Annotated in this window: 44 protein-coding genes and 1 pseudogene; 17 read left to right on the top strand and 28 right to left on the bottom strand. The window is 69.4% G+C overall.

Annotation, left to right across the window (positions count from 1 at the left end):
* The 3 genes and pseudogenes from Q7S93_RS05570 to Q7S93_RS05560 all read right to left on the bottom strand — a co-directional run.
* Positions 1–392: pseudogene (locus Q7S93_RS05570) on the bottom strand (ferritin-like domain-containing protein); the annotation flags it as partial.
* Between the two features lie 154 nt (positions 393–546).
* Positions 547–954 carry a metallopeptidase family protein gene (locus tag Q7S93_RS05565; RefSeq protein WP_304712747.1) on the bottom strand — a complete coding sequence of 136 codons (408 nt, stop codon included), beginning with the start codon at positions 952–954 and terminating at the stop codon, positions 547–549.
* Positions 951–1,559: a hypothetical protein gene (locus tag Q7S93_RS05560; protein ID WP_304712746.1), complete on the bottom strand. Its 609-nt coding sequence runs from the start codon at positions 1,557–1,559 to the stop codon at positions 951–953. The genes Q7S93_RS05565 and Q7S93_RS05560 overlap by 4 nt, the downstream gene beginning before the upstream one ends.
* Positions 1,560–1,663: 104 nt before the next feature.
* Here Q7S93_RS05560 and Q7S93_RS05555 point away from each other — a divergent pair, with 104 nt between their 5' ends.
* A complete protein-coding gene (locus tag Q7S93_RS05555; protein WP_304712745.1) occupies positions 1,664–3,985 on the top strand; it encodes a sensor histidine kinase in 2,322 nt (773 codons plus the stop codon).
* A 16-nt stretch (positions 3,986–4,001) separates the two neighbouring features.
* On the opposite strand, the gene Q7S93_RS05550 is transcribed toward Q7S93_RS05555, so the two are convergent.
* The gene (locus tag Q7S93_RS05550) at positions 4,002–5,018 is read right to left on the bottom strand and encodes an aldo/keto reductase (protein WP_304712744.1); all 1,017 of its coding nucleotides are present in this window, start codon (positions 5,016–5,018) and stop codon (positions 4,002–4,004) included.
* A gap of 174 nt (positions 5,019–5,192) precedes the next feature.
* On the opposite strand from Q7S93_RS05550, the gene Q7S93_RS05545 reads away from it, so the two are divergent.
* Entirely contained in the window at positions 5,193–6,104 is a 912-nt protein-coding gene (locus Q7S93_RS05545) for an AraC family transcriptional regulator (RefSeq protein ID WP_304712743.1), read from the top strand.
* A 130-nt stretch (positions 6,105–6,234) separates the two neighbouring features.
* Here the strand turns inward: Q7S93_RS05545 and Q7S93_RS05540 are convergent, their stop codons facing one another.
* The 6 genes from Q7S93_RS05540 to sdhC form a co-directional block, all read right to left on the bottom strand.
* Positions 6,235–6,555 carry a 2Fe-2S iron-sulfur cluster-binding protein gene (locus Q7S93_RS05540; protein WP_304712742.1) on the bottom strand — a complete coding sequence of 107 codons (321 nt, stop codon included), beginning with the start codon at positions 6,553–6,555 and terminating at the stop codon, positions 6,235–6,237.
* 20 nt (positions 6,556–6,575) lie between these two features.
* Positions 6,576–7,805 carry an NAD(P)/FAD-dependent oxidoreductase gene (locus Q7S93_RS05535; RefSeq protein WP_304712741.1) on the bottom strand — a complete coding sequence of 410 codons (1,230 nt, stop codon included), beginning with the start codon at positions 7,803–7,805 and terminating at the stop codon, positions 6,576–6,578.
* 62 nt (positions 7,806–7,867) lie between these two features.
* Complete coding sequence (locus tag Q7S93_RS05530) at positions 7,868–8,650, bottom strand: succinate dehydrogenase iron-sulfur subunit (protein WP_304712740.1); 783 nt, start codon at positions 8,648–8,650, stop codon at positions 7,868–7,870.
* A 97-nt stretch (positions 8,651–8,747) separates the two neighbouring features.
* Positions 8,748–10,535 (bottom strand): succinate dehydrogenase flavoprotein subunit, encoded by a 1,788-nt coding sequence (gene sdhA / locus Q7S93_RS05525; protein ID WP_304712739.1) that lies wholly within the window; start codon positions 10,533–10,535, stop codon positions 8,748–8,750.
* A 2-nt stretch (positions 10,536–10,537) separates the two neighbouring features.
* A complete protein-coding gene (sdhD, locus tag Q7S93_RS05520) occupies positions 10,538–10,930 on the bottom strand; it encodes a succinate dehydrogenase, hydrophobic membrane anchor protein (RefSeq protein WP_304712738.1) in 393 nt (130 codons plus the stop codon).
* Positions 10,930–11,337, bottom strand: a complete 408-nt coding sequence (gene sdhC, locus Q7S93_RS05515) for a succinate dehydrogenase, cytochrome b556 subunit (RefSeq protein WP_304712737.1) — start codon at positions 11,335–11,337, stop codon at positions 10,930–10,932. Before sdhC ends, sdhD begins: the two co-directional genes overlap by 1 nt.
* Before the next feature lie 177 nt (positions 11,338–11,514).
* Between sdhC and Q7S93_RS05510 the strand changes: the two genes are divergently transcribed.
* Positions 11,515–12,399 (top strand): LysR substrate-binding domain-containing protein, encoded by an 885-nt coding sequence (locus Q7S93_RS05510; protein WP_304712736.1) that lies wholly within the window; start codon positions 11,515–11,517, stop codon positions 12,397–12,399.
* Positions 12,400–12,536: 137 nt separating this feature from the next.
* Here Q7S93_RS05510 and zapE read toward each other — a convergent pair whose 3' ends face one another.
* From zapE to Q7S93_RS05495, 3 genes are all read right to left on the bottom strand, one after another.
* Positions 12,537–13,652, bottom strand: a complete 1,116-nt coding sequence (gene zapE / locus Q7S93_RS05505; protein WP_304712735.1) for a cell division protein ZapE — start codon at positions 13,650–13,652, stop codon at positions 12,537–12,539.
* Between the two features lie 70 nt (positions 13,653–13,722).
* Positions 13,723–14,436, bottom strand: a complete 714-nt coding sequence (locus Q7S93_RS05500) for a hypothetical protein (protein ID WP_304712734.1) — start codon at positions 14,434–14,436, stop codon at positions 13,723–13,725.
* 58 nt (positions 14,437–14,494) lie between these two features.
* Positions 14,495–16,006, bottom strand: coding sequence for a CoA-acylating methylmalonate-semialdehyde dehydrogenase (locus Q7S93_RS05495; RefSeq protein WP_304712733.1), 1,512 nt, complete (start codon positions 16,004–16,006; stop codon positions 14,495–14,497).
* 79 nt (positions 16,007–16,085) lie between these two features.
* Between Q7S93_RS05495 and Q7S93_RS05490 the strand changes: the two genes are divergently transcribed.
* The 7 genes from Q7S93_RS05490 to trxA all read left to right on the top strand — a co-directional run bounded on the left by Q7S93_RS05490 (position 16,086) and on the right by trxA (position 26,173).
* Positions 16,086–16,961: a GNAT family N-acetyltransferase gene (locus Q7S93_RS05490; protein ID WP_304712732.1), complete on the top strand. Its 876-nt coding sequence runs from the start codon at positions 16,086–16,088 to the stop codon at positions 16,959–16,961.
* Positions 16,958–17,419: a tRNA (adenosine(37)-N6)-threonylcarbamoyltransferase complex ATPase subunit type 1 TsaE gene (gene tsaE, locus Q7S93_RS05485; RefSeq protein ID WP_304712731.1), complete on the top strand. Its 462-nt coding sequence runs from the start codon at positions 16,958–16,960 to the stop codon at positions 17,417–17,419. The genes Q7S93_RS05490 and tsaE overlap by 4 nt, the downstream gene beginning before the upstream one ends.
* Positions 17,385–18,497, top strand: coding sequence for an N-acetylmuramate/N-acetylglucosamine kinase AmgK (gene amgK, locus Q7S93_RS05480; protein ID WP_304712730.1), 1,113 nt, complete (start codon positions 17,385–17,387; stop codon positions 18,495–18,497). The genes tsaE and amgK overlap by 35 nt, the downstream gene beginning before the upstream one ends.
* Positions 18,494–19,228, top strand: a complete 735-nt coding sequence (locus Q7S93_RS05475) for a nucleotidyltransferase family protein (RefSeq protein WP_370652078.1) — start codon at positions 18,494–18,496, stop codon at positions 19,226–19,228. Before amgK ends, Q7S93_RS05475 begins: the two co-directional genes overlap by 4 nt.
* Entirely contained in the window at positions 19,225–22,254 is a 3,030-nt protein-coding gene (addB, locus tag Q7S93_RS05470) for a double-strand break repair protein AddB (protein ID WP_304712729.1), read from the top strand. Before Q7S93_RS05475 ends, addB begins: the two co-directional genes overlap by 4 nt.
* Positions 22,251–25,754, top strand: coding sequence for a double-strand break repair helicase AddA (gene addA / locus Q7S93_RS05465; RefSeq protein ID WP_304712728.1), 3,504 nt, complete (start codon positions 22,251–22,253; stop codon positions 25,752–25,754). The genes addB and addA overlap by 4 nt, the downstream gene beginning before the upstream one ends.
* Positions 25,755–25,834: 80 nt before the next feature.
* Positions 25,835–26,173: a thioredoxin gene (gene trxA / locus Q7S93_RS05460; RefSeq protein ID WP_304712727.1), complete on the top strand. Its 339-nt coding sequence runs from the start codon at positions 25,835–25,837 to the stop codon at positions 26,171–26,173.
* 190 nt (positions 26,174–26,363) lie between these two features.
* Here trxA and Q7S93_RS05455 read toward each other — a convergent pair whose 3' ends face one another.
* Complete coding sequence (locus Q7S93_RS05455) at positions 26,364–28,160, bottom strand: ATP-dependent nuclease (protein ID WP_304712726.1); 1,797 nt, start codon at positions 28,158–28,160, stop codon at positions 26,364–26,366.
* Positions 28,161–28,499: 339 nt separating this feature from the next.
* On the opposite strand from Q7S93_RS05455, the gene Q7S93_RS05450 reads away from it, so the two are divergent.
* On the top strand, positions 28,500–29,477 hold the full coding sequence (locus tag Q7S93_RS05450; protein ID WP_304712725.1) for an NAD(P)H-dependent flavin oxidoreductase: 978 nt from the start codon (positions 28,500–28,502) through the stop codon (positions 29,475–29,477).
* Here the strand turns inward: Q7S93_RS05450 and Q7S93_RS05445 are convergent.
* Positions 29,474–29,848 carry a winged helix-turn-helix transcriptional regulator gene (locus tag Q7S93_RS05445; protein ID WP_304712724.1) on the bottom strand — a complete coding sequence of 125 codons (375 nt, stop codon included), beginning with the start codon at positions 29,846–29,848 and terminating at the stop codon, positions 29,474–29,476. The genes Q7S93_RS05450 and Q7S93_RS05445 overlap by 4 nt on opposite strands.
* Positions 29,849–29,902: 54 nt before the next feature.
* Here Q7S93_RS05445 and Q7S93_RS05440 point away from each other — a divergent pair, with 54 nt between their 5' ends.
* The gene (locus Q7S93_RS05440; RefSeq protein WP_304712723.1) at positions 29,903–31,009 is read left to right on the top strand and encodes an oxidoreductase; all 1,107 of its coding nucleotides are present in this window, start codon (positions 29,903–29,905) and stop codon (positions 31,007–31,009) included.
* 15 nt (positions 31,010–31,024) lie between these two features.
* On the opposite strand, the gene Q7S93_RS05435 is transcribed toward Q7S93_RS05440, so the two are convergent.
* Positions 31,025–31,327, bottom strand: coding sequence for a CcdB family protein (locus Q7S93_RS05435; RefSeq protein ID WP_304712722.1), 303 nt, complete (start codon positions 31,325–31,327; stop codon positions 31,025–31,027).
* Positions 31,327–31,533 (bottom strand): type II toxin-antitoxin system CcdA family antitoxin, encoded by a 207-nt coding sequence (locus Q7S93_RS05430; protein ID WP_304712721.1) that lies wholly within the window; start codon positions 31,531–31,533, stop codon positions 31,327–31,329. The genes Q7S93_RS05435 and Q7S93_RS05430 overlap by 1 nt, the downstream gene beginning before the upstream one ends.
* Positions 31,534–31,910: 377 nt before the next feature.
* On the opposite strand from Q7S93_RS05430, the gene Q7S93_RS05425 reads away from it, so the two are divergent.
* Both Q7S93_RS05425 and Q7S93_RS05420 read left to right on the top strand, forming a co-directional pair.
* Positions 31,911–32,273: a DUF2200 domain-containing protein gene (locus Q7S93_RS05425; protein WP_304712720.1), complete on the top strand. Its 363-nt coding sequence runs from the start codon at positions 31,911–31,913 to the stop codon at positions 32,271–32,273.
* Positions 32,267–32,668 carry a GFA family protein gene (locus Q7S93_RS05420; protein WP_304712719.1) on the top strand — a complete coding sequence of 134 codons (402 nt, stop codon included), beginning with the start codon at positions 32,267–32,269 and terminating at the stop codon, positions 32,666–32,668. The genes Q7S93_RS05425 and Q7S93_RS05420 overlap by 7 nt, the downstream gene beginning before the upstream one ends.
* Positions 32,669–32,715: 47 nt before the next feature.
* Here the strand turns inward: Q7S93_RS05420 and Q7S93_RS05415 are convergent, their stop codons facing one another.
* Positions 32,716–33,450 (bottom strand): SDR family NAD(P)-dependent oxidoreductase, encoded by a 735-nt coding sequence (locus Q7S93_RS05415; protein WP_304712718.1) that lies wholly within the window; start codon positions 33,448–33,450, stop codon positions 32,716–32,718.
* 84 nt (positions 33,451–33,534) lie between these two features.
* Here Q7S93_RS05415 and Q7S93_RS05410 point away from each other — a divergent pair, with 84 nt between their 5' ends.
* The 3 genes from Q7S93_RS05410 (at position 33,535) to Q7S93_RS05400 (ending at position 36,030) form a co-directional block, all read left to right on the top strand.
* On the top strand, positions 33,535–33,924 hold the full coding sequence (locus Q7S93_RS05410) for a winged helix-turn-helix transcriptional regulator (protein ID WP_304712717.1): 390 nt from the start codon (positions 33,535–33,537) through the stop codon (positions 33,922–33,924).
* Positions 33,925–34,042: 118 nt separating this feature from the next.
* Positions 34,043–35,383, top strand: a complete 1,341-nt coding sequence (locus Q7S93_RS05405; RefSeq protein ID WP_304712716.1) for a hypothetical protein — start codon at positions 34,043–34,045, stop codon at positions 35,381–35,383.
* A complete protein-coding gene (locus tag Q7S93_RS05400) occupies positions 35,380–36,030 on the top strand; it encodes a hypothetical protein (RefSeq protein ID WP_304712715.1) in 651 nt (216 codons plus the stop codon). The genes Q7S93_RS05405 and Q7S93_RS05400 overlap by 4 nt, the downstream gene beginning before the upstream one ends.
* A 5-nt stretch (positions 36,031–36,035) precedes the next feature.
* Here Q7S93_RS05400 and Q7S93_RS05395 read toward each other — a convergent pair whose 3' ends face one another.
* The 10 genes from Q7S93_RS05395 to Q7S93_RS05350 form a co-directional block, all read right to left on the bottom strand.
* Complete coding sequence (locus Q7S93_RS05395; protein WP_300579107.1) at positions 36,036–36,365, bottom strand: hypothetical protein; 330 nt, start codon at positions 36,363–36,365, stop codon at positions 36,036–36,038.
* A gap of 87 nt (positions 36,366–36,452) precedes the next feature.
* A complete protein-coding gene (locus tag Q7S93_RS05390) occupies positions 36,453–37,019 on the bottom strand; it encodes a hypothetical protein (protein ID WP_304712713.1) in 567 nt (188 codons plus the stop codon).
* A gap of 81 nt (positions 37,020–37,100) precedes the next feature.
* Positions 37,101–38,420, bottom strand: coding sequence for a bifunctional folylpolyglutamate synthase/dihydrofolate synthase (locus Q7S93_RS05385; RefSeq protein ID WP_304712712.1), 1,320 nt, complete (start codon positions 38,418–38,420; stop codon positions 37,101–37,103).
* A gap of 51 nt (positions 38,421–38,471) precedes the next feature.
* Positions 38,472–39,383 (bottom strand): acetyl-CoA carboxylase, carboxyltransferase subunit beta, encoded by a 912-nt coding sequence (gene accD / locus Q7S93_RS05380; RefSeq protein WP_304712711.1) that lies wholly within the window; start codon positions 39,381–39,383, stop codon positions 38,472–38,474.
* Between the two features lie 9 nt (positions 39,384–39,392).
* Positions 39,393–40,223 carry a tryptophan synthase subunit alpha gene (trpA, locus tag Q7S93_RS05375; RefSeq protein ID WP_304712710.1) on the bottom strand — a complete coding sequence of 277 codons (831 nt, stop codon included), beginning with the start codon at positions 40,221–40,223 and terminating at the stop codon, positions 39,393–39,395.
* The gene (gene trpB / locus Q7S93_RS05370; RefSeq protein WP_370652079.1) at positions 40,220–41,437 is read right to left on the bottom strand and encodes a tryptophan synthase subunit beta; all 1,218 of its coding nucleotides are present in this window, start codon (positions 41,435–41,437) and stop codon (positions 40,220–40,222) included. The genes trpA and trpB overlap by 4 nt, the downstream gene beginning before the upstream one ends.
* A gap of 40 nt (positions 41,438–41,477) precedes the next feature.
* Complete coding sequence (locus Q7S93_RS05365; RefSeq protein ID WP_304712708.1) at positions 41,478–42,128, bottom strand: phosphoribosylanthranilate isomerase; 651 nt, start codon at positions 42,126–42,128, stop codon at positions 41,478–41,480.
* Positions 42,129–42,179: 51 nt separating this feature from the next.
* Positions 42,180–42,626: a large-conductance mechanosensitive channel protein MscL gene (mscL, locus tag Q7S93_RS05360; RefSeq protein ID WP_304712707.1), complete on the bottom strand. Its 447-nt coding sequence runs from the start codon at positions 42,624–42,626 to the stop codon at positions 42,180–42,182.
* A gap of 50 nt (positions 42,627–42,676) precedes the next feature.
* Positions 42,677–42,958, bottom strand: coding sequence for an integration host factor subunit beta (locus Q7S93_RS05355; RefSeq protein ID WP_293411484.1), 282 nt, complete (start codon positions 42,956–42,958; stop codon positions 42,677–42,679).
* Between the two features lie 196 nt (positions 42,959–43,154).
* A partial coding sequence (locus Q7S93_RS05350; RefSeq protein ID WP_304712706.1) for a S1 RNA-binding domain-containing protein occupies positions 43,155–43,700 on the bottom strand: 546 nt, incomplete at its 5' end.

Raw genomic sequence — 43,700 nt, 5'->3', positions numbered from 1 at the left:
CCCTGGTCCTTCAGCACATGGCAGAGGCTGGCCGACAGGTTCAGTGCGCCCTGCTCGCCATGCAGGATCGAGGAGAAGGACCGCAGGGCCGACTGGTTCACGAAGCGGACCCGGGTCTTCCAGTCGCTGAGGTGGTTGGAGACATAGTCGGTGGACATGGAGATGATCATGTCCTCCGGCAGGATCATCTGGTTTTCCATGTCGAAGGGCTCGTCGAAGTCGATGTACTTCTTGTCGAGCGGATCCCAGAAATGGTCGTGGGTGGCCGAGATGATCTTGTCGAAGGCCGTGGAGCGGGCGTTGTAGCGGTCCAGCTCAAGCATCGACTCGAAGTCGTCCGGCGACACGGCGTCGTAGATGATGTCCTTGGTGATGTTGCCGTCAGCGGCCATGAACTCGTCCTCCAGGAAGATCGGGCAGGCTCTGCGGCCCCGGCTCCGCACCTTGCGGGCAGCCCATCTGTCTATGGCTCAGTCAGCCACATGAACGTCGTTCAGTCAAGAAGATGACGGGGGCGTCATTTTCGTGACCGGCGGCCTGCCAGCCTCAGTCCGCCGCCGCCTCTATGGCGTCGATCTGGTCGTCGGAGAGGCCGAAATGATGGCCGATCTCGTGGATCAGCACATGGCTGACCAGCTCCTCGAGCGTCACATCGCCCCGGGCCGCCCACTCGTCCAGGATCGGCCGACGATAGAGGAAGACCATCGACGGATGGGTTTCGGGATCGAGCACCGAGCGATGGGCCAGGTCGACCCCGTGATAGAGGCCGGTCAGGTCGAAGGGATCCTCGATCTCCAGGGCCGCGAGCGTCTCCTCATCCGGGAAGTCGTCGACCCGGAACAGGACGTGGCCCGTCATCTGCCGAAAGGCTTCGGGCAGGCGGGCGAAGGCGGCCTGCGCCAGGGCGGCCATGTCGTCCAGGCTGGGGGCGAGCCCCGATGAAGATGGGGTCATTCGTCGGCGATCACGATGTGCGGGGCTTCCGGCGTGCGGATTTCGAACAGGCCGATGTCCAGGGGCTGCTGCGGACGGAAGGGCCGCAGGGGCTGGCGGGTCAGGGCGTCCAGGGTTTCACGATCGGCCTCGGCGCCGCCGCGGCGCACCCGCCGGGCCTGGGGGCCATCGAGGGGAATCTCCGCCGCCGATCCGATCCGCCAGAACGAGATCTGCAGCCGCCAGACCGTGGCGACCGGCTGGTCCGGCGGGGCTGGCCAGCGGCGACCGTCGCGCAGGGTCGGCTGCACCTGGGCGAGCACCCGCCGTCGGCCGCCCACCTGGGCCGCCAGTTCGGCGAGCCGGCAATAGCGATCCTCGGGCGGCAGGCTGCGCAGGCGGCCAGGACGGTCGTCCTCGACGCGTCCGGCATAGACGTCCAGGGCCGCCTCGCGGCTGGCGAATTCGGGGCCGACCGGGCGGGTGATGAACTCGATCGCCTCGCCGCCGGCCAGAGCCTGGGCCTCCCGAGCGCGGGCCGCGCGGCCCAGGGGGGCGGCGAGCGCAGCCTCGGCGTCGCGGGCGACGGGATAGAGAATGGCGCTCATGGGGCCATTGTCGCTCAAACGGGCGCCTGAGGAAACGTGCCGCGGGTGCGGTGAACCGTTTTGGGTTCTATGTTGAAAAAAGGGTGATTCGCATCGGCGCGGACGGCGCTGATGGAGTGGTGATGAACGCGCATGAACTGATCCTGGCGGCGGCCGCCGGTGCGGTCTGCCTGGCCATCTGCGCGACGCTCTGGGCGCTCGCCCAACAGCGTCAGGGGCAGACGCGCCTGCTGGCCCTCCGGAGCCGGGTCGCCGAGCTGGAAATGCGCGCCGAGGTCGCCCAGTCCTCGGCTGAGGCCTTCGACTCCGCCCTGCTGGCGGTGGAGGACGGCCGCGCCCTGCTGGCCTCGGGCGAGGAAAGCCTCTGCGTCTGCGCCGCGGCCCTGTCCCTGGAGAACGCCGACGCCCAGGGTCTGGTCAACGCCCTGATGCGGGCCGATCCCGACCATGCCCGCCGCCTGCGCGCCCTGTTCGAGCGCGGCGAGACCTGCGCCTTCGAGGTCCGCGGTCCCGCCGGCGTGGTCTCGGTCGAGGGCCGGGCGGCCGGCGCCCTGGCCTGGCTGCGGCTCTCGGCGGTGATCGGCGAGGACGCCGGCCTGCCCACCGCGCCCCGGTTCGCCGCCCTGCTGGACGCCCGGCCCGGCCCGGCCTGGATCGCCTCGGCCGACGGGGCGCCGGTCTGGGTCAACGCCGCCTGGCTGGCCGCCGTGGACGCCACAAGCCTGGACGAGGCCGCCGCCAAGGGCCTGACCCTGGACAAGGCCGCCGACGAGATCGCCAGCGAGGCCGCCAACCTGGCCCAGGTTCGTGAGACCACCCGCTGGCTGACCCTGGGGGGGCGCCGCCGCGCCTTCCACATCACCGCCCGGCCGCTGGAAGGGGGCGGGGTCGGGGTCTGGGCCGAGGACGCCACCGAGGCCGAGGAGATGCGCGAGGCGCTGAAGCGCCACGTGGCCGCCCATGACGAGACGCTGAACCACATCGCCGACGCCGTCGCCATCTTCGGCGCCAACAAGAAGATGATCTTCCACAACACGGCCTTCGCCGAGCTGTGGGGCCTGGAGCCGGCCTGGCTGAGCGAGCGTCCCGGCCATGGCGAGCTGCTCGACCGCCTGCGCCAGCGCCGCCGGCTGCCGGAGACCGCCGACTACGTGAAGTGGCGGGCCGCTGAGCTGGACCGCTACGAGGCCCTGGGCTCCAGCCCCGATGATCTGTGGAGCCTGCCCGATGGCCGCACCCTGCGGGTCGTGCGCCAGCCCCACCCCATGGGCGGGGTGCTGCTATTGTTCTCCGACATCACCGACGAGCTGAAGCTCAAGGCCCAGTACAACGCCCTGATCCAGGTGCAGCAGGCGACCCTGGACAAGCTGAACGACGCCGTGGCCGTGTTCGGCTCAGACGGGCGGCTGCGGCTGCACAACGAGGCCTTCGAGCGGTTCTGGAACGTCACCCCGACCCAGCTGGACCTGGCCGGCGACTTCGAGGGCGTGGTGGAGCTCTGCGTGCCGCGCCTGCACGACCTGAACTTCTGGCGCGAGCTCAAGGGCCGCGTCGCCGACCCCGATCCCAGCGCCCGGGCGCCGATCTCCGGCGAGGTGAAGACCTCGGACTCCCGCATCGTGGCCTATCAGTCCCGGCCCCTGCCCGACGGCGCCACCCTGATCGCCTTCACCGACGTCACCGACGCCCGCAAGCTGGAGAGCGCCCTGGCCGACCGATCCGCCGCCCTGGCCGACGCCGAGCGTCTGAAGCGGGACTTCGTGGGCAATGTCTCCTACGAACTGCGCACCCCGCTCACCACCATCATCGGCTATTCGGAGCTGCTGGAGCGGTCGGGTGAGAACCTGTCGGAGCGGGGCCGAGGCCACGCCGCGGCCGTGCGCATGGCCGCCACCCAGCTCGCCCGCTCCATCGACGACGTGCTGGACATGGCCCAGATCGACGCCGACGAAATGGCCCTGGACCTGGAGGACGTCCATGTGGACGAGATGCTGGCCCAGGCCGCCGCCCGCTGGTCCCGCAGCCTGGAGGAGGGCCGCGTCGTCCTGCAGGTGGAGCATGCCGAAGGGATCGGGGTGATCCGCGCCGACTCCCACAGGCTTGACCAGATCCTCGACCACCTGATCGAGAACGCCATCCGCCAGACCCCGCCGGAGGGCAAGATCACCATCTCGGCCCGCCGCGCCCTGGGCGAGGTCAAGCTGCAGGTCAGCGACACCGGCCGCGGCATCCCCTTCCACGTCCAGGCCCACATCTTCGACCGGTTCGTGGGGCGCGAGCGCGGGGGGCCGGGCCTGGGCCTCGCCCTGGTCAAGGCGCTCACCGAGCTGCATGGGGGCTGGGTGGCCCTGGAGAGCGAGCCCGGCGCCGGCGCGACCTTTACCTGCCACCTGCCCGAGCTGGCCCAGGCGGAGTCGGCGTCGCACCGCGAGCTGGAATTCTAGCGACGCCCCGCCCGCCTCAGGTGCGGTAACCGGCCTGTCGTTCCAGCATCCAGCCGGGATATTCGCTGGCCGGTCGGGTCGCCAGGTCCAGGGCGGCAAGGTCGCCGGGTTCCAGCTTGACCTCGGTGGCGGCGAGATTTTCGGCGAGTTGGTCGACCCGCTTGGCGCCGACGATGACGCTGGTGACCACCGGCTGGTGGAGCAGCCAGGCCACGGCGACCTGAGCAACGGTGCACCCCTTGGCTTCGGCGATCCGGCGCATCTCGCCGAGAGCGGCGTTTCCCCGCGCGCGATCCACCGGCGGGAAGTCGAAGGCGGCGCGACGACCGTCGGCGGCCTTGCCGTCTTCATCGTACTTGCCCGAGAGATAGCCGCCGGCCAGGGGACTCCACACCATCAGCCCGATCTTCTCGGACAGGAGCATCGGCACGATCTCCCGTTCGAGGTCCCGCGCCGCCAGGGTGTAATAGGCCTGCAGAGACAGGATCGGCGCGAGCCGGCGCGCCTCGCTCAGACCGACCGCCTTGACCACCTGCCACGCGGCCCAGTTGGACAGGCCGATGTAGCGGACGTGGCCATGGCGCACGAGAATGTCGAGGGCTTCCAGGGTCTCGGCGATCGGGGTGGCGGGGTCGAAACCATGGATCTGGTAGAGGTCGATATGATCGAGACCGAGCCGCTTCAGGCTCGCCTGGCACTGGCTGAGGATATGACCCCGTGAGGCGCCGCGGGCGTTTGGCCCCTCGCCCATGGGCCCCATCACCTTGGTGGCGACCACCACCTGATCGCGGGGCACGCCCAAGTTCTTCAGGGACTGGCCGAGAATGCGCTCGCTCTCGCCGCCGGCATAGACATTGGCCGTGTCGATGAAGTTGACGCCTGCGTCCAGGGCCGTCTTCACCAGGGCGTCGGCCTGGCCCTGGTCGAGCCGGCCGATCAGGCCCCAGATGCCCTCGTCGCCGCCGAAGGTCATCGTGCCGAGGCAGAGTTCAGAAACAAACAGGCCGCTATGGCCAAGTTGACGGGTGCGCACGGGAGGCTCCTTTGGCTGGGATCAGGCCGACAAGGTGCGCCCTTCGCCGCCCGTCGGCGACGCCGATCCTCTCAGCCTCTTGCCTGATCCTATCAAGCCCTCGCGACGGATGGTGCATGGGCTGGCCGGGTAGCCTAGAGCTCTTCCGATAACCGGGCATTATCGGGGAAAGGCATGGCGGACATGGACGCGCCCTTCGAGGCCCTGGCGGCGCGGGTATCGCGACAGTTCAGCCGCTTTGGACGCGAGACGCCGTTGAGCGGCCTTTTGCTCAGCCGCGCCGATGCCCCGAGCGGCGTCATTCGCTCGGTCTATCGCCCCTCCTTCTGCGCCGTCCTGCAGGGGGCCAAGGTCAGCATGCTCGGCGACCAGCCCTTCTCCTATCGCGCCGGGCAGGGTCTGCTCGCCACGATCGACGTGCCCGTCGCCGCCCAGATCACCGAGGCTTCTCCCACGCGCCCCTATCTGGCGTTCAGCCTTGAGATCGAACCGGCCATGGTCGCTGATCTGCTGGTGGAACATGGCTGCCAGATTGCAGCGCCGCCGCCGCCCAGGGCCCTGGCCACCACCGACCTGGATGGGGCGCTGTGCGATCCCTTTGTCCGGCTGCTGGATCTGCTCGACAGCCCGGCCGACCTGCCGGTCCTTGCCCCGCTGATCCGGCGCGAGATCGTCTGGCGCCTCCTGGCTGGACGGCTCGGCGCCGCCCTACGTCAGATCGGTTTGGCCGACAGCCACGGTTCCCGCATCGGCCGTGCTACGGCCTGGATCCGCGACCACTATGCAGAGTCTTTACGCGTCGCCGACCTCGCGGCCCTCGCCCATATGAGCATTCCGAGCTTTCACCGCCACTTCAAGGCGGCGACCCTGGAGACCCCCGTCCAGTTCCAGAAACAGGTCCGCCTCCAGGCGGCGCGGCGGCTGTTGCTGGCCGAGGGGGCGGCCGCCTCCGTCGCCTCGGTGGGCTACGTCGTAGGCTATGAAAGTCCCTCGCAGTTCAGTCGCGACTATCGCCGCCTGTTTGGCGACTCGCCCGGGCGAGACGGCGCCGCCTTGCGGGCGCGGCTGACGCCGGAAATCGCCTGAACGCAAGGCGCCTCAAGGGAATCCTGTTGGTCTGCCGGATCGCTTGGCCCGTGAAGAAGGCCCGGTCCCCTGTCCCCTGGATGGGAACGAAGGGGCGGCGCGACACGCAGCCGCCCCTTGCCATGTCGACCTAGTGCTGGCTCTCGGGCATCCGCACGACCAGGCCTTCGAGCTCGTCGGTGACCTTGATCTGGCAGGACAGGCGGCTGTTGGGCTCGACGTTCTCGGCGAAGTCGAGCATGGACTCCTCCATGGCCGAGGACTCGCCGGTCTTGTCCTTCCAGGCCTCATCCACATAGACGTGGCAGGTGGCGCAGGCGCAGGCGCCGCCGCAGTCGGCGTCGATGCCCGGGATGTTGTTCTTCACCGCGCCTTCCATCACCGTGAGCCCGGTCTTCACGTCCACGACGTGCTCGGTCCCGTCGTGCTCGATATAGGTGATCTTGGCCATGGCTCCCTTTCGCGCCGCCTTCAGGCGACGACCTCTTTCATTGAAACGCTGAGATCGACGAGCTTCGCCTTGGACACCGGCTTGCGGTTTCCGATCAGCTGCTTGCCCATCATGAATTCCGGGGGCGAGTTGATCGCCTCCACGGATTGGATCTGGTCTCCCTTGAGATGGAAGACCGCGAACTTGCCGCTGGCCGGATCGCCGCGCAGCAGAACCTCGTCGGCGTCGAAGGCGTAGCCGGCGATCTGGAGCTTCAGGTCGTACTGGTCTGACCACTGCCACGGCACCTCGCCGGCCGGGGCCGGACGTCCGGTGATGGCGCTGGCGGCCTGCTTGGCCTGTTCCAGGGCGTTGGGCACGCTCTCCATACGGAACATGCGGTCATAGATCGGCATCGGCCGGTGGGCCACGTCGCCGATGGCGAAGATGGAGGGGTCGGAGGTCCGCGCCTCCAGATCGACCACCACGCCGCGGGCCGTGTCGAGGCCGCAGTCGGCGGCCAGCTCGTCATTGGGGGTGGCGCCGACCCCGATCACGGCGGCGTCGCAGGCGATCGTCCGGCCATCGGCCAGGGTGACGCCGGTCACCTGGCCGTCCTCGCCGACAAAGCCGGTGACGCTGGCGCCCATCTCGAAGGTGACCCCGTGGGCCTCGTGAACGCCGCGGAAGAAGTCCGACAGGGATTCGCAGGCGACGCGGGCCAGCAGGCGCTGTTCGCGCTCGATCACCACCACCTCGGCCCCCAGGGCGCGGCCAGAGGCGGCGACCTCCAGGCCGATATAACCGCCGCCCACGACGGCCAGGCGCTTGCCCGGCCCCACGGCGGCCTTCAGGGCCTCGGCGTCGGCGGCGGTGCGCAGCTCCAGCAGGCCGGCCAGCTCAGCGCCCGGCACCGGGAGCTTGATGGCCCGGGCGCCGGTGGCCAGGATCAGAAAGTCGTAGGTCAGGGTCTGGCCGTCGGCCAGGGTCACGATCTTGTCGGCCCGGGCGAGCTTCACCGCCCGGGTGTTGGGCCGGAAGTCGATCTGGTGCTCGGCGTAGAATTCCAGGGGCTTGAGCGCCAGGGAGTCGGCGTCGGCCTCGCCCTTCAGCCAGGCCTTGGAGAGCGGCGGCCGCTGATAGGGCGCCAGCGGCTCGTCGCCGATCAGGGTGACCGGTCCCAAATGCCCGTACTGACGCAGCAGCGCGGCGGCTGTGCCGCCGGCGTGCCCCGCCCCCAGGATCACCACGTGTGCGCCTAAATCACTCATGCCGCTCCCCGATGCAGAAAAATGACGCCTGCGTCAACTTGGGAAACGCACAGGCGCCCGCTTTAGACGACCCGGTCGACCAGCATCTTCTTGACCTCGGCGATGGCCTTGGCCGGGTTCAGACCCTTGGGACAGACCTGGGCGCAGTTCATGATCGTGTGGCAGCGATAGAGCTTGAACGGGTCTTCCAGATCGTCAAGCCGCTCGCCGGTGGCCTCGTCGCGGCTGTCGATCAGCCAGCGATAGGCGTGCAGCAGGGCGGCCGGGCCCAGATACTTGTCGCCGTTCCACCAGTAGCTGGGGCACGAGGTGGTGCAGCAGGCGCACAGGATGCACTCATAGAGGCCGTCGAGCTTCTCCCGGTCCTCCGGGGTCTGCAGCCACTCGCCCTGGGGCTCGGGCGTCTTGGTGTGCAGCCAGGGCTCGATGGAGGCGTACTGGGCGTAGAACATGGTCATGTCAGGCACCAGGTCCTTGACCACCGGCATGTGCGGCAGCGGGCTGATGGTGCAGGTCTGGCCGGGCACCTCTTCCCAGCCATGGGTGCAGGCGAGCGTGTTGCGGCCGCCGATGTTCATGGCGCAGGAGCCGCAGACCCCTTCCCGGCACGAGCGGCGGAAGGCCAGGGTCGGGTCCATGGTGTTCTTGATGTGGATGAGGGCGTCCAGGACCATGGGGCCGCACGCCTCGGTGTCCACGTCATAGGTGTCCCACCGGGGGTTTTCGGTCCCCTCGGGGTCATAGCGATAGACCTTGAAGGTCTTGACCTTCTTGGCGCCGGCCGGGGCCGGATGATGGCGGCCCTTCTGGACGCGGGAGTTCTTGGGCAGGGCGAGTTCGACCATCGGAGGCTTTCCTTAGGCGAAGACCCCGGACCCCGCGCGCGCGGCGCGTTCGGTCCGAAGCCGGGAATGAGCGACGAAGGGGGCCACAGACCCGCCCCTAGTAGACCCGCGCCTTCGGCGGGATGTAGGCGATGTCGTTACTAAGCGTGAAGGAGTGGACCGGACGGTCGTCCAGTTTCACCTTGCCGGTGGCGTCGTCGAACCAGGTCAGCGTGTGCTTCATCCAGTTTTCGTCATCACGATCGGGATAGTCCTCCCGGGCGTGCGCCCCGCGGCTCTCGGTGCGGTTCAGCGCCCCGTTCACGGTGACGGCGGCCTGGCCGATCAGATTGTCGAACTCCAGGGTCTCGACGAGGTCGGTGTTCCAGATCATGCCGCGGTCGGTGACCTGGATGTCGCCGCGCTGGCCGTGGATCTTGTCCAGGCGCGCCACGCCCGAGGCCAGGCTCTCGCCGGTGCGGAACACCGCGGCGTCCTCCTGCATGGCCTTCTGCATGTCCAGGCGAAGCTGGGCCGTGGGCGTGCCGCCCCTGGCGTTCCGCAGGCGATCGAAGCGGGCCAGGTGGGCGTCGGTGTGGCTCGGCTTCAGCTCGGGCTGCTTGGCGCCGGGCGTCAGGATGTCAGCGGCGCGCAGGGCGGCCGAGCGGCCGAACACCACCAGGTCGATCAGCGAGTTGGAGCCCAGGCGGTTGGCGCCGTGCACCGAGACGCAGGCCGCCTCGCCCACGGCCATCAGGCCGGGGATGACGCTGTCGGGGTTGTCGCCGTCGCGGGTGACCACCTCGGAATAGAAGTTCGTGGGAATGCCGCCCATATTGTAGTGCACGGTGGGCAGGACCGGGATCGGCGCCTTGGTGACGTCCACCCCGGAGAAGACCCGCGCGCTCTCGGAAATGCCCGGCAGGCGCTGGTGCAGAACCTTGGGGTCCAGGTGGTCCAGGTGCAGGAAGATGTGGTCCTTGTTCGGACCCACCCCGCGGCCTTCGCGGATCTCGATGGTCATGGCCCGGCTGACCATGTCCCGCGGCGCCAGGTCTTTCACGGACGGCGCATAGCGCTCCATGAAGCGCTCGCCCTCGGAATTGGTCAGATAGCCGCCCTCGCCCCGGGCGCCTTCGGTGATCAGGCAACCGGCGCCATAGATGCCGGTGGGGTGGAACTGCACGAACTCCATGTCCTGCAGGGGCAGGCCGGCCCGCAGGAGGATGGCGTTGCCGTCGGCGGTGCAGGTGTGGGCGCTGGTGCAGGAGATATAGGCCCGGCCATAGCCGCCGGTGGCCAGGATGACCATCTGGGCCTGGAACCGGTGCAGGGTGCCGTCGTCCAGCTTCCAGGCGGTGACGCCGCGGCAGACGCCGTCTTCCATGATCAGGTCGAGGGCGAAATACTCGATAAAGAACTCGGTATTGTTGGCCAGGGACTGGCCATACATGGTGTGCAGCATGGCGTGACCGGTGCGGTCCGCGGCCGCACAGGTGCGCTGGATCGGGGCCTCGCCATAGTTGCTGGTCATGCCGCCGAAGGCGCGCTGATAGATCTTGCCGTCCTCGGTGCGCGAGAAGGGCACGCCCCAGTGCTCGAGCTCATAGACGGCGGCCGGCGCGTTGCGGCAGAGATATTCGATGGCGTCCTGGTCGCCCAGCCAGTCCGACCCCTTGACGGTGTCGTACATGTGCCAGCGCCAGTCATCCTGGCTCATGTTTCCCAGGCTCGCCGAGATGCCGCCCTGGGCGGCCACAGTGTGCGAGCGGGTCGGGAAGACCTTGGAGACACAGGCGGTCTTGAGGCCGGCCTGGGCGCAGCCGAGCGCCGCGCGCAGGCCCGAGCCGCCGGCGCCCACGACGACGACGTCGAACTTGTGGTCGATGAATTCGTATGCGGCCATGCTCAGTAAGCTCCGCCCGACAGGGCGACCTTCAGGATGGAGAAGAGGGCGAGCGCGCCGAACAGCGCGCAGACGAAGAGGTTCAGCAGCAGCAGGCCCGCCTTGGTGATCTTGCGGTGGATATAGTCCTCGATCACCACCCGCATGCCCGAGTTCATGTGCATGAAGCTGATCACGGTCAGCAGGGACAGCAGGACCGCATTGATCGGCGAGGCCAGCCAGGCCACGGCCATGTCATAGTCGCTGCGGGCCAGGCGCAGGACGGCGAAGACCCCCCACAGCACCAGCGGAATAAGCGCGATCGAGGTGACCCGCTCGGTGATCCAGTGGCCGACCCCGTGGCCGGCGGCGCCCAGGCCCTGGGCCCGGGAGAAGGGGGTGCGGAAATCGGCCATCAGAGCGCTCCCGTCATGGCGGCGATGATCCAGACCACGATGGTGGCCACGATGGCGAAGGCGACGGTGGCCACGGCGCCGGCGTTGGCCGCCTGCAGCTTGAGGCCGACCCCGGTGTCCCAGATCAGGTGCTGGACGCCCTTGGCCAGGTGGAAGAAGACCGCCAGGCTCAGGCCGAACAGGACCAGCTTGCCCAGGACCGAGCCCATCAGGCCCATGAAGGTCCCATAGGCCTCAGGCCCCATGGCCAGGGAAATGGCCCAGCCGGCCAGGATCAGCGTGCCCACATAGAGGCCGACGCCGGTGATCCGGTGGGCGATGGAGGTCAGCGCGGTGAGATGCCAGCGCCACACCTGAACGTGCGGCGAGGTGGGTCTGACCCGGATAGTCTTCGAGGCGTCCGACATCGGTTCTACAGCCGCTCCCTCTTGCCCTGGATTGCTTGAGGCCGCTTTTACGCCGCCATATAGGGGTGTCAACGAAGCCGCCGAACACAAAGGCCTTCGCTAGCGCGGAAGTCTCTCGGCTTTCGGCCTCCCGGGCAATCCGTCTTTGCTGTAGCCTTCCTTCGCGGGAGACGAAGGATGCGGTTCGACCTGGTGGATCTGAGGCTGTTCTGCGACGTGGTGGAGGCCGGCTCCATCACCCGCGGCGCCGAGCGCTCGGCCCTAGCCCTGGCCGCGGCCTCCACCCGCATCCGGGCCATGGAGCAGTCCCTGGGCGCGGCCCTGCTGACCCGCTCACGCCTGGGGGTGACGCCCACCCCGGCCGGGCTTCTGCTGCTCAAGCACGCCCGCGGCCTGCTGGAGCAGAGCGCGCGGATGCAGGACGAACTGGGCCTGATCGCCGACAGCGCCGCCGGCGAGGTCCGCGTCCTGGCCAACACCAACGCCCTGACCGAATTCCTGCCCGAGGCCCTGTCCTCCTTCCTGGCCGCCAACCCCCAGGTCAGCGTCGACCTGGAGGAGCGGCTGTCCGACGAGATCGTCGGCCTGGTGGCCGAGGGCGCCGCCGATGTGGGCATCGTGGCCGGCACGGTGGATGTGGGCGCCCTGGAGACCTTCGCCTTTCGCACCGACCGCTTCGTGGTGGTGACGGCCCTGGACCACCCCTTGGCCCGGAATATCAACGCCGCCTTCGCCCAGGTGCTGGACTACGACCTGGTGGGGTTGGACCGGGCCAGCTCCCTGCAGCGCTTCCTCGCCGCCCGGGCCGGCCGCGAGGGGCGGCGCCTGCGCCTGCGGGTCCAGTTGCGCAGCTTCGACGCCGTCTGTCGGCTGGTGGAGTGCGGCGTCGGCGTCGGCGTGGTGCCCGAGACCACGGCGGCCCGGGCCGTCTGCACCATGAACCTGGCCATTGTCGCCCTCACCGACGACTGGGCGGCGCGAGAGCTGAAGATCTGCGTCCGCAGCCTGGACGAACTGCGCCCCGTCGCCCGCCAGCTGGTGGAGAGCCTGCGGGGCGCGTGAGACGGCGCGAAGCGCCCAGTTGAGTTCAACCACAAAGAACACGAAGAGCACCAAGGCGCCGCGCGCAGGGCTGCTTCGTGCTCTTCGTGTTCTTTGTGGTTCAAAACTGCGCCTTCGGCGCAGCGGCGGCCGACTTCCTAACCCCGCTCGGTGAGCCAGTCGGCGGAGCGCATCTCCTGCAGGCGCGAGGCGGTGCGTTCAAACTCGAAGGCGCCGTCGCCCTCCGGATAGAGGGCGGCCGGCTCCGCTTCGGCCAGGACGATCAGCTTGGCGCGGGCCTCATAGAGCGCATCGATCAGGGTGACGAAACGCCTGGCCTCTTCCCGCCGGGCCGGCGTCAGCCGCGGCACGCGCTCGAGAAAGACCGTGTGGAAGCGTTCGGCCAGGGCCAGATAGTCGTTCGGCCCCAGCGCCACGCCGCAGAGGCTCGCGAAGCTCGCCCGCAGCAGGCCGCCGGTGGCGTGGGGCAGGTGGATCTTGCGGCCCAGGACCTCCACCGTCTCCCCCAGCTCCTCGTCGCCGTCGAGCATCTCGCCCCAGAGGGCGTCGTAGGTCCGCACATTGTCCGGGTCGATCGGCGAAAACCAGACTCCGGCCGCCCGCAGCCGGTCCAGGCGATAGTCGTGCTCGCCCGCCACCGACACCACCTCGGCCTGGGCTTTCAGCAGGTCGATGAAGGGCAGGAAGAGCTGGCGGTTGATGCCGTTGCGATAGAGGGCGTCGGGCACGCGGTTGGAGGTGGCCACCAGGGTTACGCCCCGGTCGAACAGGGCGGTGAACAGCCGGCCCAGGATCATGGCGTCGGCGATGTCGGTGACCTGGAACTCGTCGAAGCAGAGCAGTCGCGCCTGGCCGGCCACCACATCGGCGACGGGCGGGATGGGATCATCACCACGATGCTGGCCGAACTGCGCCTTGCGGGCGGCCGCATCGCCCTTGCGCCAGGCGCCGATAAGTTGGTGCACCTCGCCCATGAAGACGTGGAAATGGGTGCGGCGCTTCCTGGCCACCGGCGCGGTCTCGTAGAACAGGTCCATCAGCATGGACTTGCCCCGGCCCACCGGCCCCCAGAGATAGACGCCCGTCTGGCTCTGGGGCTTGCGCAGCCGCCCGAACAGGCCGCCGGGTTCGCTGGCGGCCAGGTCGGCCTCCAGCCGCACAAGAGCCGGCAGGGCGGCGGCCTGGGCCGGATCGGCTCGGATTTCCCCGCGCTCCAGGCGGGTGCGATAGGCGGCTTCGAGGGCGGACGTCATGCCTCCGCCCCTAGCCCGGCAAGGCCGTGATCACAATCGGCCAATGATCGGCGGCTGCGTTTGCCGGTCTTCAGGTCGCCGCGGGGTCAGCCGGGACCAGGGCGCCGTCCTCCTCGCCCGCAGGCACCTGGGGGGTGTCGCTCCTGGCCGGCAGGCCGAGGTCTTCCCGCAGGAAGCGATAGGTCTCACGGCGTTCGCAGGCGCAGGCCTTCATCTGGCCGTCCTGGTCCCACCAGACCAGCAGGGGATAGGCGAAATTGACGCCGTTGTCCTTGAGCAGCGGCGTGAGCTGATCGACGAGATTGCGGCCGGTCTCCACCACCGCCATCCGCGCGGCGTCGCCGTCAGCCGGCGGGATGCCAGGCGCCGTCCAGGCCGAGGCCGGGACCTGCACCCAGCGTTCGAACAGGCCCCAGTCGCGGTTCAGCCACAGCTCGGCCACCGTGGCGCGCTCCACCGGCGTCGAGCGTTCGAGACCATTCACCTCCCCCCGGGCGATCTCGATCACCCGGGTGTCGATCCCGGCCGCATGCAGGTCGGGGAACTGCTCGGCCTTGAAGCGCAGGCAGTCCGGGCAGGTGCGGAATGACACCATATAGACCGCCGGGCCTTCGATCCCCGGCGAGACCCAGCCCGAGGACTCCAGCAGGCGGGCGATTTCAGCCTGGTTCTTCGTCACGGTATTGGGCCTCCAGCGGACTTCATGGTTCCAGTAGAAATAGGCGCCGAGACCGGCCACCACGACCACCAGGGCCAGGATCGCCCACAGGCGGAAATTCTTCATGCTCGATCGCTCCAAAGCTCGAGGTCAGCCTAGGCCATAGGGGTCGGACGCCGAAAGTCTATCTCATGGTGGGGATGACGAAGGCCTGGTCGCTCGCCTCGCCCTCGGGCCAGCGGGCGGTGACGGTCTTGACCTTGGTGTAGAAGCGCACCCCCTCCATGCCGTGCTGGTTGGCGTCGCCAAAGGCGCTGCGCTTCCAGCCGCCGAAGCTGTGATAGGCCACCGGCACGGGGATGGGCACATTGATCCCGACCATGCCGACATTCACTCGGGAGGCGAACTCCCGGGCGGCCCGGCCGTTCCGCGTGAAGATCGAGACGCCGTTGCCATAGGCGTGCTGCGAGGGCAGGGCCAGGGCCTCTTCGAAGCTGTCGGCCCGCACGATCTGCAGCACGGGTCCGAAGATCTCCTCCTGGTAGGACCGCATGGCCGGCTTCACATGGTCGAACAGGGTGGGGCCGATGAAGAAGCCCTTCTCATGGCCCTGCAGGGAAAAGCCGCGGCCGTCGGCCACCAGCTCTGCGCCCTCGTCCACCCCCATCTGGATGTAGTCAGCGACGCGCCTGTGGTGGGCCGCACTGACCACCGGGCCGTACTGGGCGGCGGGATCGGAGGAGACGCCGATCTTCAGGGTCTCGAGCCGGGCGCTCATCAACTCGCGGAAGGCCTCGGCGGTCGCCGTCCCGACGGGCACGACCACGGGCAGGGCCATGCAGCGCTCGCCGGCCGAGCCGAAGGCGGCGCCGAGGATGTCGCCCACGGCGGCCTCCAGGTCGGCGTCGGGCAGCAGGACGCCGTGGTTCTTCGCCCCGCCCATGGCCTGGACCCGCTTCCCGTGCGCCGCGCCGGTCGCATAGACATACTGGGCGATATCCGACGAGCCGACGAAGCTGACCGCGGCGATGTCGGGATGGGTCAGGATGGCGTCGACGCAGGTCTTGTCCCCGTGGACCACGTTCAGCACGCCGGCCACCTCGACGCCGGCTTCCGCGCCGGCCTCCATGAACAGTTCGGCCAGCCGAACCGGCACGCTCGGGTCCTTTTCCGAGGGCTTGAGGATGAAGGCGTTGCCCACCGCCACGGCCACCCCGAACATCCACATCGGGATCATGGCCGGGAAATTGAACGGCGTGATCCCGGCGGCCACGCCCAGGGGCTGGCGCATGGACCAGACGTCGATGCCCGGGCCAGCGCCCTCGGTATATTCACCCTTCAGGGCGTGGGGGATTCCACAGGCGAACTCGATCACCTCCAGCCCCCGCTGGATGTCGCCTCGCGAGTCGGCGATCACCTTGCCATGCTCGGCGGACAGCAGGGCGGCCAGCTCATCCATCCGCGCCTCCACCAGGCGCCTGTAGGCGAACATGACCCGCGCCCGGCGCTGGGGATTGACTGCGGCCCAGGCCGGCTGGGCGGCGAGGGCGGCCTGGACCGCCCCGTCGAGCTCGGCGGCCGAGGCCAGGGCGACGCGCGCCTGAACCTCGCCGAGATTGGGATCGAACACCTCGCCGAAGCGTCCCGAGGTTCCGGCCACGGCGCGGCCGGCGATGAAGTGGCTGATCTCACGCATGGGCGAGAGCTTAGGCCCCCGTCGCGCCCTCGCCTAGCGCTTGCCCAAATTGCAGGCTCAGGCGCATTCTTGCGGGGCAATGAGCGTCGCTTCGTCCACGGATATCCTGCGCACGGCCCGGACGCGCCACGATCATATCGTGGACGTGCTGATCGCCGAACGCGCGCCGGGCCTCAGCCGCCACCCCACCTGGCCGATCCTGCGGCCCCTGCTCTATGGCCTGCTGGACTATGGCAAGGCCCGCCGAATGGCCGACGCCATCGCCCCCCTCCCCGGCCGAGCCGCCCTGGAGCGGGTCTCGGGCCTGCTCGATGTGCGGCTTAACGTGACCCACCTGCAGCGGCTGCCCCAAAAGGGGCGGGTGGTGGTGATCGCCAACCATCCCACGGGCATCGCCGACGGGGTCGCCGTCTTTGACGCCTTCAAGGCGCGGCGGCCGGACCTCTGTTTCTACGCCAATTCCGACGCCCACCGGGTGGCGGCCGGCTTCTCCGACCTGCTGATCCCCGTCGAATGGGTGGAGGAAAAGCGCACCCGTGAGCGCACCCGCCTGACCCTGCAGCGCACCCGCGAGGCCATGGAGGCGGAGCGGGCCCTGGTGATCTTCCCCTCCGGTCGGCTGGCCCGGCGGCAGGCGGACGGCCAGTTGGCCGATCCGCCCTGGATGAGCAGCGCCATCTCCATCGCCCGCAAGTACGAGGCGCCGGTCGTGCCCCTGCACGTGACCGGCCCCTGGTCGACCCTGTTCCACCTGTTCAACCGGGTCTCGGCCGAGCTTCGCGACATCACCCTCTTCCACGAGCTGCTGAACAAGCGCGGCGGCCAGTACGGCCTGACCCTCGGCCCCCCGATCGCGCCCGACGCCCTGGCCGGCGATGTCCAGAGGGCGACCGAGGCCCTGAAGGCCTATGTGGAGCGCGTCCTGCCCTCCGACCCGGACCGGCCCTTCGCATGAGGCTTCCCCTCGACGGCGATCTCCGCCTGGAGGACGAGGCGGCCACCGCCCGCCTGGGCGCAGCCCTGGCCGCGGTGATCGGCGCAGGCGAAGCCATCTGCCTCACCGGCCCCCTGGGCGCCGGCAAGTCCACCCTGGCCCGGGCGCTGATCCGGGCCCGCACGACCCCGGACGAGGAGGTGCCCAGCCCCACCTTCACGCTCGTGCAGTTTTACGAGGGTGATGGCATGACGCTCGCCCACTTCGACCTCTATCGGCTGACCAGCCCTGACGAGGCCTATGAGATCGGCCTGGACGAGGCCCTGGAGGATGGGGCGGCGATCATCGAATGGCCGCAGCGCCTGGAGGGTCGCCTTCCCCCCCATCGCTTGGATATAGACATTGAACTGGACGGGGCGGCGCGCCGGGCGCGCCTGACGCCCCATGGCGCCTGGGAAGGACGTACGATTGAGTTCTGATCGTGAGGGCCTGAAGGCCGACTTCCTGGCCCGTCACGGCCTGGCCGAGGCCCAGCGCACGCCCCTGGCCGGGGACGCCTCGACGCGCCGCTATGAGCGGCTGACCCGTCCGGGCAAGGCCAGCCTGATCTTCATGGACCAGCCGCCGGTGGAGACCGCCCCCTGCCCGCCGGAGGCCAGTCCCGATGAACGGCGGCGGGCCGGCTACAACGCGATGGCAAGGCTGGCGGCTGGCCGGGTGGACGCCTTCGTGGCCACCGCCGGCTGGCTGCGCGACCAGGGCCTGTCGGCCCCGGAGATCGTCGCCCATGAGGCGGGCGACGGCCTGGCCGTGCTGGAGGACCTGGGCGATGACCTCTATGCCCGCCTGATCGAGACCGGGACGGACGAGGCCCCCCTCTATGACGCCGCCGTCGAGGTGCTGGCCAGGCTGCATGAGGCCACGCCGCCGCCGGTGCTGGAGGCGCAGGGGGCGGCCTGGCCCTTCCTGACCTATGACGACCTGGCCCTGCGCACGGGCGGCGACATGTTCCTGGAATGGTGGCCGAAGTTCTCCGGCCTCGCGCCCTTTTCCACCGAGGCCGAGGCCGAATGGGAGGCCCTGTGGGCGCCGATCCGCGCCCGGGCCGAGGCCGCCGCCAGCGTCTTTTGCCACCGGGACTATCACGCCGAGAATCTGATCTGGCTGCCCGACCGTACCGGCGTGGCCCGGGTCGGCCTGCTGGACTTCCAGGACGCGGTGCTGGCTCATCCGGCCTGGGACTTCTCCATGCTGCTGCACGACGGGCGTCGGGACGTCTCGCCGGAACGCGAGGCTGTGGCGCTGGCCCGCTATCTGGAGATTCGCAGCGACATCGACGCGGTGGCCTTCCGCGCCGACTACCATGCGCTCGGCGCCCTGAACTCGGCCCGCATCCTGTTCATCTTCGCCCGGCAGGTGGCGGGCTTCGGCAAGCCGCGCTACGAGGCCTTCATGCCCCGCACCTGGCGCTATCTCGAACGCTGCCTGGCCGATCCCGACCTCGCCCCGATCAAGGCCTGGTTCGACGCTCACGTGCCGTCCGAGGCCCGCCGGTGAGTCCGCGAGACGGCCCGCAGAGCTTCCCCAAGACCGCCATGGTGATGGCGGCGGGTCTGGGCACCCGCATGCGCCCGCTCACCGACCATCGGCCCAAGCCCCTGGTGGAGGTGGCCGGCCGCGCCCTGGTCGACCATGTACTGGACCGCATGGTGGAGGCCGGGGTGGAGACCGCCGTGGTCAACATCCATCACTTCGCCGACCAGATGGTGGCCCACCTGGCCCGCCGGGACGACATCCGCATCAAGATCAGCGACGAGCGCGCCGCCCTGCTGGATTCCGGCGGCGGCATCGCCCATGCCCGGCGCCTGCTGGGGGACGATCCGATCCTGGTGGCCAATATCGACTCCCTCTGGGCCGGCGGGACGACCCCGCCCCTGCAGACCCTGGGGCAGGCCTGGGACCCGGAGATCATGGATGTCCTCCTGCTGCTGGTCCCCCGGGGCCAGGGGCTCGGCTTCGAAGGGCCGCAGGGCTTCTTCCGCGACGCCGCCGGGCGCCTGACCCATTCGGCCCAGGCCGAGCCGCCGACCCCCTTCGCCAATGTCGGCTTCCAGATTCTCAAACCCCAGATCCTCGACGGCGTCCGCGACGACGCCTTCTCCATCGTGCCGATCTGGCAGAAGCTCGCCGCGCAGGGCCGCCTGCACGGGGCGGTGATGGACGCCTTCTGGATGCATGTCGGCGATCCCGCCGCCCGGGAGGCCGCCGAAGCCAAGCTCACACCGTGAGCCGGCCGCCGCTCTTCGACGGGCCAAGGCCCCGCTGGTTCAACATCCCGGCCCACCGGCCCTTCGTCCACGACCTCGCCAGGGGTCTGCATGACGCCCTGGCGCCGCTGGGACCCGAAGCCCTGTCCCAGGCCACCGTGCTGACGCCCACCCGCCGCGGGGCCCGCGCGCTCGCCGACGCCTTCCTGGCGGCCGGGGGCGGCCAGGCCCTGCTGCCGCCGCAGATCCGGCCCCTAGGCGACCTGGACGCCGGCGAGCCGCCCTTCGAGCCGGGCGACCTGGCCGCCCGCCTGCCTGCGGCCATCGATCCCCTGCGCCGCCGCCTGGAGCTGACAAGGCTGGTCAAGACTCATGAGGGCCTGCTGTCGCGCAGCCTCGACGCCTCGGCCGCCCTGGAGCTGGCCGACGCCCTGGGCGGCTTCCTCGACAGCCTGCAGATCGAGGAGGCGGACGCATCCGGCGCCCTGGCCGGGCTGGTGGACGCCGAGCTGGCCGAGCACTGGCAGGTCTCCCGCGCCTTTCTGGAGACCGCGCTCGCCGCCTGGCCCGAGCGGCTTGAGGCGCTCGGCGTCGTCGACACCAGCCAGCGCCGAGTGGCCCTGCTGCGGGCGCTCGCTGAACAGTGGAGCATCCGCCCCCCGACCGGGGTCCTGGTGGCCGCCGGCTCCACGGGCACGGCGCCGGCCACCGCCGACCTGCTGGCGGTGATCGCCGAGGCGCCGCAGGGCTGCGTGGTCCTGCCCGGCCTCGACGAGAGCCTGGCCGACGCCGCCTGGGACCAGGTGGACGAGCAGCATCCGCAGGGGGCGCTCAGCCGGCTGCTGGCCCGCGCCGGCCTCACCCGCGAGGCCGTGGAGATCTGGCCGGCCTCCGCCCCCCATCAGAGCCAGGGGCGCTGGCGCCGGCGGGTGATCAACGAGGCCCTGCGGCCCGCCCAGGCCACCGCCGACTGGCTGAACGTGATCGGCGCCCTGCGGGCCGAAGGCGCCCAGGAGGGGGTCGATCCCATCGCCGAGGGCCTGGCCGGCCTGTCGGTCGTCACCGCCCGCAGCGAGGAGGAGGCGGCCACCGTGGCCGCCCTGCTCCTGCGGGAGACCCTGGAAATCCCCGGCGCCACCGGCGCCCTGGTGGCGCCTGACCAGAACCTGGCCCGGCGGGTGTCCCTGAAGCTCGCCCGCTGGGGGGTGATCCCGGACTCCTCGGTGGGGACGCCGCTGATGGCCTGTTCGGCCGGGGTGCTGGCGGGACTGGTCGCCAGGCTGGCGGCCGAGCCGCTCAATCCGGTGCTGATACTGGGCGTGCTCAAGCATCCGCTGACCCGGCTCGGGGAAAGCCGCGAGGCCCTGGAGGCCCGGCTCATCGACCTGGAGCGCCACGGTCTTCGCGGGCCGCGCCCGGTCGACTGGGCGGCCCTGACGCGCCGGCTGGACAAGACCCTGACCGACGAGGCGCGGCGGGCCAGCGCAGCCGGACTGATCACCGTCCTGCGCGCCGCGCTCACCCCCCTGACCGACATGAGCGAGCCCAGCGCGGGCGCCGAGCGCGCCCGGGCCCTGGCGCTTGCCCTGGAATCCCTGGCCGCTGACAGCACGGGCGCCTGCGGCCGCCTGTGGGGCGGGGCCGGGGGCGAGGCCCTGTCGCAACTCCTGGCCGGGCTGATGTCCGAGGCCGGCGCCCTGCCGCCGGTGACGCCCAAGGGCTTCGCCGACCTGCTGATGCGGCTGATGGGGGACGAGACCGTCCGGGTCGGCGGCGCCACCCATCCGCGCCTGCGCATCCTCGGCGCCATCGAGGCGCGCCTGGTTCGCGCCGACCGGCTGGTGGTGGCCGGCCTGGAGGAAGGTGTCTGGCCGCAGGGCGCGCCGCTGGATCCCTTCCTGTCGCGGCCCATGCGCGAGCGCCTGGGCCTGCCGCCGCCGGAGCGCCGGGTGGGCCTGGCCGCCCACGACTTCGCCCAGGCCGCCTGCGCCCCCCATGTGGTGCTGCTGCATTCCGAACGTCGGGAGGGCCAGCCGACGGTGAAGTCCCGCTGGCTCTGGCGGCTGGAGACCTTGGCCCGCGGCGCCGACCTCACCCTGCCCGGCCGCCCCGACCTGCTGGACTGGGCCCGCGCCCTGGACGCCGCCACGGACTATGAGCCGATCGGCCGCCCCGCCCCGCGCCCCCCCGTGGCCGATCGCCCGACCCAGTTCGCCGTCACCCGGATCGAGTCGCTGACCCGCGACCCCTATGCCGCCTGGGCCCGGGACATCCTGAAGCTCTACCGCCTGGACCGCCCCGACGAGCCGGTGGAGGCCCGCGCCCGGGGCACGGCCATCCACGAGGCGTTCGAGACCTTCGCCCGGCGCCACCCCAAGGCCCTGCCGCCGGAGCCGGCCCGGGAGTTCGCCGCGCTTTATCTGGAGGCCCTGGTCGCCGCCGGCGCCCCGCCCGAATCCCTGGCCCGCGAGCAGGCCCTGGCCCAGGAGGCGGCGGCCTGGGTGGTCGCCCTGGAGGCCGAGCGGCGGGCTGATGGCCGCGACATCCATGTGGAGGCCGGCGGCCAGATCACCGTTCGCGCGGGCCTGCGCGACTTCACCCTGACCGCCAAGGCCGACCGCATCGAGACCGGCCCGGACGGTTATGCCCACATCCTCGACTACAAGACCGGCCAGGCGCCGTCGAAGAAGATGGTTGAGACCGGCTTCTCCCCGCAGCTGACCCTGACAGCCGCCATTGTCGCCCGCGGCGGGTTCAAGGACGTGCCGGCCAGGCCGCCGGGGGACCTCGTCTATCTGCAGGTCACCGGCCGCAAGCCCGCCGGCAAGGTCGAGATCCGCGGAACCGCCGGCGAGGAGAGCCATGACGCCGCCGAGCAGGCCCTGGCCGGCGCCCTGCGCCTGCTGGTCCAGTTCGATGATCCCGAACGGGCCTATCTGTCGCGGACCGCCCCGCAGTTCGTTCACGACTATGCCGGCGACTACGCCCATCTGGCCCGGGTGTTCGAATGGTCCACCAGCGGCGAGGACGGCGAGGGCGAGGCATGAGCCCAGTCATCAACATCGGCATCGACATCGATCCCCAGCGCACGGCCGCCGATCCGGACCTGTCGGCCTTCGTCACCGCCAATGCGGGCTCAGGAAAAACCAAGACCCTGATCGACCGGGTGGCCCGCCTGCTGCTGGCCGGCGCCGCGCCCGCCGCCATCCTCTGCGTCACCTACACCAAGGCCGCCGCCGCCGAGATGCAGCGCCGGCTGTTCGACCTCCTCGGCCAATGGTCGGTGTGCGACGACACGGCCCTGCGTGCAGCCCTAGCCAAGCTGGAGGGCCGCAGCCCTGACTCCTATGACGCCGCGCGCCTGTCGGCCGCCCGGGCCCTGTTCGCCCAGGCCCTGGAGACGCCCGGCGGCCTGAAGATCCAGACCATCCACGCCTTCTGCGAGAAGCTGCTGCGGCGCTTTCCCCTGGAGGCGGGCATCTCGCCGGGCTTCCGGGTGATGGACGATCCGGCCGCAGCCCTGATCGCCCGGGCCGCCCGCCAGGCCGTGGCCCGCCATGCGCTGACCGGCGAGGGCGCGGTGGCCCAGGCCTATGCGCGGTTGTCGGTCAGCCTGGATTTCCGCGCCTTCGAGCAGATGTTCGCCACCTTCGAGGCCCGCCGCGGGGCCCTGGACGCCTTTGTGCATCGCCAGGGCGGGCTTGAAGGGGCGCTCGCCTGGATCTGGGACGCCTGCGGCTTTGACGGCGAGGCCGATCCGGAGGCCGTGGCGGCCGCCGCCATGGCCGAGCTCGACCGGGCGCTCTGGCGGGAGGCGGCCGAGGTGCTGGCCCTGGGCGGCAAGACCGACCAGTCGTGTTCGCAGACCCTGGCGGCGGTGGCGGCCGACCCGCACGCGACGCTTTCCGATGCGCTCAAGGCCCTGTTCACCCAGGGGGGCGAAGGCACGCCGGCTGCGTGGGTCGCCAAGACCAAGGCCCTGGGGGCGGCCGAGCCCCTGCGCCAGGCCCTGCTGGACGAGCAGGACCGGCTGGCCGTGGCCCGCGACCAGGTCCGCGCCGCCCACATCGCCTGGGACAGCGCCTATGTGCTGGTCCTGGCCCAGGCCTATCTGACGGCCTACGGCCAGGAGAAGGCCGCGGCCGGGGCGCTCGACTTCGGCGACCTGATCGAGAAGACCCGGGCCCTGGTGGCCGAGCGGCCCATGGCCGCCTGGGTGCTCTACAAGCTGGACGGCGGCATCGACCACATCCTGCTGGACGAGGCCCAGGACACCGCCCCCGAACAGTGGGAGATCCTCAGCGCGCTCACCGCCGAGTTTTTCGCCGGCCAAGGCCGCGAACGTCAGGCCCTGCGCAGCCTGTTCGTGGTCGGCGACGAGAAGCAGTCGATCTATTCCTTCCAGGGCGCCGCGCCCGAGCGCCTGCGCCTGGAGACCGAGACCTATCTGGCCCGCATCCAGGACGCCGGCGCCAGGGCGCAGAGCGTGCCGCTGGCCGCCTCCTGGCGCTCCACCGTCGATGTGCTGAGCTTCGTCGATGCGGTCTTCTCAAGCCCTGAAACCCAAGGGGGCGTGCCGCCGGCCCGGGGCGAGGACGCCGTGCGCCACATCCCCATGCGCGCCCACCACCGGGGCTGCGTCGATATCTGGCCCCTGGAGCGCGAGCCCGAGGGGGAGGAGCGCGAGGCCTGGGACGCGCCGCTGGACGTGGAAGGTCCGGCCAGCGCCAACCGGCGTCTGGCCGAAAACATCGCCTGCGAGATCGAGGACCTGACAGCCCGGGGCGATGGGGTGTTCGACAAGGACCTGGACGGGCCCGACGGAACCCGCGGCGCCTGGCGGCCGGCCCGCTATGGCGATGTCCTCATCCTGGTGCGCCGGCGCAAGGCCCTGTTCGAGGATATCCTGCGGGCGCTGAAACGCCGGGGCGTGCCGGTGGCTGGCGCCGACCGGCTGGCCCTGTCGGAGCACATCATCTTCGACGATTTGCTGGCCGTGGCCCGCTTCGTGCTGTTCCCGCAGGACGAGCTGAACCTGGCGGCCCTGCTCAAGAGCCCCTTCTGCGGCCTGGACGATGAGGCGCTCTACGGCCTCGCCAAGCCCCGCAAGCCCGGCGACCTGTGGAGCGCCCTGCAGGCCCGCGCCGCTGAACGCCCCGACTGGACCTCCGCCCTGGCGTTCCTGAACGCCGCCCGCGACGAGGCCCGGACGCGGCGGCCGTTCGAATTCTATGGCCGGCTGCTCACCCTGCGCGACGGCGCCGGCGCCTCCATGCGCCAGAGGATCGTGCGGCGGCTGGGGACCGAGGCCGAGGACGCCCTGGACGAATTCCTGGCCCAGGCCCAGGCCGCCGAACAGCGGGGCGTCTGCGATCTGGAGGGCCTGGCCGACGCGCTGGCCGGCCTCAACATCACCGTCAAGCGCGAGATGGAGGCGGCCCGCAACGAGGTCCGCGTCATGACCGCCCACGGCGCCAAGGGGCTGGAGGCGCCCATCGTCTTCCTGCCCGAGACCACCCTGTCGGGCCTGGGCCGCGGCTCGCCCCTGCTGGAGACCGAGGACGGCGGCTTCCTCTGGTGTCCGTCCAAGGCGCTAGACTGCGCGGCCTCGACGACGGCGCGGAGCTTGCGCGCCCGCAAGGACGAGGAAGAGGCCTACCGCCTGCTCTATGTGGCGCTGACCCGGGCCCGCGACCGGCTGGTGATCTGCGGCCGGATCGCCGCCAAGACCAAGGAAGAGAACCTCAAAGGCTGGTGGGCCGCCATCCAGGCCGGCTTCGCCCATGAGATGGTCGGCCCCCACCTGCGGCCCGCCGCCTGCGGCCAGGTGGAGGCCCGGCGGTTTGGCGAGGACCCGCAGGTGCTCGGCCGGGGCTTAAGCGAAGCGCCGATCACCGCCCCCCTGCCGGACTGGGCGCGCGTGGACGCCGCCGTCGATCCCCTGGCCCGCTTCGCCTCGCCGTCGGACTTAGGCGAGGCCGAGGAGATCCTGGCGCCCTCGCCTCTGGCTAGGGTCGGGGGCCTCGGCCGATTCCGCCGCGGCGAGCTGATCCACCGGCTGTTGCAGATCCTGCCCGACCTGCCGCTGGCCGAGCGCGACGCCGCGGCCACAGCCATCCTGGCCCGCGAGCCGGACCTGACCGAGGACCAGCGGGCCGAGATGGCCGGCGCGGCGCTGGCCGTCCTGGCCGATCCCCAGTTCGCCGAGGTCTTCGCCGCCGACGGCCGGGCCGAGGTGGCCATCGCCGGGACCGCCGCCGCCCTGCCGCAGGGCCTGCAGATCTCCGGCCGCATCGACCGGCTGGTGGTGCGCGCAGACCGGGTTCTGGTGGCCGACTTCAAGACCAACCGCCCCTCGCCGGACGCAATAGAGGACGCCGACCCGGCCTATCTCCGCCAGATGGCGCTCTATGCCGCGGTGCTGGCCGAGGTCTTCCCCGGCCGGGCCATCGCGGCGGCGCTGGTCTGGACCGATGGGCCGAAGCTGATGGCGGTTCCAGAATTCCTGATGGCCCAGGCCCTGGCCGATCTCCGGTCCAGGAGTTGATCGGCAGGCTTCAGGGCCTTACATCGCTGGATCAAGAGGCGACCGGCGCCCGTTGTGGCCGGCCGCAAAAGGAGCTTCCCATGAGCACCGTCACCGTCACCGACGACTCCTTCGAGAAAGACGTGCTGCAGGCGCAAGGCCCGGTCCTGGTGGACTTCTGGGCCGAGTGGTGCGGCCCCTGCAAGCAGATCGCCCCGGCGCTCGAGCAGATCTCCGACGACCTGGCCGGCCAGGTCACCATCGCCAAGCTGAACATCGAAGACAGCCCGACCACCCCCTCGCGCTACGGCGTCCGCGGCATCCCGACCATGATGCTGTTCAAGGACGGCCAGATGTCGTCCATGAAGGTCGGCGCCATGCCCAAGCAAAAGATCCTCGAATGGCTCTCCGAAGCCGGGGTCCAACAGCCGGCGGCGTGATCCTGCGGGCTGAGGCCTGAGAGATGCAGAAGGGGTCGGCGAAAGCCGGCCCTTTTTCGTTGGGGGGCGGCGATGGCTATGCACCAAGAGTAAACACTCATCGGCCGGAATCGACATTCAGCTCGCGTCGCCTGTTGGGGACTTCCTCCCGATCAGAACGCTGCGGGTTCCGCCCCGATATTGACCGAGGTCAGGCGGTGAGATGTGCGGAAATCTGCGTGATCATGGGCTCAAATGCTGCGAGTTGCACCCGCGCTGGAGCATCTTTCATGTTCGCAAGTTGGCGGGATACGCGATCCTTCCCGTTGTCACTGAACTTCGATCCCAAGCGAAGAAGCTCCGCAGCTTCCAATCCGGCATATGGGCTAGCGCCGCCCTTGGCGAGCTTCCGCACCATGGTGCTGGAGAGCCGCCGCTCCGGGTCCTCGACCTCTTCCAGCCACGCTTTATCGCTGCATGCCTGCCACATGTCGTCGGTGAGATAAGCCTCCAGATCAATGGGGAGCCGGAATCCCTTCTTGAGCAGCGGCACGAGGACCGGCGGCGCCGGAAGCGCTAGCACCTTAAAGATCGGCAGGCCGACATCGAGGCGCGCGATGTCTTCCGCGAGCATGACGCGCGCCTCAGTCCCCGCCGGGTCGGCGTCGAAGAGGGCGATTGCGGGCACTCGATCTTTCACAGGACGGTGGCGAACGGTCAGCAGCCAGGCGAGAGCACGGCTGCGCAGGGCATTGGCGCCTCCGTAGGCACCGCTGCCGTCACATACATGGATCGCGTCCGGTGCCTTGCCGCTAAACAGTTCCCACGCTTTCTTCAGGACCCGCTTGTCGCTTGCGCCTTCCACAAAAAGCATTGGCTTCTTCTGGTCGGCCAGTTCGCGCGCTAGCCGCAACTCCGCCTCGACCTCGTCAAACCGCGCTTTAGCCTTGGCGACGTAGGGCGCGACGAGGGGCATCAGACCCATAGTTTCATCTACGTCGTCCGGCGCCTTGCTCGCGATCCGTGTGCTGCCTTCGAATTTATCCACGAAGTGCGAGACAACCCAGTCCGGATTGGCGCGAGCTTGCTGGTCTAGCCGATAGAAGATCGGAGAGTGGGTCGTCAGGAAAAGCTGGAATGCGTCGCTGTCTGCGACCAAGTCCACCAGTTCGGACGCCATAGCGAAGGCTGCGGACATCTCGACATTATTCTCGGGCTCCTCAAATCCCCAGATGTGGGTGTACTTGACCCCACCGTGCGTCAGTAGGTCATCCCGCTTCTTGGCGATGAACCGGAGGATCATTGGGATATGGCGAATCTTGATCCCATCTCCGCGCCGCGACAGCGGTACCTCACCCGAGTTGATTTCTAGGCTCTCAAAGATGGCGCGAAGGTCATCTGGAAGGCGCATCGAGGCTTCGCCGCCGAATGCCGTTTGGATGCTCTCCAGAAGCTCACGGAGCTGTGCGCCCAACTGCTCTTGGAATGCGCCCGCCGAGTCCTGCAGTGGTTCTTTGGCTACGGAGGCGAGCACCTCGTACAGCCGGCCGTTCAGGTCGGCGAAGAAGGCGCGATCTTTGATGGCCGGAATATAAGTGTACTGGATGCGATCGAGCAGCGCCGGCACTTTGCTACGCGCTACAAACTCAGACCCGTCTGCGTAAGCGCGGGTCTCCATCCGGGCGACCTCGCCCTCTAACCGCCAAACCTTCGTCCATCTGACCTCAGCCGGCTTGTCCTCGCGCTGGTAGCTCGCCGGTAGGGTAATGGTCAGCGTGACCTCAATTTGCGGCGCGCGCCGCTGCCGAGCCTCCGCGAATTGATTGTAGTCACGCGCGAAACTGAATTTTTCCCCAGGGTTCGTCTCGCCGTTGAAAAATAGGTTAAGCGCGCGCAGTACGTTCGACTTGCCGGCGTCGTTGGCGCCCACAAACGTAGTGATCCAGTCCCCTCGGATGTCCGCCGAGCCGATGGACCGAAAATTGCGGATCGAGATTTCGCTGATCATTCCGACTCCCCCATATCGGTCATTAACCGTTTCGGCCGGCCGCGCAATCTCCCCTTGATTGATCTACAGCGGCTTTGGAGCAAAGAGCTCGCGCTCTTCTGGCAACCAGCTGATCATTCCGCCGACCTCAACGACTGTTGGGATCGGCCTTTAGGCATGCGCCGCCCTCCTCGGCTAAGTCCCGATGCAGTTACGAGCAAGCCTTCCAAAGGTCGTTTCTTGTACCAAGCCCAGACGCGCTAGTTTTAGGTTCCAGCGCCGCCACCCCCCACTTGCACACGCCCCCCATTCCGCGCACGACTCCGACCCAACAAACACAGCCCCCGGGAGGAGCCGACCATGAAGACCCGCATCACAGACCTGCTCGGCGTCGAGCATCCGATCGTCCAGGGCGGCATGCACTATGTGGGCTTCGCCGAGATGGCCGCGGCGGTGTCCAATGCCGGCGGGCTTGGCATCATCACCGGCCTGACCCAGGGGACGCCGGAGAAGCTGACCGCCGAGATCGCGCGGTGCCGGGGGATGACCGACAAGCCGTTCGGGGTGAACCTGACCTTCCTGCCCTCGGTGACGCCGCCGGACTATCCGGGCTTCGTCGAGGCCATCGTCAAGTCGGGCGTCAAGGTCGTCGAGACGGCGGGCAATAATCCGCAGAAGTACCTGCCGGCCCTGAAGGAGGCGGGCATCAAGGTGATCCACAAGTGCACCGCCGTTCGCCATGCGCTGAAGGCCCAGGCCATCGGCTGCGACGCGGTCAGCGTCGACGGCTTCGAATGCGGCGGCCATCCGGGCGAGGATGACGTGCCGAACTTCATCCTGCTGCCCCGGGCGGCCGAGGAGCTGGAGATCCCCTTCCTGGCCTCGGGCGGCATGGCCGATGGCCGGTCGCTGGCGGCGGCGCTCTGCCTGGGGGCCGACGGGATCAATATGGGCACCCGCTTTATCGCCACCCAGGAAGCCCCGGTGCACCCCAATGTGAAACAGGCCCTGGTGGACGCCAGCGAGCTCGACACCCGGCTGATCATGCGGCCCCTGCGCAATACCGAGCGGGTCCTGGTGAACGCGGGCGTGGAGCGCCTGCTGGCCAAGGAGAAGGAGATGGGGGCCGCCATCACCTTCGCCGATATCGCGCCGGAGGTGGCGGGCGTCTATCCGGCCATCATGCGCGACGGGGAGATGGACGCCGGCGGCTGGTCCTGCGGCATGGTCGCCGGCCTGATCCACGACATCCCGACGGTGAAGGAGCTGATCGACAGGATCATGGCCGACGCCGAGGCCATCCTGCGCAAGCGCGTCGGGCAGTTCGAGCTGGCCTAGGTGGCGGCGGGCTTCTGCGCCGCCCATTCCAGCAGCGAGTCCAGGGCCGGGCACATGGCCTGGCCCCATTCGGTCAGCCGGTATTCCACCTTGGGCGGCACCTGGGCGTAGATCTGGCGCTCGACGATGCCGTCGCGCTCCAGGTCCCGCAGCTGCTGGATCAGCATCTTCTGCGAGACGCCGGGGATGGCGCGCTCCAGCTCGGAGAACCGCAGCACCTCGCGGTCGAAGAGGTGAAAGATGATCACCATCTTCCAGCGTCCCTCCAGCATGCGGAAGGCCGTCTCGACCCCGCTCGCCGCCAGGTCCGGCGTGACGTCCTCTAACTTACCTGTAGGTGAGTACCCTACGATTTTGTCGGTTCTTGCCATGGCGTCGGTATAGCGCCAAATCCTGGGTATCGCCACCCCAGAGGCCCGAGCCCCATGATCAAACTCCCCGCCCCCATCGCCCGCTACTTCGCCGCCGCCGAGGCCGATGACGCCGAGGCGCTGGCCGCCGGCTTCGCGCAGGACGCGCACATCCACGACGAACGGCGCGACCACCATGGCCGCGACGCCGTGCGGGCCTGGGCCGCTGAGGCGCGAGCGCTCTACAGCTTCCGCGCCGAGCCCCGCAGCTTCGAGCCCGCGGCCGATGGCGGCGTGGTGACCGCCCACGTGACGGGGACCTTCCCCGGCGGCCGCGCCGACCTGCGCTACGCCTTCCGCCTGGCCGGCGACCTGATCCAGGCCCTGGAGATCACGCCGCGGCCTTCGAACGCCGAGTTCACCGGCCGCCGGGTGCTGGTGACCGGCGGCACGCAAGGGGTCGGCGGGGCGGTGGCTGACCGGCTGGCGAGCGCCGGCGCCACGGTCTTCCGCGCGGCCCGAACCCGGCCGGCGGACCTGGCCCAGCCGGACCTGTTCCACGGCGTCGACCTCGCCCATCCCGAGGGTGCGGCGGAGCTGGCGAAGGTGGTCCTGGACCGGCTCGGCGGCGTGGACGTCATCGTCCACAATCTCGGCGGGTCGACCACGCCCGGCGGCGGCTTTGCGGCCCTGACCGAGGACCATTGGGTGAATGAGCTGAACCTGAACCTGCTCTCAGCCGTCCGCCTGGACCGGGCCCTGGCCCCGGCCATGCTGGACCAGGGCTATGGGGTGATCGTCCATGTCACCTCCATCCAGCGTCGGCTGCCGCTCTATGAGTCCACCCTGGCCTACGCCTCGGCCAAGGCGGCGCTGGGCGCCTACAGCAAGGCCCTGTCCAATGAGCTGGGACCCAAGGGGGTGCGCGTGCTCAGCGTCGCGCCGGGCTTCACCGAGACGGAGGCCGCCACCCGGATGATCGAACGGCTGGCGGCCAGCGAAGGCGGCGATGTGGAGGCGGCCCGCCAGAACTTGATGCGCGCGCTGGGCGGCATCCCCATCGGCCGGCCCAACACGCCTGAGGAAGTCGCCGACCTGATCGCCTTCCTGGCCAGCGACCGGGCCGCCACCATCCACGGGACGGAGATCGTCATCGACGGGGGCACGGTGCCGACGGTCTGATATCCCGCCGCTCGGCTAAACGCCCTCGAACAGCACGCCCAGAGCGCCGCTGACCGCATAGGCTTCGGTCTCGGTCAGTAGGCGCACCGGCTGGCGGCCCATTTCCCGAAGCGGGATGGCCGCCATCTGGAGGGGCAGGAGCATCACAGCCTGGCCTTCGACCTCGAAGACGGGGGTCAGGCGTCCCGGCTGGGCGCCCTGAATGTCCCCGGCCGGGATGAGCGGAACCACCACGCGGGTGTTGGTGGGATTGAGCAGGTCAGACTGTACATCAACGACCAGCACGCCGCCGGGAAGCCTGTAGACGCCGTTCTTCATCAGAACTGGCGGTACTTGGCCAGCGGCAGACCGTCGGCCTCCACCTTGGCATTGTACCCGTCGAAGAAGGGGCGGTTTTCGGCCTGCCAGCGACGGGCGCGTTCGGCGGCCACCGCGGCCTCCAGTCCGCTCTCACAGGCCCGCGAGAGGTTGAGGCCCAGGGCCTTGGCCTCTTCCACAAGGTCGCCTGGAAGGGTGAGGTTCAAGCGCTGGCGGCTGGAAGAATGCGCGTTCGTCATGCGCATATGATAGACGCAGACGCTGCACGTGTCACCTGGAGCGCGTTCCGATAGGCAGGAACCGGCCTTCGCCGCAGCCGGTTATCCCGGTGGCAAGGAGCGACCATGGCTGACCCCGACACCCCGCCCCCTTCGTCCGTCCCCCCGGCTTCAGAGCCTGAATCTCCCGAGCGCGATCGCCCCGGACCGGACGACGTCGGCGCCCGCGTCCGCCAGCAACGTCGGCACATTGAGGGCCTGGACGGCCGCGACCCGCTGCGCCCCGGCATCGACGACTAGGGCCAACCGGGGCATGATCGCCGGGAACCGGACGCCCCGCCCTCCGCAGGCCTGCGAACACGCCCATGACGGAACACCGCATCTACAGGACCAGCTTCGCCAGCGTCTATCCGCACTATGTGGCCAAGGCCGAGCGCAAGGGCCGCACCAGGGCCGAGGTCGATCAGATCATCCTCTGGCTCACCGGCTTCAGCCCCGAGGCCTTCGCGGCCCAGCTGGCCGACGGGTCGGACTTCCGAACCTTCTTCGCCGAGGCGCCGCAGCTTCATCCGGCCCGGGCCGGCATCAAGGGGGTGATCTGTGGCGTCCGCGTGGAGGACATCGAAGATCCGCTGATGCGGGAGATCCGCTATCTGGACAAGCTCGTCGACGAGCTGGCCCGAGGCAAGGCCATGGACAAGATCCTGCGGGGCCGAACCTCATGCTGACCGGATCATGCCACTGCGGGCAGAGCAGCTGGGCCCTGGAGGGGGACCCGGGCTCCGTCACCGCCTGCAACTGCACCCTGTGCCGCCGCTATGGCGCCCTGTGGGCCTATGATTATGAGGGCGAGCGGATCGCGGTCAGCGGGCCGACCTCCTCCTACCGTCGCCCCGCCAAGGACGATCCGTCCCTGGAGATTCTGTTCTGCCCCACCTGCGCCGGGGTGCTCGCCTGGCGGGGCCTGCGCCCCAGGGCCGATGGTCGGCGGCGGATGGCGGTCAATATACGACTGGCGCCGCCCGAGGCGGTGGCGCACCTGCCCATCCGCCAGTTTGACGGCCTCGACACCTTCGACGAGTCGCCGTCCACGGGGCGCTGCGTCCGCGACCTGTGGGCCTAGGCCCGAGGGATCCGGTCCACGGACCGGATCCCTCGGGCGCCGACCCCCTAGACCTGGGCCAGGCCGCCATCGACGAAGACTTCGCCGCCGGTCATGAAGCTGCTGTCGGACGAGGCCAGGAAGGCGGCCACGGCCCCGGTCTCGGCCGGATCGCCCATGCGGCCGAGCACGGTGGAGGCGCCCATGGCCGCCAGGCCGTCCTCGCCCAGCACCTCCCGGGCCAGTTCGGTGGTGGTCGGCCCCGGCGACAGGACGTTGACGCGGATGCCGGTCCCCTTCAGGTCCAGGGCCCAGGTGCGCGCCAGGTTGCGCACGGCGGCCTTGCTGGCGCTGTAGATGCTGAAGTCGGGCGTCCCCATCACCCCCGTGGTCGAGCCGGTAAGGATGATCGACCCACCCGGGCCCATCAGCGGCAGGGCCTTCTGCACCGTGAAGATCACGCCCTTCACATTGACGTCGAAGGTCTGCGCGTACTGCTCGGGCGTCAGTTCGCCCAGCGGCGCGAACGAGCCCGTTCCCGCATTGGCGAGCAGGATGTCGAGCCCGCCCCGTTCGGCCTTCACGGCCGCATAAAGCCGGTCGAGGTCGGCCAGATCGGTCACCGAGCCCTGCACCCCCCGCGCCTGGCCCCCCAGCTCGGCCACCGCGGCGTCCAGCTGACCCTGCCGTCGCCCGAAGAGGAAGACGAAGGCGCCTTCCTCGATGAACCGCCTGGCGGCGCCCAGTCCGATGCCGCTGGCCCCGCCGGTGATCACGGCGGTCTTGCCCTGAAGTCTGTTCACAATGTGCTCCTGGATTAAGGTTGCACAGAGCTGGCTAGGCGCCCACCTATCGACAAGTATGCACCTTTTGGTAAGTACCTAAAAATGTCCCAGGATTCTTCGACCCCGACCTGCACGCCGACCCTGCCCGGCTTCACCTGCGGCCTCGACGCGACGCTGCGGGTGATCGCCGGCAAGTGGAAACCGCTGATCCTCTACTTCCTCGCGCAAGACGGCCCGACCCGCTATGGCGAGCTCCGCCGGGCCGTGCGCGACGCCAGCGACAAGATGCTGATCCAGCAGCTCAAGGAGCTGGAGGCCGACGATCTGATCAAGCGGACCGACTACAAGGAGGTCCCGCCGCGGGTGGACTACAGCCTCACCCCGCTCGGCCACAGCCTGGCCCAGGCCCTGGTCCCCCTCTGTACCTGGGGCACGGAAAACATGGCCGACGTCACCCGCGTCTTCGCGCAAAGGGCGGCGGCGCGACGGTAGGGCCGGCCGATCCAGAATGTTCCTTGTTTGTTCTTGCCACAAAGCTTAACCGTGGTAGTATCGGGCCTCAACTCGCGCTGAGCGAGAAGTCGCCATCGGTCCGATCGAGGAGCATGACTTGAGACAGTTTCAGGACGCCCTGCGCCGTGGCGTGGGCGATATGAAAGGCTGGATTGCCGCGCGTGAGGTGGAGTTGCAACGCGGTCTTCAGCGGTCCGAACAGGCCTTGGACACGTACCGTCGGGGCGTGGAAAGAGCGGCGCAGTCGGCTCAGAGCGCCGTGGTTTCAAAAACTGAACAGCTCATGGAAGCCGGCGCAAGCCGAGTCCTGCCTCGTCCGGCAGCAAGGTCCATAGCGCCTCCCAAGCCATCGAATCCGTCGACGCCAACCCGGAAGCCAGCCCCAGCGCAGCCAGCCCCAACCGCTCAGGATTGGCGGCAGGAGGCGACGGCTCAGTTCCTCGCCGCCGCACGCGGCGCGCAAGATGCATTCACCCTCGGCCTGGGCGACCAAGCCTATGCCGGCCTCGGCGCTGTGGGCGATGTTGTTCAGGGAGACGATTTCGGCGCTTCGTACCAGAATCGGATGGCGCAAGAGCGCGCGCGGGACGCCGCCGATGCTCAAAACTATGCCGCAGCAAGGACCACTGGTCAGGTCCTGGGGGTCGGGGGTCAGGTGCTCGTCACCGGGGCGCTCCTTGGTCCACTGGGGGCGGCGCTCGTCCCCGCCGCCCGAGGTGTTCGCATCGCGCAGGCTGCGCCGCTCATTTTCCGAGAGACCGCCGCTCTAGCTGGGGCGGGTGGCGGGGTCGGCGCCATCGGCCAAGCGGCTGGCGACATCTCGCGTCGGAAGATCGGAACGCCAGGCGACTATGGCGGCGCCGTTGTCGGCGGAGCGCTCGGCGCCTTGGCTGCTCGGCGCGGCAATGTAGCCCAAGCGAGCGCCGCTGCCGGGCTCACCGAGTCAGTGGCCCAGGACACGCTGGACGGCGGCCTTGATACGCAATCGGCGGCACGGGGGCGGGAGTCCGCCGCCGCTGCGGCCATCGTCGGGGGATTGGTGGGCCGGAGCGCAACACGGCACGCTGATAGCATGTCCAGGAAGGACAAGGAGCTGACCGGAGAACAAGCGTCTCGCATCAGAAATTTTGTGCGTGGTGACAGAACCGGACCTGCGGCAAAAACCAAGGAAGATCTCCCTGGGGGCGGTTACACCTTTCCGGATCTTCGCTCATACCGGAATGGGGTCGTCAGCGAACTTATCGAGTCAAAGTTTGGCCGATCCGCAAGGCTCTCCAAGCGCCAGCTACAGGCCGTCAAGGCCTTCAAAAACTACCGCGTTGACCACGTCCTGCCACGGGATATCGGGGCCGTCTTTGGCCTGCCGGCCTCTATCCTGTATCCATGGGAGCAGGGGCTGGAGCAATACCCGTCTAGGCAAGAAGGGAGGGCGCCATGAGGGCGGCTTGGATCGGGGTGCAGGGCGCCTCGCAGGAAGAGGTTCTGGGCGTGCTTGGGCTGGAGCCCGTGCCTGATGCGCCGGCCGGCGACTGGTTTGATGGCGGCTTCACCTGCCGGACCTTTCCCGGGGGCTGGTTCGTCGTGACGAGCGAACGGGACTTGGATCTGGCCGATGATCTCGCCACGGCCGCCGCCACCACGGACCAGATGGCGGTCGGATGTGAGATGTCCACCATCGTCATGTATTCCGAGGCCCACGGATATCACGGCGGCGAGCTTCAGTGGTCGGTGACGCACGACCCGGACGACGAGGCCCGCCCCCTGGCGGTGGAAGGCGCGCCGCCGGCCATCCTCGCGGACCTCAAGGCCAAGGCGCTCAAGGCGCAGGCGGGCGAGGAAGACGTCGATTACGTCTTCGAGGTCCCCATGCAGGTGGTCGGCCACTATACAGGCTTCGTCTATGATGAGGACGATGCGACGGACTGGGTTCTCCTGCGCTCCGCTGCCGTGCGGCCTGGGCGGCGCGAACGGCCCGCGGACCTCGAACGACCTAATTACGCCCTGTGGCGGTATCTGCTGCTCGCCCTCTTAGGCGTCACCCTGCTCGGCTGGCTCTTGCAGACGTTCTTTCAACGGCCCGCCTGACCGCCTCAGCGGCCCTCAGCATCGACGACGATGGTGACGGTCTTGCCCCGGGACAGGGGCTCCCATCCGGCCCCGATGGCCGAGGCGATGGCCCGGGCCACCAGCTCGGTCCCGATCTGCGAGGGTTGGAGCTGGGGGGCGCCGTATTTGGGCTGGCGGCCGGGAGGAAACTCCACCACGGCTTCGCGCTGGCCCTCCTGGTGGCGCACGGCGATCGCCATGCCGCGCCAGCCGGCCGTGTCGCTGGACCACTGGGGCTGGCGCTGGATGCGCCAGACATAGGGCTCGCCCTCGACCTTGATCTCGAACTCGGGGTTCTGGTTGGTTTTCGCCATGGCAGGCCCTTAGCCCGGCAAGGCCGTCTCGGCCACCCCCTCGCCACCTTCCCAAAGAAAGCGCCGTGCGCCCGCCCCGGCCGCGGCTCAGTTCCGCGCCACGGTCAGGCGATAGGGGGCGGTCTCCGCGCGGCGGGCCGTCGCCCGCGGCTGGAACGGGGTCAGGACATAGGTCATGTCGCGCGGGGCGGTGAGGCTGGCGGCCTCGCCCTGGACCTCCCCGCGGAAGAGCGCCGCGCCACTGTGGTCGGCGGCGTCGCTGATGTTGAAATAGATGTTGCTGCTCGACGATTCCAAGGTGGCCGTCAGGGTCTGGCCGGCCGCCACCGGCACGGCGTAGATGGGGGCCACAGAGCCGTCGGCCACCCCCTCCACCGTCATCTCGCCCACGGGGTCGAAGGTCAGGCTCTCCAGCCGGTCGCCCTCGTCGGTGACGAACTGCTCGGCATTGGCCACATCCACCGCCGGCAGGGTCGGAACCGGCGGCGTCGTCTCCGGCGCGGCGGCGGGCGCAGGCGGCGCCTCGGCCGACGGTTGCGCCCGATCACGCTCCCGATCGGAGCAGGCCACGAGCAGGACCAGGGCGGCGGCGGCCACCAGCGGTCGGAAGCGTGCGCAGGCGGTCATGTCGATCTCCGGCTTCGACGGTTGCAAGGCGCCAGAATCCGATGGGCGCAGGGACCCAGCATAGGACGCGGCGATCGGGTTGAGCACCGCAAATGTGGCGAGTTCGCCTCAGCGGGGCCAGGTCTCCGGGTCCATGGCCAGGACCTCGCCGGCGAAGTGCAGGCCGCCACAGATCAGCACGTGGGGCGCAGGCCCCTCAAGGGCCAGGGCCGCGGCCAGGGCGGCGGTGACGTCGGGAGCGGTCTGGGCCGCCAGGCCCGCCCCCCGGGCGGCCGCGGCGATCTCCTCGGCCGGAGCGGCGTTGGGGGAGTCGAAGCTGGTGGCGACGACACGGGGGGCAAGCTCGCCGAAGGGGGCGAAGAAGCCCTGGGCGTCCTTGCGGGCGAACATGGCGCTGACCAGCACCACGGGCCGCGGGTCCCGAGCCACCAGGCGCGCCACGGCCTGGGCGAGCGCCGCTCCGGCGTGGGGGTTGTGGCCGCCGTCCAGCCAGAGATCGGCGCCCCGCTCCTGGGCCATCCTGCCGAGTGTCCCGTCCCGCAGGCGCTGGAAGCGGGCGGGCCAGACCGTGGCCGCCAGGCCCCGGGCCATGGCGTCCTCTTCGATGCGGGGATCGTCCAGGGCCAGCAGGGCGGCGACCGCCAGGCCGGCATTGGCGAACTGGTGGGGACCAAACAGGGCCGGCGGCGGCAGGTCCAGCAGCCGCTCGGAAGTCTGCACCAGCAGGCGCCCGCCCGCCTCCCAGGCGTCGAAGTCCCGGCCCATCAGGGTGAGCGGGGCCGAAAGGCTCCGGGCCTCGGCCTCGATGGCGGCCAGGGCCTCGTCCATCTGGCGGGCGACCACCACCGGCCGCCCGGCCTTGATGATCCCGGCCTTCTCCCAGGCGATCTTGGACAGCTCCGGTCCCAGCATCTCCAGGTGATCATAGTCCACCGGGGTGATGACGCTCACGGCTGGCGCATCGAAGATGTTGGTGGCGTCGAAGCGGCCCCCCAGGCCCACCTCGATCAGGCACAGGTCGGCCGGGGTCTGGGCGAAGGCCTGCAGGGCGAGCACCGTGGTGATCTCGAAGAAGCTGATGGGTTCGCCCGCATTGGCCGCCTCGACCTCGGCGATCAGGGCTTCCAGCCGGTCATCGGTGATCAGCTCGCCGGCCACCCGGATGCGTTCGGCGAAGCGCACCAGATGCGGCGAGGTCAGGGCGTGGACCTCGAGGCCCGCCGCCTCGGCCATGGCGCGCATATAGGCCACCGTCGAGCCCTTGCCGTTGGTGCCGGCCACATGGATCACCGGCGGCAGGCGACGTTCAGGGTGATCCAGGGCGGCCAGCAGGCGCTCGACCCGGCCGGTGGTCAGGTCGATCAGACTGGGATGATTGGCGCGCAGGCGGGCGATCACCGCGTCTGAGGCCCGGATCGGATCATACATGGGCAAGCGCTCGCGCGGCGGGGCCTTGGGGGAGGACGGCTTTGGCGGGGGTCAGGCGGCTGTCGAGCGGGCGCGTCCCATCATCAGGGTGGTGAGGATCGAGCTCAGCATGGCCGGCAGATCCGGGCGGCTGACCACCCGGTCGACCATGCCCCGCTCGGCCAGGAACTCCGAGCGCTGGAAGCCCGGCGGCAGGATCTCGCGGATGGTCTGCTCGATCACGCGGCGGCCGGAAAAGGCGATCATCGCATTGGGCTCGGCCAGATGCACATCGCCCAACATGGCGTAGGAGGCGGTCACCCCGCCGGAGGTGGGATCGGTCAGCACGACGATATAGGGCAGGCCCGCGGCCCGCAGTTCGTTCACCGCCAGGGTCGTGCGGGCCATCTGCATCAGGGAGAGCGTCCCCTCCTGCATCCGCGCCCCGCCCGAGGCGGTGAAGATCACGAAGGGGCACTGGCGGGCGATGGCCTCATGGGCGGCCTTGATGAATGTCTCGCCGGCCGCCATGCCCAGGGAGCCGCCCATGAAGGCGAAGTCCTGGACGACGACCACGGTCTCGAGACCGCCGATCCTGCCGACGCCGATGGCCATGGCGTCGTGCTCGCCGGTAGCCTTGCGGGCCGCCTTCAGGCGCTCGCCATAGGGCCGGTCGTCGGGGAATTTCAGCGGATCTTCGACCACGTGCGGGGTGGAGATCTTGTCGTAGGCGCCCTCATCGAAGGTGATGGTCAGGCGGTCCTTGGCGCCGATGCGCATGTGGTGGCCCGAGGGCGTCACCCACAGGGCGGCCTCCAGGTCGGGGCGATAGATCATCTCGCCGCTGTCGGGGCACTTGACCCACAGATTCTCCGGCGTCTCGCGCTTGACGAAGGCGTTGCGGATGCCGGGCGCGATCCGGGAGAGCCAGCCGCCCTGGCTTCCCTGAGGCCGCGCCGGTTTTTCGTTTTTCTGGTCAGCCATGGGTTCGATCTAGGCCGGGAGGGAAGTTCTGGCTTGGCGAACAGCCTCGGCCAGGGCGCGGACTTTGGAAAGAACACGTCCGGTCACGTCTTCGTTCACCGCCAGGGCCTCGGCCACCTCGTCCACCAGGGCTGAGCCGACCACCGCGGCGTCGGCCACCCGGGCGATGGCGCCAGCCCGCTCAGGCGTGCGGATGCCGAAACCCACCGCCACCGGCAGGCCAGAGGCGGCGCGGATGCGGGCCACGGCCGGGCGCACGGCCTCGGCGTCGGCCTCCTTGGCGCCGGTCACCCCGGTCACCGAGACATAATAGACGAAGCCCGAGGTCCGCCGCAGCACCACCGGCAGGCGCTTGTCGTCGGTGGTCGGGGTGGCCAGGCGGATCAGGGAGATGTCGGCGGCGTCCAGGGCGTCGGCCAGGGGATCAGCCTCCTCCGGTGGGCAGTCGACGATGATCAGGCCATCGATCCCGGCCTGGGCCGCGGCCTGGGCGAAGGCCTCGAAGCCCCAGGTCACCAGGGGGTTCAGATAGCCCATCAGGATCAGCGGCGTGACGTCATCGCCCTGCCGGAATTCCGCGGCCAGGTCGAGGACGCCCTTCAGGGTCATGCCGTTCTTCAGGGCGCGCTGGGCGGCCTTCTGGATCGGCGGCCCCTCGGCCATGGGATCGGAAAAGGGGAAGCCCAGCTCGATCAGATCGGCGCCGGCGGCGGGCAGGCCCTGCAGGATCTTCAGCGCGGTGGCGCGGTCGGGATCGCCGGCCATCACATAGGCCACGAAGGCGGCCCGGTCCTGGGCCTTCAGGGCGGCGAACCGCGCCTCGATACGGGATTTCGTCAAATCGTGCGTCCCAGGTGGTCGGCCACGGTGGCCACGTCCTTGTCGCCCCGGCCCGACAGGTTCATCACCACGATCCCACCCTTGCCGACCTCGCGGGCGATGTCGGGCAGGCGGGCGATGGCGTGCGAGGATTCCAGGGCCGGGATGATGCCCTCCAGCTCGGCGCAGAGCTTGAAGGCGTCCAGGGCCTCGATGTCGGTGGCGGTCAGATACTGCGCCCGGCCCACATCATGCAGCCAGGAATGCTCGGGTCCGATGCCGGGATAGTCGAGACCGGCCGAGATGGAGTGGGCCTCGGTGATCTGGCCCTCGGCGTCCTGCAGCAGATAGGTCTTGTTGCCGTGCAGGACCCCCGGGCGACCGCCATTGATGGCCGCGGCGTGGCGATCGGTGCCCATGCCGTCCCCGGCCGCCTCGACCCCGATGATCCGCACCGACTCGTCATTCAGGAAGGGGTGGAAGGTGCCGATGGCGTTGGAGCCGCCGCCGACGCAGGCGACCACGGCGTCGGGCAGGCGGCCCTCGGCCTCGAGGATCTGCTCGCGGATCTCCCGGCCCATGATCGCCTGGAAGTCGCGGACCATCATCGGATAGGGGTGCGGCCCGGCGGCCGAGCCGATCAGGTAGTAGGTGTCCTCCACATTCGTGACCCAGTCGCGCAGGGCCTCGTTCATGGCGTCCTTGAGCGTCGAGGCGCCGCTGGTCACCGGCGTGACCTCGGCCCCCAGCAGGTTCATGCGGAAGACGTTGGGCTTCTGCCGCGCCACATCGACGGCGCCCATATAGACCACGCAGGGCAGGCCGAACCGGGCGCAGACGGTGGCCGTAGCCACCCCGTGCTGGCCAGCTCCAGTCTCGGCGATGATGCGGGTCTTGCCCATCTTCCGGGCCAGCAGGATCTGGCCGATGCAGTTGTTGATCTTGTGCGCGCCGGTGTGGTTCAGGTCCTCGCGCTTGAAATAGATCTTCGCCCCGCCGAAATGCTCGGTCAGCCGCTCGGCGAAATAGAGCGGCGAGGGTCGGCCCACATAGTGGGTCAGCAGGCCGGCCAGCTCGGCCTGGAAGGCGGTGTCTTCGCGGCTCGCGAGATAGGCGGCCTCCAGGTCCAGGACCAGCGGCATCAGCGTCTCGGCCACATAACGCCCGCCGAATTGGCCGAAGCGGCCCTGGGCGTCCGGATAGGCGGCGAAATCGTTGGGTGTGGCGGGCGGAATGGGGGCGTTCACGGGTCGGCGCGTCCTTGCAAAATGCTCGTCATGCGCGGCGCACGGCGTCCAGGAACGCCGTGATCAAGGCCGGGTCCTTTAGTCCGGGACCGCGTTCCACGCCAGAGGAAACGTCCACCACAGGCGCGCCGGAGAGGGCGATGGCCTCAACCGCATTCCACGGATCGAGGCCGCCGGCCAGGAACCAGGGGCGGGTGAAACGGCGGCCGATCATCAGGCTCCAGTCGAAGCGCGCGCCGGTCCCGCCGGGGATGACGGCGTCCTCTGGCGGCTTGGCGTCGAACATCAGGTGGTCGGACGCCCCTTCATAGCGGGCGGCGGCGTCCAGGTCGGACGCGCTGGAGATCGACATGGCCTTGATGGTCTTGGCGCCGGTGCGCACCCCCACGGCCCGCACCCGTTCGGCCGGCTCCTTACCGTGCAGCTGGATGAAGTCGGGATTGAGCCCGGTCTCGATCCGGTCGAGCAGGGCGTCGGAGGGATCGACGGTCACCGCCACGATCTGGGCCCGCCCCCGCGCCGGCTCGGCCAGGCGGGCGGCGTCCTGCAGGTCAATATTGCGCGGGCTCCTGTCGAAAAACACGAAGCCCAGATAGGCCGCCCCGCCGTCCAGGGCGGCGCTGACCGCCTGCGGCGTCGACAGGCCGCAGATCTTGGTGGCGATGCGGGGAGGGCTCATGGTCCCGTGGATTAGGGGATGGCGGGGCCTTAGGGCAAGGCGCCTTGCGCCTCAGGCCTTCGGGGGCAGGCTGTCGTGAACGCCGTTCTGGGCCTTGAGCTGGTCGCGGATCTCCATCAGCAGCACCTCGGTGGCGGTCGGCGCCGGCTTGGCCTCCGGGGGCTGCTCGGCCTCCTTGCGGCGCATGGCGTTGACCAGCTTCACCAGCATGAAGACCGCCCAGGCGACGATGACGAACTGGATCAACGTATTGATGAAGGCGCCATACATGATGGCCACCTGCTCCACCGCCTCGGTCGTGGGGTCCTCGGGCCGCAGCACCCATTTGAGCCGGGAGAAGTCGATGCCGCCGGTCAGCAGGCCGATGGGCGGCATGATGATCTGATCGACCAGGCTTTTGACGATGGCGTTGAACGAGGCGCCGATGATCACGCCGACAGCCAGGTCGATGACATTGCCGCGGGAGATGAATTCGCGGAATTCGGAGACGATACTCAAGCCGGGACTCCTCCGGTCAGGCTGAAAATGGGCGCGGCGGCGGCCAGCTGTCAGTCAGCGTTCAACCGCTCGCGCAGTTCCTTGCCGCTCTTGAAGAAGGGCACGTGCTTGGCGCGGACGTCCACCGGCTCGCCGGTGCGGGGATTGCGGCCGGACCTGGCGTCGCGGGCGCGCACCGAAAGGGCGCCGAAGCCCCGGAGCTCGACACGGCCGCCCTCTTCCAGGGCGACAATCATCCGCTCCAGGATCACCCCCACGACGCGCTCGATATCGCGCTGCGTCAGATGGGGATTTTCCTCGGCCAGGCGGGCGATCAGTTCAGATTTGATCATGGGTCTTTTTCGCTCTTTCGGCGGCCGCGACCATGGGCGAGTCCCCGGGGATGATCAAGGCTCGATCCGGCCAAGCTCAGCCGTAGGCCCCCGATCGACCCAGAAACTGGCCAAGAACCAGAAATCGGCCAAGAAAAAGGCCCTGCCCGGAAAACCGGACAGGGCCTCGTTCAGCTTACGAGAGGCTGAAGGACGCTTAGTCCTTGCCGCCCTTTTCGCGCAGGGCCGCACCCAGGATGTCGCCCAGGGAGGCGCCGGAGTCCGACGAGCCGAACTGCTCGATGGCTTCCTTCTCTTCGGCCATTTCCAGGGCCTTGATCGACAGGGACAGGCGACGGGCCGCCTTGTCGACATTGGCCACCTGGGCGTCGACGCGGTCGCCCACGGCGAAGCGCTCGGGGCGCTGGTCGGCGCGATCGCGCGACAGGTCCGACTTGCGGATGAAGGCCGTCATCGGGGCTTCTTCATCCCCCAGACGCACTTCGATGCCGCCGGTGGTGACCTCGGTGACCGTGACGGTCACGGTCTGGCCCTTGCGGTAGGAGTCGCCGGCCATCGGGTCGCCGGCCAGTTGCTTGATGCCGAGCGAGATACGCTCCTTCTCGACGTCGACGTCCAGGACCTGAGCCTTGACCATCTCGCCCTTCTGGTAGCGCGTGATGACTTCCTCGCCGGGCGCGGTCCAGTCCAGGTCGGACAGGTGGACCATGCCGTCGATGTCGTTTTCCAGGCCGATGAACAG

It is taken from the genome of Phenylobacterium sp. (genome assembly GCF_030646615.1).
Taxonomy (GTDB): Bacteria; Pseudomonadota; Alphaproteobacteria; order Caulobacterales; family Caulobacteraceae; genus Phenylobacterium.
This window is presented reverse-complemented; position numbering and strand designations above follow the sequence as displayed.

Coding starts and splice junctions, on each gene's coding strand:
- tsaE (WP_304712731.1), top strand. CDS start 16,958: ATGAGGCTTCCCCTCGACGGCGATCTCCGCCTGGAGGACGAGGCGGCC.
- Q7S93_RS05425 (WP_304712720.1), top strand. CDS start 31,911: ATGACGGAACACCGCATCTACAGGACCAGCTTCGCCAGCGTCTATCCG.
- Q7S93_RS05410 (WP_304712717.1), top strand. CDS start 33,535: ATGTCCCAGGATTCTTCGACCCCGACCTGCACGCCGACCCTGCCCGGC.
- trxA (WP_304712727.1), top strand. CDS start 25,835: ATGAGCACCGTCACCGTCACCGACGACTCCTTCGAGAAAGACGTGCTG.
- Q7S93_RS05500 (WP_304712734.1), bottom strand. CDS start 14,436: ATGAAGAATTTCCGCCTGTGGGCGATCCTGGCCCTGGTGGTCGTGGTG.
- Q7S93_RS05495 (WP_304712733.1), bottom strand. CDS start 16,006: ATGCGTGAGATCAGCCACTTCATCGCCGGCCGCGCCGTGGCCGGAACC.
- Q7S93_RS05385 (WP_304712712.1), bottom strand. CDS start 38,420: ATGTATGATCCGATCCGGGCCTCAGACGCGGTGATCGCCCGCCTGCGC.
- Q7S93_RS05455 (WP_304712726.1), bottom strand. CDS start 28,160: ATGATCAGCGAAATCTCGATCCGCAATTTTCGGTCCATCGGCTCGGCG.
- Q7S93_RS05540 (WP_304712742.1), bottom strand. CDS start 6,555: ATGGCCAAGATCACCTATATCGAGCACGACGGGACCGAGCACGTCGTG.
- Q7S93_RS05400 (WP_304712715.1), top strand. CDS start 35,380: ATGAGGGCGGCTTGGATCGGGGTGCAGGGCGCCTCGCAGGAAGAGGTT.
- Q7S93_RS05555 (WP_304712745.1), top strand. CDS start 1,664: ATGAACGCGCATGAACTGATCCTGGCGGCGGCCGCCGGTGCGGTCTGC.
- Q7S93_RS05420 (WP_304712719.1), top strand. CDS start 32,267: ATGCTGACCGGATCATGCCACTGCGGGCAGAGCAGCTGGGCCCTGGAG.
- sdhC (WP_304712737.1), bottom strand. CDS start 11,337: ATGTCGGACGCCTCGAAGACTATCCGGGTCAGACCCACCTCGCCGCAC.
- Q7S93_RS05445 (WP_304712724.1), bottom strand. CDS start 29,848: ATGGCAAGAACCGACAAAATCGTAGGGTACTCACCTACAGGTAAGTTA.
- Q7S93_RS05490 (WP_304712732.1), top strand. CDS start 16,086: ATGAGCGTCGCTTCGTCCACGGATATCCTGCGCACGGCCCGGACGCGC.
- accD (WP_304712711.1), bottom strand. CDS start 39,383: ATGGCTGACCAGAAAAACGAAAAACCGGCGCGGCCTCAGGGAAGCCAG.
- Q7S93_RS05530 (WP_304712740.1), bottom strand. CDS start 8,650: ATGGTCGAACTCGCCCTGCCCAAGAACTCCCGCGTCCAGAAGGGCCGC.
- Q7S93_RS05535 (WP_304712741.1), bottom strand. CDS start 7,805: ATGAGTGATTTAGGCGCACACGTGGTGATCCTGGGGGCGGGGCACGCC.
- Q7S93_RS05435 (WP_304712722.1), bottom strand. CDS start 31,327: ATGAAGAACGGCGTCTACAGGCTTCCCGGCGGCGTGCTGGTCGTTGAT.
- sdhD (WP_304712738.1), bottom strand. CDS start 10,930: ATGGCCGATTTCCGCACCCCCTTCTCCCGGGCCCAGGGCCTGGGCGCC.
- zapE (WP_304712735.1), bottom strand. CDS start 13,652: ATGACGTCCGCCCTCGAAGCCGCCTATCGCACCCGCCTGGAGCGCGGG.
- amgK (WP_304712730.1), top strand. CDS start 17,385: ATGGCGCCTGGGAAGGACGTACGATTGAGTTCTGATCGTGAGGGCCTG.
- Q7S93_RS05365 (WP_304712708.1), bottom strand. CDS start 42,128: ATGAGCCCTCCCCGCATCGCCACCAAGATCTGCGGCCTGTCGACGCCG.
- sdhA (WP_304712739.1), bottom strand. CDS start 10,535: ATGGCCGCATACGAATTCATCGACCACAAGTTCGACGTCGTCGTCGTG.
- Q7S93_RS05510 (WP_304712736.1), top strand. CDS start 11,515: ATGCGGTTCGACCTGGTGGATCTGAGGCTGTTCTGCGACGTGGTGGAG.
- Q7S93_RS05565 (WP_304712747.1), bottom strand. CDS start 954: ATGACCCCATCTTCATCGGGGCTCGCCCCCAGCCTGGACGACATGGCC.
- Q7S93_RS05545 (WP_304712743.1), top strand. CDS start 5,193: ATGGCGGACATGGACGCGCCCTTCGAGGCCCTGGCGGCGCGGGTATCG.
- Q7S93_RS05440 (WP_304712723.1), top strand. CDS start 29,903: ATGATCAAACTCCCCGCCCCCATCGCCCGCTACTTCGCCGCCGCCGAG.
- Q7S93_RS05450 (WP_304712725.1), top strand. CDS start 28,500: ATGAAGACCCGCATCACAGACCTGCTCGGCGTCGAGCATCCGATCGTC.
- Q7S93_RS05355 (WP_293411484.1), bottom strand. CDS start 42,958: ATGATCAAATCTGAACTGATCGCCCGCCTGGCCGAGGAAAATCCCCAT.
- addA (WP_304712728.1), top strand. CDS start 22,251: ATGAGCCCAGTCATCAACATCGGCATCGACATCGATCCCCAGCGCACG.
- Q7S93_RS05395 (WP_300579107.1), bottom strand. CDS start 36,365: ATGGCGAAAACCAACCAGAACCCCGAGTTCGAGATCAAGGTCGAGGGC.